Annotated in this window: 54 protein-coding genes and 1 tRNA gene; 18 read left to right on the top strand and 37 right to left on the bottom strand. The window is 57.6% G+C overall.

Annotation, left to right across the window (positions count from 1 at the left end; all coding sequences use genetic code 11):
- The first annotated feature begins 137 nt into the window (after positions 1–137).
- Positions 138–210, top strand: a tRNA-Phe gene (locus tag IC231_RS00725).
- A 585-nt stretch (positions 211–795) separates the two neighbouring features.
- Here the strand turns inward: IC231_RS00725 and IC231_RS00720 are convergent.
- The 13 genes from IC231_RS00720 to IC231_RS00660 all read right to left on the bottom strand — a co-directional run bounded on the left by IC231_RS00720 (position 796) and on the right by IC231_RS00660 (position 13,312).
- Complete coding sequence (locus IC231_RS00720; RefSeq protein WP_190782716.1) at positions 796–1,557, bottom strand: enoyl-CoA hydratase/isomerase family protein; 762 nt, start codon at positions 1,555–1,557, stop codon at positions 796–798.
- 81 nt (positions 1,558–1,638) lie between these two features.
- Positions 1,639–3,690 (bottom strand): phenylacetic acid degradation bifunctional protein PaaZ, encoded by a 2,052-nt coding sequence (gene paaZ / locus IC231_RS00715; RefSeq protein WP_190782715.1) that lies wholly within the window; start codon positions 3,688–3,690, stop codon positions 1,639–1,641.
- A 107-nt stretch (positions 3,691–3,797) separates the two neighbouring features.
- Positions 3,798–5,003, bottom strand: coding sequence for a 3-oxoadipyl-CoA thiolase (gene pcaF, locus IC231_RS00710; protein ID WP_190782714.1), 1,206 nt, complete (start codon positions 5,001–5,003; stop codon positions 3,798–3,800).
- A gap of 51 nt (positions 5,004–5,054) precedes the next feature.
- On the bottom strand, positions 5,055–5,498 hold the full coding sequence (gene paaI, locus IC231_RS00705) for a hydroxyphenylacetyl-CoA thioesterase PaaI (RefSeq protein WP_190782713.1): 444 nt from the start codon (positions 5,496–5,498) through the stop codon (positions 5,055–5,057).
- A complete protein-coding gene (locus IC231_RS00700) occupies positions 5,467–6,663 on the bottom strand; it encodes a 3-hydroxyacyl-CoA dehydrogenase NAD-binding domain-containing protein (protein ID WP_190782712.1) in 1,197 nt (398 codons plus the stop codon). Before IC231_RS00700 ends, paaI begins: the two co-directional genes overlap by 32 nt.
- A complete protein-coding gene (locus IC231_RS00695; RefSeq protein WP_190782711.1) occupies positions 6,660–7,445 on the bottom strand; it encodes an enoyl-CoA hydratase-related protein in 786 nt (261 codons plus the stop codon). The genes IC231_RS00700 and IC231_RS00695 overlap by 4 nt, the downstream gene beginning before the upstream one ends.
- Positions 7,446–7,549: 104 nt before the next feature.
- Entirely contained in the window at positions 7,550–8,062 is a 513-nt protein-coding gene (gene paaD, locus IC231_RS00690; RefSeq protein WP_190782710.1) for a 1,2-phenylacetyl-CoA epoxidase subunit PaaD, read from the bottom strand.
- A complete protein-coding gene (gene paaC, locus IC231_RS00685) occupies positions 8,056–8,862 on the bottom strand; it encodes a 1,2-phenylacetyl-CoA epoxidase subunit PaaC (protein ID WP_211538797.1) in 807 nt (268 codons plus the stop codon). The genes paaD and paaC overlap by 7 nt, the downstream gene beginning before the upstream one ends.
- On the bottom strand, positions 8,862–9,149 hold the full coding sequence (gene paaB / locus IC231_RS00680) for a 1,2-phenylacetyl-CoA epoxidase subunit PaaB (RefSeq protein WP_073281021.1): 288 nt from the start codon (positions 9,147–9,149) through the stop codon (positions 8,862–8,864). Before paaB ends, paaC begins: the two co-directional genes overlap by 1 nt.
- 83 nt (positions 9,150–9,232) lie before the next feature.
- Positions 9,233–10,183 carry a 1,2-phenylacetyl-CoA epoxidase subunit PaaA gene (gene paaA, locus IC231_RS00675; RefSeq protein WP_190782709.1) on the bottom strand — a complete coding sequence of 317 codons (951 nt, stop codon included), beginning with the start codon at positions 10,181–10,183 and terminating at the stop codon, positions 9,233–9,235.
- Positions 10,184–10,261: 78 nt separating this feature from the next.
- Positions 10,262–11,341, bottom strand: coding sequence for a 1,2-phenylacetyl-CoA epoxidase subunit PaaE (gene paaE / locus IC231_RS00670; protein ID WP_190782708.1), 1,080 nt, complete (start codon positions 11,339–11,341; stop codon positions 10,262–10,264).
- Between the two features lie 3 nt (positions 11,342–11,344).
- The gene (locus IC231_RS00665) at positions 11,345–11,929 is read right to left on the bottom strand and encodes a TetR/AcrR family transcriptional regulator (RefSeq protein WP_190782707.1); all 585 of its coding nucleotides are present in this window, start codon (positions 11,927–11,929) and stop codon (positions 11,345–11,347) included.
- A 42-nt stretch (positions 11,930–11,971) separates the two neighbouring features.
- Positions 11,972–13,312: a phenylacetate--CoA ligase family protein gene (locus IC231_RS00660; protein ID WP_190782706.1), complete on the bottom strand. Its 1,341-nt coding sequence runs from the start codon at positions 13,310–13,312 to the stop codon at positions 11,972–11,974.
- A gap of 612 nt (positions 13,313–13,924) precedes the next feature.
- Between IC231_RS00660 and IC231_RS00655 the strand changes: the two genes are divergently transcribed.
- Positions 13,925–14,497, top strand: coding sequence for a fasciclin domain-containing protein (locus IC231_RS00655; protein ID WP_190782705.1), 573 nt, complete (start codon positions 13,925–13,927; stop codon positions 14,495–14,497).
- A 77-nt stretch (positions 14,498–14,574) separates the two neighbouring features.
- Here the strand turns inward: IC231_RS00655 and IC231_RS00650 are convergent, their stop codons facing one another.
- A complete protein-coding gene (locus IC231_RS00650) occupies positions 14,575–15,714 on the bottom strand; it encodes a J domain-containing protein (protein ID WP_190782704.1) in 1,140 nt (379 codons plus the stop codon).
- A gap of 148 nt (positions 15,715–15,862) precedes the next feature.
- On the opposite strand from IC231_RS00650, the gene IC231_RS00645 reads away from it, so the two are divergent.
- The 3 genes from IC231_RS00645 to IC231_RS00635 are packed head-to-tail and all read left to right on the top strand — an operon-like array spanning position 15,863 to position 17,723.
- Positions 15,863–16,249 carry a phage holin family protein gene (locus IC231_RS00645; RefSeq protein WP_185888153.1) on the top strand — a complete coding sequence of 129 codons (387 nt, stop codon included), beginning with the start codon at positions 15,863–15,865 and terminating at the stop codon, positions 16,247–16,249.
- Between the two features lie 6 nt (positions 16,250–16,255).
- A complete protein-coding gene (locus IC231_RS00640; protein ID WP_190782703.1) occupies positions 16,256–16,963 on the top strand; it encodes a hypothetical protein in 708 nt (235 codons plus the stop codon).
- The gene (locus tag IC231_RS00635; RefSeq protein ID WP_190782702.1) at positions 16,941–17,723 is read left to right on the top strand and encodes a geranylgeranylglyceryl/heptaprenylglyceryl phosphate synthase; all 783 of its coding nucleotides are present in this window, start codon (positions 16,941–16,943) and stop codon (positions 17,721–17,723) included. The genes IC231_RS00640 and IC231_RS00635 overlap by 23 nt, the downstream gene beginning before the upstream one ends.
- Before the next feature lie 104 nt (positions 17,724–17,827).
- Here IC231_RS00635 and IC231_RS00630 read toward each other — a convergent pair whose 3' ends face one another.
- From IC231_RS00630 to panC, 7 genes are all read right to left on the bottom strand, one after another.
- A complete protein-coding gene (locus tag IC231_RS00630) occupies positions 17,828–18,751 on the bottom strand; it encodes a helix-turn-helix domain-containing protein (protein ID WP_185888156.1) in 924 nt (307 codons plus the stop codon).
- Between the two features lie 158 nt (positions 18,752–18,909).
- Entirely contained in the window at positions 18,910–20,049 is a 1,140-nt protein-coding gene (locus tag IC231_RS00625) for an acyl-CoA dehydrogenase (protein ID WP_190782701.1), read from the bottom strand.
- A gap of 273 nt (positions 20,050–20,322) precedes the next feature.
- Positions 20,323–21,021, bottom strand: a complete 699-nt coding sequence (locus IC231_RS00620; protein WP_190782700.1) for a zinc metallopeptidase — start codon at positions 21,019–21,021, stop codon at positions 20,323–20,325.
- Positions 21,022–21,095: 74 nt separating this feature from the next.
- A complete protein-coding gene (gene rfaE2 / locus IC231_RS00615; RefSeq protein ID WP_190782699.1) occupies positions 21,096–21,575 on the bottom strand; it encodes a D-glycero-beta-D-manno-heptose 1-phosphate adenylyltransferase in 480 nt (159 codons plus the stop codon).
- Complete coding sequence (locus tag IC231_RS00610) at positions 21,559–22,653, bottom strand: lysylphosphatidylglycerol synthase transmembrane domain-containing protein (RefSeq protein WP_190782698.1); 1,095 nt, start codon at positions 22,651–22,653, stop codon at positions 21,559–21,561. Before IC231_RS00610 ends, rfaE2 begins: the two co-directional genes overlap by 17 nt.
- Positions 22,654–22,715: 62 nt before the next feature.
- A complete protein-coding gene (gene panD / locus IC231_RS00605; protein ID WP_185888161.1) occupies positions 22,716–23,063 on the bottom strand; it encodes an aspartate 1-decarboxylase in 348 nt (115 codons plus the stop codon).
- 129 nt (positions 23,064–23,192) lie between these two features.
- Entirely contained in the window at positions 23,193–24,041 is an 849-nt protein-coding gene (panC, locus tag IC231_RS00600) for a pantoate--beta-alanine ligase (RefSeq protein WP_190782697.1), read from the bottom strand.
- 119 nt (positions 24,042–24,160) lie between these two features.
- Between panC and IC231_RS00595 the strand changes: the two genes are divergently transcribed.
- From IC231_RS00595 to IC231_RS00555, 9 genes are all read left to right on the top strand, one after another.
- Positions 24,161–24,973: a glycogen/starch synthase gene (locus IC231_RS00595; RefSeq protein ID WP_185888163.1), complete on the top strand. Its 813-nt coding sequence runs from the start codon at positions 24,161–24,163 to the stop codon at positions 24,971–24,973.
- Positions 24,957–26,528, top strand: a complete 1,572-nt coding sequence (locus IC231_RS00590; protein ID WP_190782696.1) for a DUF4270 family protein — start codon at positions 24,957–24,959, stop codon at positions 26,526–26,528. The genes IC231_RS00595 and IC231_RS00590 overlap by 17 nt, the downstream gene beginning before the upstream one ends.
- Positions 26,529–26,629: 101 nt before the next feature.
- Positions 26,630–28,465, top strand: a complete 1,836-nt coding sequence (glmS, locus tag IC231_RS00585) for a glutamine--fructose-6-phosphate transaminase (isomerizing) (protein ID WP_190782695.1) — start codon at positions 26,630–26,632, stop codon at positions 28,463–28,465.
- A 101-nt stretch (positions 28,466–28,566) separates the two neighbouring features.
- Positions 28,567–30,054: a DUF6056 family protein gene (locus IC231_RS00580; RefSeq protein ID WP_190782694.1), complete on the top strand. Its 1,488-nt coding sequence runs from the start codon at positions 28,567–28,569 to the stop codon at positions 30,052–30,054.
- Positions 30,055–30,157: 103 nt separating this feature from the next.
- Complete coding sequence (locus tag IC231_RS00575) at positions 30,158–30,547, top strand: RidA family protein (RefSeq protein WP_190782693.1); 390 nt, start codon at positions 30,158–30,160, stop codon at positions 30,545–30,547.
- Between the two features lie 18 nt (positions 30,548–30,565).
- A complete protein-coding gene (locus IC231_RS00570) occupies positions 30,566–31,180 on the top strand; it encodes a pentapeptide repeat-containing protein (protein ID WP_190782692.1) in 615 nt (204 codons plus the stop codon).
- Positions 31,181–31,317: 137 nt separating this feature from the next.
- Positions 31,318–32,874, top strand: a complete 1,557-nt coding sequence (gene gltX / locus IC231_RS00565; RefSeq protein ID WP_190782691.1) for a glutamate--tRNA ligase — start codon at positions 31,318–31,320, stop codon at positions 32,872–32,874.
- A 123-nt stretch (positions 32,875–32,997) separates the two neighbouring features.
- Positions 32,998–33,378, top strand: coding sequence for a hypothetical protein (locus IC231_RS00560; RefSeq protein WP_190782690.1), 381 nt, complete (start codon positions 32,998–33,000; stop codon positions 33,376–33,378).
- 178 nt (positions 33,379–33,556) lie between these two features.
- The gene (locus IC231_RS00555) at positions 33,557–34,339 is read left to right on the top strand and encodes a TIGR00266 family protein (protein WP_190782689.1); all 783 of its coding nucleotides are present in this window, start codon (positions 33,557–33,559) and stop codon (positions 34,337–34,339) included.
- Between the two features lie 431 nt (positions 34,340–34,770).
- On the opposite strand, the gene IC231_RS00550 is transcribed toward IC231_RS00555, so the two are convergent.
- Positions 34,771–36,309: a GH3 auxin-responsive promoter family protein gene (locus IC231_RS00550; protein ID WP_211538795.1), complete on the bottom strand. Its 1,539-nt coding sequence runs from the start codon at positions 36,307–36,309 to the stop codon at positions 34,771–34,773.
- 86 nt (positions 36,310–36,395) lie between these two features.
- Complete coding sequence (lptB, locus tag IC231_RS00545) at positions 36,396–37,127, bottom strand: LPS export ABC transporter ATP-binding protein (RefSeq protein WP_190782688.1); 732 nt, start codon at positions 37,125–37,127, stop codon at positions 36,396–36,398.
- 127 nt (positions 37,128–37,254) lie between these two features.
- On the opposite strand from lptB, the gene IC231_RS00540 reads away from it, so the two are divergent.
- Positions 37,255–37,614 carry a DoxX family protein gene (locus IC231_RS00540; RefSeq protein ID WP_190782687.1) on the top strand — a complete coding sequence of 120 codons (360 nt, stop codon included), beginning with the start codon at positions 37,255–37,257 and terminating at the stop codon, positions 37,612–37,614.
- A gap of 41 nt (positions 37,615–37,655) precedes the next feature.
- Here the strand turns inward: IC231_RS00540 and recJ are convergent, their stop codons facing one another.
- From recJ to pdhA, 12 genes are all read right to left on the bottom strand, one after another.
- A complete protein-coding gene (recJ, locus tag IC231_RS00535; protein ID WP_211538794.1) occupies positions 37,656–39,380 on the bottom strand; it encodes a single-stranded-DNA-specific exonuclease RecJ in 1,725 nt (574 codons plus the stop codon).
- 335 nt (positions 39,381–39,715) lie between these two features.
- Complete coding sequence (locus IC231_RS00530; protein ID WP_190782686.1) at positions 39,716–41,527, bottom strand: tetratricopeptide repeat protein; 1,812 nt, start codon at positions 41,525–41,527, stop codon at positions 39,716–39,718.
- 160 nt (positions 41,528–41,687) lie between these two features.
- A complete protein-coding gene (locus IC231_RS00525; protein ID WP_190782685.1) occupies positions 41,688–43,808 on the bottom strand; it encodes a peptidylprolyl isomerase in 2,121 nt (706 codons plus the stop codon).
- 193 nt (positions 43,809–44,001) lie between these two features.
- A complete protein-coding gene (locus tag IC231_RS00520; RefSeq protein WP_190782684.1) occupies positions 44,002–44,265 on the bottom strand; it encodes a hypothetical protein in 264 nt (87 codons plus the stop codon).
- 10 nt (positions 44,266–44,275) lie between these two features.
- Positions 44,276–44,866, bottom strand: a complete 591-nt coding sequence (lptC, locus tag IC231_RS00515; protein ID WP_190782683.1) for an LPS export ABC transporter periplasmic protein LptC — start codon at positions 44,864–44,866, stop codon at positions 44,276–44,278.
- 10 nt (positions 44,867–44,876) lie between these two features.
- The gene (locus IC231_RS00510) at positions 44,877–46,223 is read right to left on the bottom strand and encodes an OmpP1/FadL family transporter (protein WP_190782682.1); all 1,347 of its coding nucleotides are present in this window, start codon (positions 46,221–46,223) and stop codon (positions 44,877–44,879) included.
- Positions 46,210–46,953, bottom strand: a complete 744-nt coding sequence (locus IC231_RS00505) for a type III pantothenate kinase (RefSeq protein WP_190782681.1) — start codon at positions 46,951–46,953, stop codon at positions 46,210–46,212. The genes IC231_RS00510 and IC231_RS00505 overlap by 14 nt, the downstream gene beginning before the upstream one ends.
- Before the next feature lie 155 nt (positions 46,954–47,108).
- Positions 47,109–48,893, bottom strand: coding sequence for a pseudouridine synthase (locus tag IC231_RS00500; protein WP_190782680.1), 1,785 nt, complete (start codon positions 48,891–48,893; stop codon positions 47,109–47,111).
- 180 nt (positions 48,894–49,073) lie between these two features.
- Entirely contained in the window at positions 49,074–49,457 is a 384-nt protein-coding gene (locus IC231_RS00495; RefSeq protein WP_185888182.1) for a TraR/DksA family transcriptional regulator, read from the bottom strand.
- A gap of 247 nt (positions 49,458–49,704) precedes the next feature.
- Positions 49,705–50,181, bottom strand: a complete 477-nt coding sequence (gene ribH, locus IC231_RS00490; protein ID WP_190782679.1) for a 6,7-dimethyl-8-ribityllumazine synthase — start codon at positions 50,179–50,181, stop codon at positions 49,705–49,707.
- Positions 50,182–50,342: 161 nt separating this feature from the next.
- On the bottom strand, positions 50,343–51,113 hold the full coding sequence (locus IC231_RS00485) for a tetratricopeptide repeat protein (protein WP_190782678.1): 771 nt from the start codon (positions 51,111–51,113) through the stop codon (positions 50,343–50,345).
- Between the two features lie 50 nt (positions 51,114–51,163).
- Entirely contained in the window at positions 51,164–52,228 is a 1,065-nt protein-coding gene (pdhA, locus tag IC231_RS00480) for a pyruvate dehydrogenase (acetyl-transferring) E1 component subunit alpha (protein ID WP_190783944.1), read from the bottom strand.
- Positions 52,229–52,420: 192 nt separating this feature from the next.
- Between pdhA and recF the strand changes: the two genes are divergently transcribed.
- From recF to IC231_RS00465, 3 genes are all read left to right on the top strand, one after another.
- Entirely contained in the window at positions 52,421–53,548 is a 1,128-nt protein-coding gene (recF, locus tag IC231_RS00475; protein WP_190782677.1) for a DNA replication/repair protein RecF, read from the top strand.
- A gap of 73 nt (positions 53,549–53,621) precedes the next feature.
- Positions 53,622–53,939: a DUF721 domain-containing protein gene (locus IC231_RS00470; RefSeq protein ID WP_190782676.1), complete on the top strand. Its 318-nt coding sequence runs from the start codon at positions 53,622–53,624 to the stop codon at positions 53,937–53,939.
- Between the two features lie 313 nt (positions 53,940–54,252).
- Positions 54,253–54,750 carry an acyl-CoA thioesterase gene (locus IC231_RS00465; RefSeq protein WP_190782675.1) on the top strand — a complete coding sequence of 166 codons (498 nt, stop codon included), beginning with the start codon at positions 54,253–54,255 and terminating at the stop codon, positions 54,748–54,750.
- A 315-nt stretch (positions 54,751–55,065) separates the two neighbouring features.
- Here the strand turns inward: IC231_RS00465 and IC231_RS00460 are convergent, their stop codons facing one another.
- Both IC231_RS00460 and IC231_RS00455 read right to left on the bottom strand, forming a co-directional pair.
- Positions 55,066–55,452, bottom strand: coding sequence for a helix-turn-helix domain-containing protein (locus tag IC231_RS00460; protein WP_190782674.1), 387 nt, complete (start codon positions 55,450–55,452; stop codon positions 55,066–55,068).
- A 353-nt stretch (positions 55,453–55,805) separates the two neighbouring features.
- On the bottom strand, positions 55,806–56,654 hold the full coding sequence (locus IC231_RS00455; RefSeq protein ID WP_190782673.1) for a glycerophosphodiester phosphodiesterase family protein: 849 nt from the start codon (positions 56,652–56,654) through the stop codon (positions 55,806–55,808).
- Positions 56,655–56,718 lie beyond the last annotated feature (64 nt).

The raw sequence follows: 56,718 nt of genomic DNA, 5'->3' as shown, positions 1-56,718 counted from the left end.
TGCATAACAAATTACCTGTTTTGCTTCCGATAGTTTTCGACCAGAACATTTTTTTACGTTACGGCTTGCGGGATGAAAATGGTTTACTACTTTTGTGCTCTCCAACGGCTACAATGGCCTGCGGAGCACCCGGAGCTGGTAATGTAGCTCAGTTGGTAGAGCACAGCACTGAAAATGCTGGTGTCGTTGGTTCGATTCCAATCATTACCACTAAAACCCTCTTAGCGCTGCGCTGAGAGGGTTTTTTGTTTTAATCAGTGCCCCGCATTGCTTCGTCGGTAGCTGAGACCTGCCAACTGCTGGCGCTACTAGCCGCTCAGAGCCGGGCAGACTTTACAGTTCAAAGTAACATGTTCATATCCAAGCCATAAACATGCACCAAAGCTAACTTAGAAGCATTATTATTCAGCCAATATAGTTGGCAAAACTAATTATATTAGTATATTTGTTTCAGATATCAGCGGCTCACTTTAACCCCGATGTGGTCATGGAACAGGAGGCTTCTTATCAGGTGCTTTGCCAGGTGACGACAGCAGAACTACAGCATGGCGAGGTCGTTAGTACCCGGCAGACTGAGCATAGGCTGCTGACGGATACTCATGAGGTTAACGAGGTATTCTCGGATTTATATGCGCAGTTCCGCGGCCCGCGGCTCTTAGGACTGCAAATTCTATCTATCTGTCGTTGCCAATCCAAGCAAGCTATGGCTGCCTGATATCTGCCCTACTCTACTAAGCGAAAAAGCCGCTTCTCACTGCAATGAGAAGCGGCTTTTTGCTATTACCCGGGGCCAGACTAGCGGCTCTTAAACTGCTGTATGGCCTGACGGGTAAAGTCCGACAACACCAGCCGGCCGCTGATGCCGGCGCGCTCGGTGAGCAGTTTGTCCCAATGCTCTGTGCCCTGCCAGATAACGCGCTTGAGGTCGGTGAGAGCCTCAGGGTTGTATGCGGCCAGTTTGCGGGCAAACGCTAATACAGCGGCATCCAGCGCTTCAATCGACTCTACTACCTCAGCGTACAGGCCTTTTTGCCGGGCCCAGTCGGCGCTGCGGAACTCGGCGGCGTCCAGCGCAAGCTGGGCGAAGGCCGCAGTGCCAATCTTACGTTCCACGGCCGGGCCCACTACAAACGGGCCGATACCGACTACCAGCTCACTGAGCTTTACGCTGGCCTGGGCCGTAGCAAAGCAATAGTCGGTGGCGGCAGCCACGCCCACGCCGCCCCCAATGGCCTTGCCCTGCACCCGGCCGATGATGATTTTGGGCGAAGTTCGGCAGGCGTTAATCACCTTGGCAAAGCCCGAGAAAAACGCCAAACCCTGCGCTTCGTCCTCAATAGCTATCAACTCATCGAAGCTGGCGCCGGCACAGAAGGTTTTTTCGCCTTCGCTTTTCAGGATGATTACCTTGGTATCGGTGGCCTGACCTACCTGCGTAATGGTTTCGGCCAGCTGGGTGAGCAGCGCGCCGGGCAGGGAGTTGTGGCTGGGATGGAAGAAGCTGATGGTGGCAATGCCTTCCGAGGTAGTCTGGGTAGTAACGGTTCCTGTTGTCATGTGGGAAGTACGCTGAAAAAAGAACGTCATGCTTCGTCCCTGGCTTGATGCGCCACATGCTCAGCATGACGTTCTGAAAATCTATTCTTGGTTTTTTTTCTTCACCATCGTCAAGATAGTGGCAACGGCAACGGTTTCACCGGTTTCGTCCGATACGTCTACCAGCCAGCGCACAATACCTTTGGCTACGTCTTCGGCGTCGCGCTTTTCCTGCCCTATCTTCTCCTTCACGGTCAGCTTCACCCCGATGGTCATGCCGGGGTAGACGGGTTTGGTGAAGCGGCACTCATCGAGGCCGTAGTTGAGCAGGACGGGACCTTTGCGCGGATCCACGAACATGCCGGCGGCCTTGCTGAGCACATAGTAGCCATGGGCTACGCGGCCTGTAAAGAGCGTGCCTTCCAGTGAGGTAGCATCCACGTGGGCGTAGAAATTGTCGCCGGATACCTGCGCAAAGTTGGTGATATCCGCCTCCGACACGGTGTGGCGGTGCGTGGTATACGTCTGCCCAATTTCCAGCTCCTCGAAGTAGTGCTGGAAGGGGTGCTTGTCCTTCTCAATTTGCTTGGCTTTCGGCTGATATACTTCCGTAATGGCGGTAATCATGCTCGGAGAACCCTGAATGGCAACGCGCTGCATGAAGTGCTCTACGCCGCGCATGCCGCCCATTTCCTGGCCCCCACCGGCCCGGCCGGGCCCGCCGTGGATGAGCAACGGCAGCGGTGAGCCGTGCCCGGTGCTTTCCTTGGCTACTTCGCCGTTGAGCACCAGAATGCGGCCGTGGTGTGTGGCCGCGCCCAGCACGAATTCCTGCGCCGTAGCGGGGTCGTTGGTGGCTACGGAGCATACCAGTGAGCCTTTGCCGAGGTTAGCCAGTTGAATGGCTTCGTCCACGTTCTTGTAGGGCATGAGCGTCGCCACCGGCCCGAAAGCTTCGATTTCGTGGCTGTCGGTGAACTTGAAAGGCTCGGAGTTCAGCAGCACAATCGGCGACATGAAGGCCCCAGTTTTGCAGTCGCCGCCGATAACCTGCACGTTGTCCAGGTCGCCGTACACGATGGGTGTGTTTTTGGCCAGGCGCTGCACCTGCTCACGCACGCGCTTCACCTGCTCAAGGCCAGCCAGGGCACCCATGCGCACGCCTTCAGCCTGCGGATGGCCCACGGTGGTTTGCGCCAGGGCTTTGCCAAGGGCAATCTGCACGTCTTCCAGCAGGTTTTCGGGCACGATGGCGCGGCGGATGGCGGTGCATTTCTGCCCAGCCTTGGCCGTCATTTCCTTCCGTATCTCCTTGATGAACAGGTCAAATTCCATTGTTCCGGGCACCGCATCGGGCCCGAGCACGGCCGCATTCAGCGAATCAGCTTCCATGGTAAAAGGCACGGCTTCGGAGAGGATGCGCGGGTGGCCCTTGAGCTTGCGGCCGGTTTCAGCCGAGCCCGTGAAGGTCACCACGTCCTGGTAAGTCACATGGTCGAGGATGCCCTGGCCCGAGCCCACGACCAGCTGCAGGGCGCCTTCTGGCAAGATTTTGGAGGCAATAATTTCTCGCACTACGGCCTCGGTGAGGTAAGCGGAGGGCAGCGCCGGCTTGATGATGGCCGGCATACCGGCCAGCAGGTTCACCGCAATTTTCTCCAGCATGCCCCAGATGGGGAAGTTGTAGGCATTGATGTGCACGGCCACGCCTTCCTTCGGCACCATAATGTGGTGGCCCATGAAGTTGCCGGCCTTCGACAGCGCAATGGGGTCCGACTCTACGTAGAAGGGCTTGTCGGGGAACTTGCGGCGCAGCGAGGCATTGGCAAACAGGTTGCCGATACCGCCCTCAATGTCAATCCAAGAGTCGGCGCGGGTGGCGCCGCTACGGTAGCTGAGCGTGTAGAAATCTTCCTTTTTGCTGTCGAGGTGCAGGGCTAGGGCCTTGATCATGCGGCCCCGCTCGTGGAAGGTCATGCGGCGTAGCGCCTTATTGCCGACCTGGCGGCCGTAGTCGAGCATGGCGGCAAAGTCCAGGCCTTCGCCGTTGGCAATGGCCACCACTTCGCCGGTGCTGGCGTCGTAGAGTTCCTGCTGGTCGCCGGTACCGGCCATCCAGCGGCCCAGGGCGTAGTTTCCGAGAAGTTCAGGCATGATATAGGGAGGATGCAATGATGGAAGAATCGGGAAACAGACGCTTTTATCAAGCAACCTGATTCCGTACTGGGTCTGATTCCGTACTGGGTGCTTACAATTCCGGGCTATACCCGCTCAATAACAGCGGCGTAGCCCTGGCCCACGCCAATGCACATCGTCACGAGGGCGTAGCGCTTTTGCTGGCGGTGCAGCTCCCGAACGGCGGCGTTGAGGATGCGCGCCCCGCTCATACCCAGCGGGTGCCCCAACGCAATGGCGCCACCGTTGGGGTTGATGCGCGGGTCGTTGTCCTGGAGGCCCAGGGCCCGGACGCAGGCTATGCTTTGGGCAGCAAACGCCTCGTTCAACTCAATTATGTCGATGTCGTTGAGCGTCAGGCCGGCCTTTTTCAGGGCCTGATGGGAAGCGGGCACCGGCCCGATGCCCATGATGCGCGGCTCCACGCCGGCCACCCCCATGCTCACGATGCGGGCCTTGGGCGTGAGGTTATGTTGTTTGATGCCATCTTCTGAGGCCAGCAACAAGGCAGCCGCGCCATCGTTCAGGCCCGAGGCGTTGCCGGCCGTTACGGTACCAGTTTTGCGGAAGGCGGGGCGCAATTTGGCCAGGCCTTCCAGCGTGGTAGCAGGCTTCAGGAACTCGTCCTGCGCGAATTGCAGTGGCTCGCCTTTGCGCTGCGAAATGCCCACAGCCACAATTTCCTCACCGAGCCGGCCACTACCTTGCGCTTCGGCGGCTTTTTGTTGGGAGTGCAGGGCAAACTGGTCCTGGTCGTCGCGGCTGATGCCGTACTGGTCCACCAGATTTTCGGCGGTTTCGCCCATGGCATCGGTGCCGTACAGTTCCTGCATGCGCGGGTTGATGAAGCGCCAACCGAAACTGGAGTCAGCCATCTGCGAGTCGGTGCCAAAGCCTTTGGAGGGCTTCGACATCACCAGCGGAGCCCGGGTCATGTTCTCCACGCCGCCCGAAACGAACAGGTCACCGTCGCCGCTCTGAATGGCGCGGGCCGCCCCGATGCTGGCCGACAGGCCCGAAGCGCAGAGGCGGTTCACGGTTTCGCCGGGCACGGTGGTGGGCAGGCCGGCCAGCAGCAGCGCCATACGGGCCACGTTGCGGTTGTCTTCGCCGGCCTGGTTGGCGCAGCCCAGAATAACGTCGGCAATGGCGGCCGGGTCGGCTGAGGGGTTGCGGCGCAGCAACTCCCGGATGGTCAGGGCGGCGAGGTCATCGGGCCGAACAGCAGAAAGTGTCCCGCCGAAGTTGCCGATGGGCGTCCGAATGCCGTCGATGATGTAAGCTTGGCTCATTTTTTTAGCTATTAGCTGTTGGCTGATAGCTGTCAGCTGAACGGCTAACAGCTACATGAGTATTTCGTTGCTGGTGCGGTAAGCAGTGCCTTTGAAAAGGGCCAGCACCACCCCGTGCTGATTGGTGGCACGCACCTGGTACACGCCGACTTTGTGCTTGAGGCTTTCTTCGCGGGCTTCCACGGTAATTACGTCGCCGAGCCTACCGGCTTCGAGGTAGTCGATGGTGACGGTGAGGCCCACGCTCTGGCGGCCGTGGCTGTTGCAGGCAAAAGCAAACGCCGAGTCGGCGGCCGCGAAAGTCACGCCGCCGTGCAGCGCCGAAAAGCCGTTGAGCATATTGGGGCGCACCGTGAAGCGCAGGCGGCAATAGCCCGCTCCCACTTCCTGCACTTCCAGCCCGAGCAGCTTGCTGAACGCATCCTGCTGCAGCATCCGGTCCTTTACGGCCTCGGCGGTGCTGCTAGTGCTGGCGATTTTCGACGGGTGCTCCATGCTGAAAAAAGGTATGCCCGGCCGCCACCATGCGGCGCAGCAGCGGGCTGGCGCGGTAGCGGTCCTCGTGGTACTCGTGGTAGAGGTCGTCGAGAGTAGTGAGGACGTTTTGCAAGCCCAGCTCATCGGCCCAGGCCAGCAGGCCTTTGGGATAGTTGACGCCTTTAGTCATGGCCAGCTCCAGGTCCTGCTTGGACGCTACGTTCAGGGCCAGCGCGTCCACGGCTTCGTTGATAAGCATGGCCAGGATACGGTGCAGCACCTGGCGGCCCAGCGCTTCGTCGCGGGTGGGTTTGGGCGGTACGGCACCTTCGCGGTAGTCATAGAAGCCGCGGCCCGCCTTCCGGCCGTAGTAGCCGGCCTCAAACAGGCGCTTCTGGGTGAAGCTGGGCTTGTAGCGTGGGTCGAAGAAAAAGCTGGTGAACACCGACTCCGTGACGCGGTAATTCACGTCGTGACCGATGAAATCCATCAGCGTAAACGGCCCCATCCGGAAGCCACCCAGCTCAGTCATGGCCCAGTCAATGGTTGCCATATCGGCAATTCCTTCTTCCAGAATCCGGATGGCTTCGCCGTAGAACGGCCGCGCCACACGGTTTACAATGAAGCCCGGCGTGTCTTTGGCGAGCACCGGCAGCTTGCCCCAGCTCTGCACCAGCGTCCGGATTTCCTCGGCGAGACAAGCGCGGGTCTGCACGGCCGGAATTACTTCCACCAGCTGCATAACCGGGGCCGGATTGAAGAAGTGAATGCCGATAAACCGCTCCGGTTTCTGGCAGGCCGCCGCAATGGAGGCAATGGACAGCGAGGACGTGTTGCTGGCCAGCACGCAGTCATCGGACACCACCGCTTCTACATCCTGAAAAACGGCCTGCTTCACCGCCAGATCCTCCACTATAGCTTCAATCACCAGGCCGCACTCCGCGAAAAGGTCCATGTCGGAGCAAGCGCGGATGCGGCCAATGGCGGCTTCCGCGTCGGATGATGTGATTTTGCCTTTTTCGGCCAGCTTGCGCAGGCTGGCTTCGATACCAGAAGTGGCCCGCTGCAGAGCGGCGGCATTCTTATCGAGCAAGCACACGGGGTGGCCAGCCTGGGCCACTACCTGCGCAATGCCCGCGCCCATGGCCCCACTCCCGATGATTCCGACGGTGAACTTGCTCATTGCCCGGTGAAGCTAGGTTGGCGTTTTTCAAGGAACGCCGATACGCCTTCCTTGTAGTCGGAAGTGGCGCCGGCCCGCAGCTGAAAGTCGGCTTCGTAGCGGAGCTGCTGGGTCAGGTCTTTACTGAACGTCACGTTCAGGAGCTGCTTGGTGTAGGCCAGGCCTTTGGTAGGCATGGCGGCCAGCTTGCGCACCAGCGCCTGCGCTTCCTGCTCAAACACGTCGTCGGCAAATGCCTTGTAAATCATGCCCATCTGCACGGCTTCGGCGGCCGAAACCTTGTCGCCGGTCAGCATCAGGGCCGAGGCGCGCTGCATGCCAATCAAGCGGGGCAGAAAGTACGTCCCGCCGCTGTCCGGAATCAGCCCGATCTTGCTGAAAGCCTGGATGAAAGAAGCTGACTCCTTAGCTACTACGATGTCGCAGGCCAGGGCCAGGTTGGCGCCCGCGCCGGCGGCCACGCCATTCACGGCGGCCACCACCGGCTTGTCCAGCGCCCGAATCAGCTCCACAATCGGGTTATAGTGCTTCTCCACAATCTCCGCTACTTCCGGGCTATCCGGGCCCGTAATTTCCGCCAGATCCTGACCCGCGCAGAATGCCTTGCCGGTACCCGTAAGCAATACAGCGCGTACTTCCGGGTTCTGCTGGCACTCCTGCAAATACTGCTGCAGCGCCAGCGCCACTTCCTTATTAACGCTGTTGAAAACCTGGGGCCGGTTGAAGCAGATGGTGGCGACACCGCCATCAAGGGAGAAAAGCAGAGAAGGAGTTTCGGACATGATTGGTTGGGGTGGGAAAGAACAGAACCGGCTGTCAGGCTGAATGAAGCGGCAAAGCTGCTCCGGCTTTGCCTAACACTCCGGGCTTATGAGAGTGCGCCCGCCTACGCGTGGCACTTGAAGTAGTCGAAGGGTTCCAGGCAGTCGTCGCACTGGTAATGGGCTTTGCAGGCCGTGGAACCAAACTGACTGACCATGTGCGTATTATCGGACTTGCAGAGCGGGCAGCGCACGGCCGTATCCTTGCCGAACAGGTTGAGCATGTGGCCGGTTGCCGTTCCATCAACGGGCGGAGCAATGCCGTATTCTTCCAGTTTCCGGCGGCCCGCCTGGCTCATCCAGTCCGTGGTCCAGGCGGGGCTGAGTTGGTTGTGGATGTGCAGCTTGGTAATGCCCTCCGCCAGCAGCAGCAGCCGGATTTCGGTGGCAATAACGTTCATGGCCGGGCAGCCGGAATACGTGGGCGTGATAGTGACGTGGACGTCCTCGCCCTCCACCCGCACTGCGCGCACGATACCCAGGTCCAGGATGCTGAGCACAGGCACTTCCGGGTCGGAAACGCCTTCCAGCAACTGCCAGATGTGCTCCTCATTCGGGGGTGCCAGTTGCTCTACCATTGCAAACCGGGGTAAGTGCGTTGCATGTATTGCAGCTCGGCCAGCAGGTAGCCCAGGTGCTCCGTATGGCGGCCGTCTTTGCCACCTTTCTGCATAAACACGCCCACGGGCACCGCCAACGTAGCTTCCTCAAACACGCGGGCTATGTGGGCGTCCATCTGCTCCCGAATGGCCGCGTAGTCAGGCACAAAGCCGGCGGCCTGCAGGGCCTGCTCGGTGGCCGAAGGAGTGGTCAGCTCGCCGGTATAGCGCCACAGGTTTTCAATGGCTTTTTCTACGCGGCGGCGGCTTTCCTCTGTGCCGTCACCCAGCCGAATCACCCACTCGGCGCTCCACTTGATGTGGTACGCGGCCTCTTTCACCGATTTCTCGGCAATAGCCGCCAGCTGCGCATCGGGGCCCGATTTGAGCTGCAACAGCAGGTGATAATGGAAACAGTCGTAGATAAACTGCCGCACGATGGTGCCTGCGAAATCACCGTTAGGCTGCTCCACCAGCAGCGGGTTGCGGTATTCCACGGCGCTGCGCAGGTAGGCCAGATCATCCTCGCTGCGGCCTTTGCCTTCCAGCTCGGCAGCATACTGGTAGTAGCTGCGGGCCTCTCCCAGAAAGTCCAGCGCAATGTTGGCCATAGCCAGGTCCTGCTCCAGAATGGGGCCGTGGCCGCACCACTCCGACAGACGGTGCGCCAGAATCAGGCTGGTATCAGCGAGTTGCAGTACGAAAGGAAACAGCTGCGCCTGCGCTTCAGAAGGAGCCGCGGCGGTGGCCTGGGCGGGCATCGTGGAATCCGTCATCATTACATGTGCTTGATGGAATCCGGCACTTGGTAAAAGGTCGGATGGCGGTAGATTTTGTCGTTGGCCGGCTCGTAGAAAGCGGCCGCGTCGTCGGGGTTGGAGGCGTGCACGTTCGTCGACTCCACTACCCAGATGCTCACGCCTTCAAGGCGGCGCGTGTACACGTCGCGGGCGTTCTGGATAGCCATTTCGGCGTCGGCGGCGTGGAGACTGCCCACGTGCTTATGGTCGAGGCCCTGCTTGCTGCGGATGAAAACTTCCCACAGCGGCCATTCTTTCTGGGTCATGATTTGGGGAATTTAGCTCGGGAAGGAGCTGGGAAAACGGCGGCATATTGCACGCCACCGAACAATCTGGATTCAGGCTAGGATTACGCCGCTACGGCTTCGCGCTGCTTGCGCTTTTCGGCGTGGGCCAGGGCGGCTTCGCGCACCCAGGCGCCTTCCTCATGAGCCTGCACGCGGGCCTGCAGACGCTCCTTATTGCACATGCCGTTGCCTTTCACCACGTTCCAGAATTCCTCCCAGTCCACGTCACCGAAGTCGTAACCCTGCTTGGCTTCGTTCCACTTCAGGTTGGGGTCTGGCACCGTGAGGCCCAGGAATTCGGCCTGAGGCACCATCATGTCCACGAATTTCTGGCGCAACTCGTCATTGGTGAAGCGCTTGATGCGCCAGTTCATCGACTGGGCCGTATTTGGTGAGTCAGCATCCGCCGGGCCGAACATCATCAGTGTGGGCCACCACCAGCGGTTGAGGCCTTCCTGGGCCATGGCCTTCTGCTCCGGCGAGCCTTCGCATAGGGTCTGCATGATTTCGAAGCCCTGACGCTGGTGGAAGCTTTCTTCTTTGCACACGCGCACCATAGCGCGGGCATAGGGGCCGTAGGAAGTGCGGCACAGCGGCACCTGGTTCAGGATGGCGGCGCCATCTACCAGCCAGCCCACGCAGCCCATGTCGGCCCAGCTCAGGGTGGGGTAGTTGAAAATGCTCGAATACTTGGCCTTACCCGAGTGCAGGTCGGCCAGCATTTGGTCACGGGAAGCACCCAGGGTTTCGGCTGCCGAGTAGAGGTAGAGACCGTGGCCGGCTTCATCCTGCACCTTGGCCAGCAAAATGGATTTGCGCTTGAGCGAAGGAGCCCGCGTAATCCAGTTGCCTTCGGGCAGCATCCCAACCAACTCAGAATGAGCATGCTGCGAAATCTGTCGAATCAACGTCTTACGGTAGGCGTCGGGCATCCAATCCTTGGGCTCAATGCGCACATCGGCATCAATGCGGGCCTGAAACTGTTCTTCCTGGGTGAGTTCTAGCGTTTCCATACCGGTTCAACAAAGGTTAACTAACAATCGTTAGTTAAATGTAAGGAAAAATCTTCTGCTCTACTTGAGCGGCCCCTTCTACTGGTCAAAGTCCACCACCACTTTCTCCGAAGTAGGGCGGGCTTGGCAGGAGAGGACGTAGCCTTTGGCTACTTCGGTGTCGGAGAGAGAGTAATTCACGTCCATTTCTACGGTGCCTTCCGTCACGCGGCAGCGGCAGGTGCTGCACATGCCGTTTTTGCAGGAGTAGGGCGCATCAGCACCGGTTTCCAGCAGGGCATCCAGAATCGTGTCGCCGTAGTACGACATTTCCAAAATGCGCTTGGTGCCTTCCAGCTGCACCGTTACCTGGCTGTGCTTGTCGTCTTCGCCAGCGGGGCGCTGGGCCTGGCGGGCGGCGGCGCGCTGAGCACTGCCCGCAGAGGCAAACATCTCGAAGTGGATCTTCTCGGGCGCCACGCCGGCCTCAGCCAGCACGTCCTTCACGTCGTTGATCATCTCCTCCGGGCCGCAGATAAACGCCTCGTCAATCTCGCTGGCGGGCACTATTTTCTGCAGGAACAGACGAGCCTTCTCGGCGTTGATGCGGCCGAACAGCAGGTCAGTGTCGCCCTGTTCGCGGCTGAGGATGTGGTACACGCTGAGGCGGTCCACAAACTTGTTTTTCAGGGCCTCAATTTCCTCCTTAAAGATGATAGAGTTGCGGCCCCGGTTGCCGTAAATCAGGTACACCTGGCTGTGGAGCTCGGTCAGCAGCACCGTTTTGATGATGGACATGACTGGCGTAATGCCTGAGCCGGCCGCAAACATTACGTACAGCTTCTGCTGCTCGGGGTGCAGCTGGGTGTAGAAGTGGCCCATCGGCGGCATCACCTCCAGCTCCTCCCCTACCCGCAGCGTTTCCACTGCCAGCGAGGAAAACCGACCTTCCGGCACTTTCTTGATGGCCACGCGCCACTCATTATCGAGCGGGCTGCTGCAGATAGAATACGAGCGGCGTAGCTCCTCGCCGTCATGGTCGCGGCGGAACGTGAGGTACTGGCCCTGCGTGAATTTGAACGTCTCGCGTAGGTCGGCGGGCACATCCAGGGATACGCTCACGCAGTCCGGGGTTTCCCGAACGATGCTCTTGATTTTGACTTTATGAAAACGGCTCATCGGTTACTTCTTTTCCAGCCCGGTGAGGAGCATGGTGATAATATTGGCTTCCAGCTCTTCGGCGGAAAGCTCGCGGCCGGGGCGGTACCACAGCTCCACCCAGCGCACTGCCGAAAGAATCGTGAACAACGCTACCGACACATTCACAGGCTGAAATTCGCCGGCGGCAATGCCCTGCTCAATGAGAGCTGCGAAGCCTTTCTCGTACTGTTTGCGGGCCTGCTTAAACTCCGTCAAGGCCGGTTCGCGCAGGTATTTCCAGTCGTGGTTAGCTACTGATACGGCCGCGCCGTCCTCAATCATGAGGCGGATATGCAGCCGGATCAGCGCCTTGATCTTTTCGCCGTACGCGGCCTGAGTTGCTTCAATTTCGGCGAGTTGAGAAATGTAAATGCCTGATATGCGGAAGCAGATCAGCTCCAGAATTTCATCCTTAGACTTGATGTGGTTGTACATGCTGGCAGCCTCAATGCCTACTTCGCTGGCCAAATCACGCATGGAGGTGCCGCCGAAGCCTTTTTGCTTGAACAACTTGGCGGCTTCGTCCAGAATAAGCTGACGTTTGTTGACTTTACGCGTCGGAATCATAGGTGGGAGGTAGAAGGTCAGGAGCAGGTGGCTAACGGCCTTCTAAAGATTGCGCAAATCTTTGACGCGGCTGAGTTTGCCACCTTCACTGCGCGGCAACTGCCCGAAGCCCAGCAGCGTCACTTTCATGCTGAGCCCGATGTTGTCCTTGATTTTCTTGGCGAATGCGCCCTTGAGCGTCTTCAGACACTCATGCTGCTGCACTACATCGTCGGAAAGGCTTTCCAAGCCCAGTTCCCGCATCAGCACTTCGCCGATTTCCACATTCACTTCCACCTCATCCATGCTGCCGCGGCGCGAAGCCACCACCTGATAATAGGGGCTCACGTTTTCAAGGCTGTTGATGATGTCTTCGACCTGCGTGTGAAAGAAATTGACGCCCCGGATAATGAGCATATCGTCGGCGCGGCCACGGATGGGCCCCATTTTGACGTGGGTACGCTTATGGGAGTGCTCGTAGTAAATGTTGGTGATGTCGCCGGTCCAGTAGCGCAGAATGGGCATGGCCTTTTTGGTGAGCGTCGTGAGTACCAGCACGCCCATCTCGCCCTCCGCTACCGGCTCGCCGGTTTCCTGATGCACAATTTCGGGGTAGAAGTGGTCTTCCCAGATGTAGCTGCCCGTGCCTTGCTCGTCCACATCCTCCTGCGACACGCCTGGTCCCATGATTTCGCTCAGGCCGTAGATGTTAGACGCCCGAACGTTCAAGCCTTGCTGTACCTGCCCCCGGATTGCCTCGCTCCATGGCTCGGCCCCCAGCACCGCAAGCTGCAGATTAATGGCATCCAACGGAATACCACGGCGCTTCAGCTCCTCGGCTAGTACCTGTGCATAGGAAGGCGTGGCGCAAATAACTTCCGGCTGAAAATCCTGTAGCAACTGTAGCTGCCGGTCGGTGCTGCCCCCCGATATGGGAATCACTGTCATGCCAAGCTTTTCAGCTCCGTAATGAATTCCCATACCACCCGTAAACAGGCCGTAGCCGTAGGCATTCTGCATCTTCATGCCCGGCCGACAACCGGCCGCGGCCAAAGAGCGGGCTACAACTTCCGAGAAAACTTCTAGGTCGGCGGCGGTATAGCCAACTACGGTGGCTTTACCGGTAGTACCGCTTGAGCAGTGCAGACGCGCCACCTCCGGCTGAGGCACAGCAAACAGCCCAAAAGGATAATTATCCCGGAAGTCAGATTTCTTGGTAAAGCCAAGCTTCGGCAGCTCCTCCAACCCTTTGAACGTAGTCGGGTTGACTCCCAACGCATCGAACTTCTGCTGATAGAACGGTACACGCTGGTATACGTATGCGACCTGCTCTTTCAGGCGGGCACTCTGTAAAGCGCGGAGTTGTGGCAACGGCAGACGCTCAATAGCAGGATTGTATAGCATGAGACTGGGTTCAGGATGAATAGCAGGTTGAAGGTAAAGACATCTAACCTCATAAACAAACGTTTGTTAGTTTATGGGGTTATTTTCTTAACGCCCCCCGTATTTGGGCTGACGCGCCTGCTGTACGGCGAAATGCCATTCAATAATACAATCTGTATTTCAGTGAATTGAGTGCGCACTAACCTAAAAAAAGCTAACACTCACTAGTATTTTGGAATGTTTGCTTAATATTGTCCCGTCATCAGGCAGCTAATCCCCCCGGTTATCTGATGGCCAATTCCCACGCCCCGTTTACCAGATGAGCTCCCACCCCATCTGGCCCCCTGTTCTTCGATAACCTCAAGGTTTCGAAAATCCCACCCCGGCCGAACCAGTCTAACTGGTTCGGCCGGTTTGCGTTTGGCGCATTTGCTCCCACAGTACCGCTGCCACTGCCCGGGCTATTGCTGACTTTCTGCTTTGACGTGAGTACTTACCCACCAGCGGCATGCAGGCGCGAAAGCGGCAGAAAAGGCCAACTGAAAATTATTTCGTGGTACGATAAATCCAATTGCGCAAGCGGCGGCGTAAGTGCTGTCAAATCATCTACTCCACTGCTCTTGCATTTGTGCCATGAAAAAAAACCTGCTTTCCCTCGCTCTGGCGGCCCTGTTGGGTGCTGCATCTGTCACGTCCGCTTTGGCTCAGGCCCAAATGACACCTGGCACGGTACAGGTAGGCGGCCAGGCGATGTACCCGAATAAGAACATTGTAGCGAATGCCGTAAACTCTGCCGACCACAAGACTTTGGTGGCTGCGGTGAAAGCAGCCGGCCTTGTTGAAACGCTACAGGGCAAAGGCCCTTTCACAGTTTTCGCTCCTACTGACGCGGCTTTTACCGCCCTGCCGGCTGGCACCGTAGAGACACTGGTGAAGCCGGAAAACAAAGCCACTCTCACCAAAATCCTGACCTACCACGTGGTAGCCGGCAACATGACGGCCGACAAGATTATGGCCGCCATCAAGGCGGGCAAGGGCACGGCCACACTCAAAACAGTGAGTGGCGGCACGCTAAAAGCTATGATGAACGGCCCCAAGAACGTGGTGCTGGTAGACGAGAAAGGTGGTGTTTCTACTATCTCTACCTACGATGTCATCCAGAGCAACGGTGTGATTCACGTAATTGACAAGGTGCTGATGCCTTAGTGCATTACACATAGCGTAATCAGATCAAAAAAGGTGGCCTCTAATGGGGTCACCTTTTTTGTTATGGGTAGTCGGTACTAAGGACAATTTTGCCGCCGGGCTTCGTCGGCGTATACGTAACCCAGACGCACAGCGCGGCGAAAAAACTCACAAGCAGCTGGCGCATTTCCCTCCTGCTGTGCTACCCGCCCCAACAGGAAATGGACTTGGCCATTCTGGGGGTTGGCTTCCAACACATGCCGATAATCGAGACGTGCCTGCGCTAAGTCCTGCAGCTTGTAATAGGCCAGCCCACGGTATGTCAGGTACTTTATCGGCAGCGGCTTGCCCAATTCGGCTCGTTGCCGCAGGCCCACGGAAAGGTCGTGGATAGCCTGCGAGAATCTTTGCTGCTCAAACAGCCGCACTTCGCCACGAGCCAGCCACGCGCCACTTTGTGTTGAGTCGAGGGCTAGCGCGTAGGTGAGGCTCTGTTCGGCAGCATCCGCCTCACCGAGTCCCGCCTGGCACTGGCCCAACCGGAACAGCAGCCGTGCCCGCTCGGTAGCCTGTTCGGTACCAGCGAGGGCAGCCAAATAATCTTCCTGCGCCGCTTTATAGTTGCGGTTAACTAGTTGCTCTATTGTTGCACGGCGACGCAATGCTTCTTTATAGTTGGGCTTAAAGCGAAGCGCTTCCGTGAAATACGCATGCGCCGTTTCCCACTTTTGTTTCCCATATGCTTGCAAGCCGTCTTCATAGTTACTCACTGCCGTAACGTGGTCCATGGTGAGCTTCACCGTCAGCACAAATAGCAGCAGCCCAGCCAGCAACCCGAATGTTAGCAGATAGTCGCGGCGGGTAAATTTGCGCTGCCGTGCAATAGGGCGGTAATGCCGCTCAGCAGAACCTGCCGGAGGCCGTGTGCGCAAAGGTGCAGGCGGGGGCATAGGCACCCCATACAAATGCTGTGTAGAAGTTTGGTACTGCTGCTGGCGTACAGCCTCCGCTGCCCGCAACGCCGCCACCCGTAGTTGATGGTCGTAGGAGGCTCGTCGTGCCGGGTCGTTCAGCACCCGGTATGCGGCCGCTACTGCCTTGAACCGCTCCTCATACAAACGGCTGCCGCCATGCTTATCCGGATGCAATTCTATAGCCAGCTGCTTATACGCCCGCTTGATGTCGTGCGGTGTGGCAGTGGCGGCTACGCCTAGTATCTGGTAATGGGTTTGAATCAAAATGCAGCAGGTTGCGGGTAAAAATACGGTAGATTCCAGACACAGTCCCGCATTTTCCGTATGAACTGGCTATCCGAAAATTCGGTTTCGCACCTGCTTTCCGGATGACACTTTGGTAACATTGTTTTCCGCAAATCCTCTCCCACCTATGGGTATTTTCACTGACGAAGACGACGCAAGCAAGACGCCCCGAACCGATAATATCATCGGTAACCTGAAAGGTTACCTTGATACCCGCATCGACCTGGTCCGCCTAGAAGTGCAGGAAAAGGTGAAAAGCGCTTTCGTTGGCACTCTGCACGGTGTGGCGCTGGCTGCCATCGGGCTATTCTTCTTCCTCTTCCTGAACATTTTTATTGGCTTGCTGCTCAACGAAAAGCTAGATAGTACTTATTGGGGCTTCGGCATTCTGGCGGGGTTCTATCTGGTGCTGTTGATTATTTTTCTGGTCGGTGTTGATAAGAAAGCTTTTCAGGGGCTTGCTGATAAGACGCTGGACAATACCATTTATAAATCCGACAAACGTCAAGCCTAATCTAACATGGCCGAACTGACTAACCCGCTGTTTGAAGGCGAAAAGGAGTTTCTGGAACGCCAGAAACTGGAATATGAGCGCGCGTTGCTAGGCGATGTGGAGGAAATAAAAGAGAAAACGCAACAGGTAAGCAAGTACGTAGCCATCGGTGCTGGTGTACTGGGCGGCATCTGGCTTCTATCGAAGGCGTTTGGCTCATCAAAAAAGCCCAAGCGTGAGCTAGCAGGAGGTTCTCGTCCTCGCCGGACACTACGCAAGGCACATACCACCGCTACCGACGTAGCCTCGAGCGACGACTTGGGGTTTGGCGTGGGCCAGCATCATGCTGACCGGGGCCAACAGCACGCTTCGCACGAACGGGTGCACATTGCCCCCGACGTCTACCATGCCAGCGCCCTAAGCTCCGACGACCCATTCGAACCAGTGAATTCAGGCACTGTGCCCATGTCGCGGCCCGTGACCGTGTCCCATTCAGACGAGGCTTCTTCCATCATGGCCTCAGCATTCCGCTCGTTTCTGCAGTCTGATACGGGCAAGATGTTGGTAGCGCAGGCTACGGCGGTATTGATGGCAGTAGTTGCCAAAAAGATGAGTGAGTATTTGCCGATGATCAAAAATCCCGACCTTGCGACTTCTCCAACGGAGCCGGAAACCCGGGACATCGACTTTACCTATCACCACGACGACGCGAATGCGCCTCACCAGCCTCTATGATGGCCTTAGCAAACGCCGAACGCATGGCCGCAAAGCCTTAGCGGTTCTGCTCGACCCCGATAATCTGGACGAAGCAGGTTGCCGGCGTTTGCTGGAGCTGAGCGAGACTCATCCAATAGATTACTTTTTTGTGGGCGGCAGCTTGGTGATGACGACTCACCAGGCTGCCCTCATTCGTTTACTAAAGGAGCATTCAGCAGTGCCTGTGCTGCTGTTTCCCAGCCACAGCTTGCACCTCGACCCCCAGGCTGATGGTATCCTGTTGCTCTCCCTGATTTCGGGTCGCAACCCTGAATTCCTGATTGGGCAGCACGTAATTGCGGCGCCCTTGCTACGCCAGAGCAATCTTCAGATCCTGCCAACCGGCTATATGCTGGTTGACACGGGCCGCCAGACGACAGCCAGCTACGTAAGTGGCACCACTCCTCTTCCCTACGACAAGCCTTCTATTGCGGCCTGTACTGCTATGGCAGGCGAGCAGCTTGGTCTACGCCTTATCTACTTAGATGGGGGCAGCGGCGCCATGTATCCGGTATCAACGACCATGATTCGGGCCGTACGCCAAGCTATTGAGGTACCGCTCGTTGTTGGAGGAGGCATCAACACGGCAGATAAGGCTCAGGCGGCTCTGGAAGCCGGTGCCGACGTTATTGTAGTAGGCAACCAGATTGAGAAAACGCCCGAGTTCTTAGGAGATGTTTCCCGTGTGGTACAAGCTTTCAATACCGTGTCTGATGCTGTAGCGCATAAGTCCTCCTGATCTTTGCCGCAAGCATTTTGGCCAACAACAGCAACGCCCCGCACTACCTAGTAGTGCGGGGCGTTGCTGTTGTTGGCTGATCGGCAGGTAATACCGATGCGGTGCTAGATATTCATTGCCGACTCGCGGCGGCGCATCTTACCGGCCGGAATACCGAACATCATCTTGAAGCGGCGGCAGAAGTAAGCCGTGTCTTTGTAGCCCACTTCCTTACCAATGTCTCGGATGCTCTTTTTAGTGGTGCGCAGCAGGAATACAGCACGCTCCATACGCTGGTACTCGATGTAGTCCTGCGGATTGATTCCGGTCAGCATCTTGAAGTACTGGCCCACATAATCCTCACTCACGTTGGCCACGTTGCTGAGCACCTTGTTGGACAGGTCGCCGCCGATGTTCTCCTTGATGTAGTTGAACAGATCAATAAGGCGCGGATCTTTAAAGTAGGTGCTGTTGGTAGCCAACTGCTCTACAAACATCTTGTTTTTCAGGATGTAGCGCACAATTTCGACCACCAGATTCTCAGTGTAAATCGTAATCAGCCGCTCGCGGCCTGGCAGTTCCTGCAGGCTCTCTTCCACCACCTTGATAACCAGGTTTGCCAGTTTCGAATTGTTCGAAATCAGGAAAGCCGGCACATCAAGCGAGGCGAAGAAGTTTACGGAATCAAATACCTTGGCCTCGAAGCTTACGAAGGAATGGCTTTCCTCAGCATCTCCGATGAGGTCGAGGTCGGAATTGGAATGGAAGAACTTGTCTTTGTTGCTGATCAGGTCATCGTTGGTGATGACCTTGCCTGACGACTCGCCATAGTTCACCTTGGTAGCACGGCCACCCGGGATGAACAGCATCTCGCCTTCCTCCACTACCTGCTCCTCTTCGCCAAACGTAATACGGCCCTTGTGCAGCAAAATGAGGTTGTTGCCAACATCATAAGAGTTGCGTACTGTGAATGGCTGTTGCAGTACTAAATTTTTTGCTTTGATGTAGCGCACACCAAGCGACTCTATCACTTTATTGTAATCTTCCATCTTCCAGGGGTGGTTTGCGTCCTTTGGTAAGTCCGGTGAACGGGGTGGCCGGACTTATGTAATGCAAATTAAGATATAAAAATTCACAAAAACGAAAAACCCAGCCGAATAGTGGCTGGGTTTTGTGCAATAGTTCTGACTTTTAGGCTATTCGCCGTTTATTTCAGAATTTCCCGCGAGATTACAATTTTCTGAATCTCAGAGGTTCCCTCATAAATCTGCGTGATTTTGGCGTCGCGCATCATGCGTTCCACGTGGTATTCCTTCACGAAACCATAGCCCCCGTGAATCTGTACGGCTTCTACGGCAGTATCCATAGCTACTTTCGAGGCAAACAGTTTGGCCATAGCTCCGGATTTGGCATAATCCTGATGCGCATCCTTATCATGGGCCGACTGCAGGCACAGCAAACGAGCAGCGTCGATGTTGGTGGCCATATCAGCCAGTTTGAACTGGATAGCCTGGTGCTGCGAAATCGGAACCCCGAAGGCTTTACGCTCTTTGGAGTATTTCAACGACAGCTCATAGGCCCCGGAGGCAATGCCGAGTGCCTGCGCCGCAATACCAATGCGGCCACCAGCTAGCACCTGCATAGCGAACTTGAAGCCGAAGCCGTCCTCACCGATGCGGTTCTCTTTAGGCACTTTCACATCCGTAAATAGCAGTGAGCAGGTGTCGGAGCCACGGATACCGAGTTTGTTTTCTTTGGGAGCAGTCTGGAAACCATCCATGCCTTTCTCCACAATCAGCACGTTAATGCCGCGGTGCTTCAATTCGGGGTTGGTCTGGGCTACTACCAAGTATACCGAAGCAGTAGTACCATTGGTAATCCAGTTTTTGGTGCCGTTGAGCAGGTAGTAGTCGCCTTTGTCGTCGGCAGTGGTCCGCTGGCTGGTAGCGTCAGAACCGGCTTCAGGCTCCGACAGTGCGAAAGCTCCAATGATTTCACCGGAAGTCAGGCGGGGCAGATACTTGCGCTTCTGCTCCTCGGTGCCATATTTCTCCAGCCCCCAGCATACCAGCGAGTTATTCACCGACATGATAACGGAGCACGACGCATCCACTTTGCTGATTTCCTCCATAGCCAGCACGTAGCTCACGGTATCCATACCGCCGCCGCCGTATTCGGGGCTCACCATCATGCCCATGAAGCCCAGTTCGCCCATCTTCTTGATTTGCTCGGCCGGGAATTTCTGGTGTTCGTCGCGCTCAATTACGCCGGCCCAAAGCTCATTCTGAGCAAATTCGCGGGCGGCTGCCTGTACGGCAAGTTGTTCTTCGGTAAGCTGGAAATCCATGCGGACGGGGCTTGGGGTGGGATGGGGAAAAGATCAGACGAGGGCCGGCTTGCGTTGCAGCAAGGCATTGTGGCGCCTTCAAAATTAAATCACAAATGTTGAGATGAAGCAGAAGGCCCGGATTTTTATGCCGTTTGTGGCTTCAACTGCTAAAAATCGGCTTTTGTTTTTGAACAATTCCAACCTGACTGGTCAATAGGAAAGCCAAGCCGCCGCTCCGGATTCCGGAGCGGCGGCTTTCAACAGCACTGCAGGCAGCACGGTCGCCAGCAGCTAGCGCCGGTCGCGGCTGCCCATAAAGATACTCACGTAATAAAGCAGTGTGGCTAAGGAGCTTAGAGCGGCTACCACATAGGTCATGGCAGCCCACCACAGCGCGTCTTTGGCCATGGCATGCTCCTGAGGCGTCACGATGCCGCGCTTGTCAATCCAGGCCAGTGCCCGTTTGGAAGCGTCGAACTCCACGGGCAGTGTCACGAACGAAAACAGCGTGGTGAGCGAGAACAAGACAATGCCCACGCCCAGCGGAATTACCGTGGAACGAATCATGAGCACACCAGCCAGCAGCACGAAAGGCATAAACTTAGACACCGCGCTCAGTGCCGGCACCATAGCCGAACGGAACTGCAGAGCGCTGTAAGCCGTGGCATGCTGCACGGCATGGCCGCACTCATGGGCCGCCACGGCAGCAGCAGCGGCGCTACGCTCGGCATATACTGCCTCGCTCAGGTTCACGGTCTTGTCGGTAGGGTTATAGTGGTCCGTAAGGCGCCCTTCGGTGCTGATGACGCGCACATCGTTGATGCCGTGGTCGGCCAGCATCAGTTCTGCAATTTGCTTACCCGACAGGTTGGATTGCAGCCCTACCTGGGCGTACTGGCTGAATTTGCTGCGCAGACGCCATTGGATAATCCAGCTCACGACCATCGCCAGAATGACGATGAAGTAGATGCCGCTTGAGTTGTAGTACATGGAGAGTTACGGTTTGTGGTTTCTGAGTCCTGACGGCGTCTCTGGCCGTTGCTATCAGCAACCAGAAACCTTCCTCAGGAACTCCGCAAAATTCGCTCGACGATGCGTGTGGTGCTGTAGCCGGCTACCAAGGGTACGGTCAACACCTGCCCGCCGTTTTGCAACACTACCTCATGCCCCACAATTCCACTGATGGCGTAGTCATCGCCTTTCACCAGAATATCGGGCACGATGGCCTCGATAAGGGCCAGCGGGGTTTGCTCATCGAAGAGCACTACCGCATCCACGAACAAAAGGGAGGCCAGAACCCGCGCACGTGACACTTCGTCCTGAAGCGGGCGTCCGGGCTTCAGACGGCTGACAGAAGCATCCGTATTGAGGCCCAGCACCAGCTTGTCGCCGAGGTGGCGGGCTTTTTCCAGGTAATCGACGTGGCCCAGATGCAGCAGGTCGAAGCACCCGTTGGTAAACACGATTTTCTGGCCTTCAGCCTTCCAGGCAGCTATTACCGGCAGCAGCTCGGTACGGCTCATGATTTTATCTTTCGTCCACATCGGCCGTAATTTCAGTTGGCATCGCAGACAGCAGAGGTGCTTTGCGTCCCAGCCGCCCCGATTTTCCCATGCTGATCATGAAACTGATACCACCCATCAGGACGACGAGCAGCGTTTGGGCCCCATGCACCACCAGCGCATAGGCAATGCCACCTTCCTTACTGATACCGTACACCAGCAGCGTGCTTTGCACCAGCAGGTGAAATACGCCGATGCCGCCCTGCACCGGGGCTGCCATTCCGAACGCCCCGAACGTGAGCACTGCCAGGGCAGCCCGCACCCCCAGGTTGTAGGTTTCGGGGAAGGCGAAGAATGCCAGATAGTCCATCAGGAAGTAGACCAGCCACGTGAAGAACGTATGGAACAGGAACGAGCCTTTGTTCTCCAGCTTTACGATGCTGAACACGCCCGCCAGCAGCCCTTTTACAAAATTCAGCATCCGGTCGAAGACCGAGATTTTGCGTAGCCGCTCCAGGTTGCGCCACAGCAGGTAGCCGGAAATCAGCAGGGCCAGCAGCGCTACCACGGCCGCAGCAATCAGGGTATTGCTGTTGCGGGCCAGCGCGTCGGCCTTGCCCTGCAGCAGGTAGGTATCGGCAAATCCCCAGAAAGTCTTGAAATCCAGCAGCAGCACGGTGCCCAGCAAGCCCAGCAGCACCAGCACGTCGATGATCCGCTCCGTAATGACCGTGCCCAGTGCTACCTGCAGCGGCACTTTACTGGTGCGCTGCAACAGCGAGCAGCGCACGACCTCTCCTACCCGGCCGGGCAGCACCATGTTGGCCAGATTGCCTGCCATCATGGCGTGGTACACATCCCAGAACGCCGGCTTTGCCCCTTTCGCAATGGGGTCGAGCTGCATTTTCCAGCGGTAGGCCCGGCTGAAATAGCCCAGCACCGACGCAGCCATGGTCAGCATCAGCCACATGTAGTCTGCCGTGCGCACTGTCTCGGCAATACGGCCCAAGTCCTGGCCGCGCACGGCATACCACATCAGCAGGCCTGATACCGACAATAGCAGGGCGTATTTAAGAATATTGAGCAGTTGCTTCACAAAGGAAATATCAGTTTGGTGCACGGCTATTTTTTGCAGCAGGTAATATCAACCGTCTTTCACCAGGAAGGAATAACTGCAGGCCCTTACCCGAGACGGTTGTGCTGGTCAGGAAAGATAACGGTTGGTTTGTGCGCGCGGGCTTCGGCAAAGTCAATCAGCGCATAGGATATGATGATGACTATGTCGCCGACGGCTACCCGGCGCGCCGCCGGACCATTAAGGCAAATCATGCCGGAGCCCCGCTCCCCGCGGATGGTATAGGTTTCGAACCGCTCCCCGTTGTTGATATTGACGATGGTAACCTTCTCGTTCTCCACCATATTGGCAGCATCAAGCAGGTCTTCATCAATGGTGATACTGCCCACGTAATGCAGCTCGGCCTGGGTGACTTTAACGCGGTGAATCTTCGACTTGAGGACCTCGATGTGCATGAGAAAGGCGGGGTAAAAACAAAGGCCGCAAAGATACGCAAGGCAAGACTGTGAGGAAGCGAAATTGTACGCCGGCCGCAGGGCGCTTGGGCAGCACCCTGCGTATTTGCCTTGCTTCAAACTGCCTGTTTACGGTTCCAGCACCAGGTTGTCGATGAGGCGCACTCCTCCCAGATGCGCCGCTAGGCACACCACTATTGGTTGGCCGGGTTGCCAGCTGTTCAGCGGCTGCAGCGTGTGGGCGTCGGCTATTTCAAAATATTCCAGTGTAAAAGCCGGCTCCGAGAGTATGTAAGCGCTGGCAGCCTGTTGGGCGGCGGCGGCGCTAGCTCCCTGCCTGAGTTGCTCCGCGGCCAGCTGCAGCGCCGCATAGAGCCGTGGAGCCACTGTGCGCGCCTCGGCGGGCAGCCGCCGGTTGCGCGAGGACATGGCCAGACCATCTGCCTCCCGCACGGTGGGAAACGACACCAGTTCCAGATCAAAGGCCAGATCAGCCACCATCTGCCGCACAATGGCTACTTGCTGCCAGTCTTTCTGGCCGAAGTACGCCTGGTGTGGGCGGCTCAGATGAAACAGCTTCCCAACCACCGTCGCTACGCCGTTGAAATGGCCGGGCCGGTGCGTGCCTTCCATCACGTGCTCCAATGCGCCAAAGTCGAACTTCATGACCGAGGGCTTTGGATACATTTCCTCCACGGAGGGCAGAAACAGTACCGTGCAGCCGGCCGGGGCCAGCAGGTTGGCGTCGGCTTCGGGCAGGCGCGGATACAGCCGGAAATCGTCGGGATTATTGAACTGGGTGGGATTGACAAAAATGCTGACGATGACAACGTCGCAGGCCTGGGCAGCAGCCCGCACCAGTTGCAGGTGGCCTTCGTGCAGGGCGCCCATGGTAGGCACCAGCGCCAGGCGCAGACCAGCGCGGCGACAGTTTTCGGTGTAGGCTTGCAACGCGGCGGCCGTGTGCAGTATCTCCATAGACGTAGTAGCCTGTTTGGGCAGGCTCCAGGTGGGTTTAGTTGAATTTTCGCTCAAATTTGTTTAATTTTGTGCTCCCCAACGTGTTGCCTTTCCCCAAATACCCTTTTCTGACTGATATGTCCAAGTTGAGAATCCTCTACGCGGCTACGGAGATTGATCCGTTTTTGCAAACGACCAAAGTAGCGGAATTTTTGCGGCGCCTGCCTCAGGGCATGCAGGAAATGGGGATGGAAATCCGCATTTTCGTTCCCCGCTTTGGCATCATCAACGAGCGGAAAAACCGGCTCCACGAGGTAGTCCGCCTTTCCGGTATCAATATTGCCGTTGGTGAGGATGAGAAGCCGCTGATTATTAAGGTAGCCTCTATTCCGAACGCCAAGCTGCAGGTGTACTTCATTGACAATGAAGACTATTTCCACCGCAAATCAGTCCTGGTTGACAAGAACGACAAGTTCCACGCCGACAACGATGAGCGGGCTATTTTCTTCTGCAAAGGCGTGCTGGAAACGGTGAAAAAGCTGGGCTGGGCTCCCGACATCGTTCATTGCAACGACTGGATGACGGGCCTGATTCCGATGTACCTGAAAACGACCTATAAGAAGGACCCGATTTTCAAGGACGCCAAGTCGGTTTTCACGATTTACAACAACGAATTCGATTACAAATTCGAAGGCGACATCATCGAAAAAGCCAAAATGCTTGATATCGATGATGAAATGCTGTCCGGCCTGAAAACAGCCGACTTCGGTGGCTTCATCAAAGTAGGTATGGAATATGCCGACTCCGTGGTGAAATCTGACGAAGATTTCAGCGACAATCTGAACGCCTTGTTCCTGGAATACTCGAAGAGCAAGCAGATCGGGCAGGTAGGAGCCGACGAAAACCTACTGACTTCTTACTACGCACTGTATAATGAACTGGCCAATTAGCGCCTGCCGGCTTTCGTCGGTTTCTCTTCTTTCCGCGGTGCTGCTCTTTACGGCAGCTGGCTGCGAAGACGCCAACGACCTGGGCGTAGAATTGCCGGGTACGGCGGCCGCCAATACTGACTACCGCGACTTTCCGGTTACGGCCTCTACGGTACTCCGCGACTCGTTTGAAACGCAGAAAGCCACCCGCATTCTGGTGGGCCGGGTGCGTGACAATGTGTTGGGCACTACCACTGCTACTGCCTTCCTGAACCTGAAAATTGCGCAAGCGGTAGTAGCCGCTGACACGCTGCCTTCGGCGGTAACCAAGCTGACGGGTGTCGACCCCAATCCGCAACTGGACTCCCTGGTGGTGGAGGCGGCTTTCGACGCTGTATACGGTTCGTCTACGACGCCACTGCGCGTAAACGTTTATCAGTTGGCTCAGCCGCTGGATGACCGTGAAACGTACAATGCCGCTTCTTCCGTGGCCTTGGGCAGCGAGCTTGGCCTCAACGTTAGTACCCGGTTGAATGCCACCGCTAGGCGGCGCGAGCGAACCAACAGCAGCAGCAGCACCGACACCACTACCATTGTAGTGACGGTGCCCAACAACACGGTGCGGCTCAAGCTGCACGGTGGCGGGCGAAACCTGCCATTGGCCAATGATGTCTTCTCCCTGCTGAAAGGCACCAGCTTCACGCAGGCGGCCCTCACAGCCGTTTGGAAAGGCATGGCGCTTCAGCCAGCGGCTGATTTCAATACGGCTGTTGTTGGGCTGCTACCCTCTTCAGCGGCGCGTGCGGTTTTCTACTATCATTACACCAACAAGAAAAACACCGGAACCCTGAAGGGCCGCTACAGTGTTGCCTTTGGTTTGGGGAGCTTCCAGAGCCGCGAGAATGCCCCACGGTATTTCACCCAGATTACCAATGAACTGCCTACCGGCTCCCCTCTTGCTAGGTTGGCTGGCGCAAACGGCGCGACACAGTCCGTTGCAGCAGGCGAAACGGATGGTAAGGTGTACATGCAGAGCGGTAACGGATTCGGCGCTAAACTGGAAATTCCGGGCCTGAACGAGTTGCGGCAACTGGCACAGCCGGTTGATGGCGGCAGCCCTGCTATTGCCATCAACCGGGCCGAGCTGCTGATACCGGTAAGCCCGTTTGCGAATTTGCTCTTCCCACAGGCGCCTTCAGCTTACCTGTACGAAGTCAATGCCACAAACCAGTCGTTGCAGCGCACGTTGCTGAACAACCGGGTGGAGCGCTTGGTGCTCCGGGAAGGAGTCAACCCGACAGGGGCAGGCCTTACTTCTATCGTAGACGACCAGTACAGCAACGGCTACTACCAGAATGCGGCCAAGGCCACTCTCAACAGTCCGCTCAATACGTTTTACACGATGAGCATCACAACCTACGTGCAGGCTTACGTCTATGACAAGCTGGGCGGTCCTACTCCGGCTGCTTTCGTCCTGTCGCCGTACCTGCGCAAATTCTACGAGCTGGACCTGAACCGGGCAGTTCTGGATGGCAACAACATCAAGCTGCGGGTTTACTACTCGAAGTTGCGCTAACTTTCGGCCTTCATTTTTGCCTTTGAAGCTGCGGCACGGCATTTGCCAAGCCGCAGCTTTCTGTCTTTTTCACGAAACAAACCCTTTTTTGCTGTTCCACTATGTGCGGAATTGTTGCTTATATCGGCTACCGGGAAGCCTGCCCTATCATCCTGAAGGGCCTACACCGTCTTGAATACCGTGGTTACGACTCGGCCGGTGTCGCGCTGCTTAACGGCGACCTGAATGTCTATAAAAAGAAGGGTAAAGTAGCGGAGCTGGAAGCCTTCATTGCGGAGAAGGACACCCGCGCCCAGGTTGGTATGGGCCACACGCGCTGGGCTACGCACGGCGAGCCCAATGACTCCAACGCTCACCCGCACTACTCTACTTCAGAGCGGATTGCCATCATTCACAATGGTATTATTGAGAACTACGCAGCCCTCAAGCAGCATTTGCAGCAGCAAGGCCACGTATTTCATTCTGATACAGACACGGAGGTATTCGTGAACCTGATTGAGGAAATCCAGAAGCAGAATAACTGCACGCTGGAAGAGGCCGTCCGCCTGGCCCTGCACGAAGTGGTGGGCGCCTACGCCATTGTGGTGCTGAGCCGCGACGAGCCGAACCAGCTGATTGCGGCCCGCAAAGGCTCGCCGCTGGTAATCGGGGTGGGGAAAGACGAGTATTTCCTGGCTTCCGATGCTACTCCTATCATTGAGTATACCAACGAAGTAGTGTACGTGAATGACTACGAAATTGTAGTCATCAAAGACGGCCAGCTTGACATCCGCTCCAAGGAAGACGTGCAGCAGACGCCCTACATCCAGAAGCTGGAAATGGCGCTCGACAGCATTGAGAAGGGTGGCTATGAGCACTTTATGCTGAAGGAGATTTTTGAGCAGCCCCGCTCCATCCTCGACTCGATGCGTGGCCGCCTGGAACTGGAAGCCGGCCACCTGAACATGGGCGGTATCCGGGCCTACGAGCGGAAATTTGTGAATGCGGACCGCATCATCATTGTAGCATGTGGCACTTCGTGGCACGCCGGGCTGGTGGCCGAGTATCTGCTGGAAGATCTGGCCCGCATTCCGGTAGAGGTAGAATACGCCTCGGAGTTCCGTTACCGTAACCCTATCATCACGGAGCGCGACATCGTAATTGCTATTTCGCAAAGCGGTGAGACGGCCGATACGCTGGCCGCCATTGAGCTGGCGAAGAGCAAGGGGGCCACCATCTTCGGCATCTGCAACGTGGTAGGCAGCAGCATTGCCCGCGCCACTGACGCTGGCGCCTACACGCACGCCGGCCCGGAAATTGGAGTGGCATCTACCAAAGCCTTCACGGCGCAGGTAACGGTACTTACGCTGCTGGCCATGATTGTCGGCCACAAGCGTGGTACGCTTTCCGACACCCGCCTGCGTGAGCTGATGGTGGAGCTGAGCAGCATTCCGGCCAAAGTAGAAAAGGCACTGTTGCTGAACGACGAAATCGAGCTGATTGCTGAGACGTTCAAGGATGTGCCCAACTTCCTGTATCTGGGCCGCGGCTACAACTTCCCGGTAGCGCTGGAAGGAGCATTGAAGCTCAAGGAAATCAGCTACATCCACGCTGAGGGCTACCCGGCCGCCGAAATGAAGCACGGCCCGATTGCCCTCATCGACGAGAACATGCCAGTGGTAGTTATTGCCACCAAGGACAGCTCGTATGAGAAGGTGGTGAGCAACATTCAGGAGGTGAAGGCCCGCAAAGGCCGCATCATTGCCGTCGTGACGGAAGGCGACACGGTTATTCCGGCCATGGCAGAATTCGTTATTGAAGTACCGCTGACGTCGGAGGTATTGGTGCCGCTGGTATCGGTAGTGCCGCTGCAGCTGCTGAGCTACCACATTGCCGTTCTGCGCGGCTGCAACGTCGACCAGCCCCGCAACCTGGCCAAGTCGGTGACGGTGGAGTAAACCGGGTTTTCCGGTCTGTTATTAAAGAATCCGTCTGCTCCGGCAGACGGATTTTTTATTGCTACTTGCTCCTCCCTACACACGCCCGGCCATAAGTAATCATGCTTTCTCTTCCTTTCGCAACGATACGCCGCACCTTCCGGCACAGTGGCCCTTGGCTGCTGACTGCGGCACTGCTACTCGCCCTGCTGCCGTTTTTCGCCTTGGCTTGGTACAGCCATCCTTCTTCCGATGATTTTCTGCTGGCCAATGGTCTGCACGAGCACGGGCTGCTGGAATATCAGCGCTACATGTACCTCAACTGGACCGGACGCTACACTTCGGTGCTGCTCTGGAGCCTGCTCAATCCGGTGGCTTACGAGGGCTGGCAACTGAGCTACAGGCTGCTGCCCGTTGTTTTTTTACTGGTTACGCTGGGCAGTTTCTATGTGCTGCTCCGGGGGCTGCTGCGCTCATCCGTGCCGAAGCGTGGGCTATGGCTGGGGAGTGGTGCTCTGCTGCTGCTGCTGCTGTTTCAGCTGCCCAGTACTGCCGAAGGTATTTACTGGGTGACAGGCATATACAACTACTTGCTGCCGGGTGTCTTTGCCTTGCTGCTGCTTGCCATTCTGGCACGCTACGCTGGCAGCGCAGCGCCGCCTGCAAGGCGGCGCTGGCTGGTGGCGGCAATGCTGCTGACCATGTTTGTCATCGGTGCCAACGAGGTGCTGGCATTGCCGCTGCTCGTTGCCCTGGGCTGCTTTACGCTCCTGCGGGCGTGGCAGCAGAAGCGCCTTCCGCTGGGGTATTCGCTGCTTACGACTGTGGCAGCTCTGGCCTGTGCGGTATCCTTCCTGGCCCCCGGCAACTACATCCGGATGGCGAATGAGCCGCAGCACTTCGGAATTGCCAAAGCGGCGGTGCTGGCGGCCGCAGCGGCAGCCTACTGCGTTATCAACTGGCTGGGCAATGGCATTCTGCTGGCCATCACGCTGCTTCTGGCGCCACTGAGCGCCCGGCTGGCGCAACAACCTGGGCTGCCGCTGAATCAGCTAACGCGCAACCCGCTGCTGATTAGCGCTTTCCTATTTGGGTTGCTGGTCGTGGGCTTCTTCCCGAGCTTCTGGGCTACTGGCATGCCCATCCCGTTGCGGGCGCGCAACATGCTCTATCTGTTTTTTCTGGCAGGCTGGTTTCTGCAGGCGCACGCCTGGATCCGCTATCTGCTTCACCAGGGCTGGTGGCCCCGGCAGCCAGTCCCGGCGTATGTTCCGGTGCTACTGGGCGCCTGGCTGCTACTGGCCTTCGTAACCGACCACAACCTCCGCCTGCGCGGCCCCGAGCAATTAGCCAACAGCAACAATTCGGTGCTGGCTTACCGCGACTGGCTGGGTGGTGCAGCGGGCCGCTACGATGCGCAACTCACGGCCCGCTACCAACAGCTGCAGGCCACTCCGGCCAATACAGTCTGCACAGTGAGTGCCCTGCGGGAGCCGCCATTCTCTCTTTCCTTCCTCGATTTATCAGCAGATAATCCGCAGGACTGGACCAATCAGGAGTACGCCAAGTTCTTTCGGAAGAAAGAAATACGGGCCATAGTACAGCCCTGACACCCGGATACCAGCCTTGGCGGACTTCTTAGCAACCGCCAATTTTCCGCTTACTTTTGCTTTGTCTCTGGCTACTTCTGCCACCTGCTTTTCCCTCTCTCCCATGCCCCACTCCGTCATTTATTCCGCTCAGGCTCCTGCTCCTATCGGCCCTTACAGCCAGGCTGTGCAGGCAGGCAGCACCGTGTATGTTTCCGGCCAGATTGCGCTTGATGCCACTACCGGCCAGTTGGTAGGCGGCGGCGACGTAGCCCAGGAAACCCATCAGGTAATGCGCAACATTGAGGCGGTGCTCCAGGCGGCCGGACTCACGCTGCGCGACGTAGTGAAATGCAGCATTTTCGTGAAGGACCTCGGCAACTTCGCGACCATCAACGACATCTACGGCAGCTATTTTGAAGCCGATTATGCGCCCGCCCGCGAAACCGTGGAAGTAAGCCGCCTGCCCAAAGACGTGCAGGTGGAAATTTCCTGTGTCGCCGTGAAAGGCTAGCGCCTGCACCGCTCCTGCATGCGCCGTTCTGCTGCCTCCCGCAAGCCCGCCAAGGCCTTGGCGAAGCCCTCTTATTTCCCGCCTGAAAACGTGCTGGAGCGCGCCATGCCGCCAGCACTGGTAGGCCAGCAGGAGTTTGAGAACTACCACTTCCGCAACTTCGACCTGACGCAGTCCAGCCTGGCCGGGCGACGGTTCAGTGAGTGCCTGTTTGAGAACTGCAACCTGGCCGGCACCAGCCTTGCCGATACGGCGCTGCAAAATGTGGCTTTCGAGGGCTGTAAGCTGCTGGGCCTGCCCTTTCATGCCTGCCGCGACATGCTTTTCGATGTGCACTTCGACCGGTGCCAGCTCGACTACGCCCTGTTCTCAGGCAAGAGCATGCCCAACACGCGCTTCGTGGAATGCTCCCTGCGCGGGGCCGATTTTACCCGCACCAATCTGTCGGGGGCGCTGTTTCAGGAGTGCCGGCTGGCCGAAGCCGTTTTCAGCCAGACCAACCTGACCGGAGCCGACCTGACCACCGCGCAGGAACTGGTGCTGGACCCTGAGCAGAACGAGCTGAAAAACACCCGCTTCGCGCTGCACACCTTGCCCGGCCTGCTCACAAAGTATGGAATAGTGGTAGTGTAAACAGCAAGTTTGGCAGTCGGCGCGCCTGTTTGTTCGCCCCCAGCGCCAAACTTACCAGCTCCCTGTTTCACCGTCTCAGCTTTTGTACCTTTGCGGCGCGTTTTTCTATCCCGAAGACGCCGCGAACTGACTGTATTATGGAAAGAGAAGTACGGGTGCGCTTTGCACCCAGCCCCACGGGGCCGCTGCATATTGGAGGCGTGCGCACAGCGCTGTATAACTATCTGCTGGCCCGCAAGCTGGGCGGCAAGATGCTGCTTCGCATCGAGGACACCGACCAGAACCGTTTCGTGCCCGGCGCCGAAGACTACATCCGCCAGAGCCTGGAATGGGCCGGCATCGAGCTGGACGAAAGCCCTTGGACGGCCACGCCCGGCCCCCACGCGCCCTACCGCCAGAGCGAGCGGAAACCCATGTATATGCAGTACGCGCAGCAGCTCATCGACAGCGGCCACGCCTACTATGCCTTCGATACGGCTGAGGACCTGGATGCCATGCGCGCCCGTCTTACGGCAGCGAAGGTGCCCAATCCGCAGTACAACAGCATTACGCGCGCCCAGATGCGCAACTCGCTCACGCTGCCCGCTGAAGAAGTAAAGCAGTTGCTGGAAAGTGGTGCCCAGTACGTCATTCGGCTGAAAGTGCCCCGCAAGGAGGAAATCCGCTTCAACGACCTTATCCGGGGTTGGGTAGTGGTACACTCCTCGGCTGTAGACGACAAGGTGCTGATGAAGTCGGATGGCATGCCGACCTACCATTTGGCCAACATCGTAGATGACCATCTGATGGAAATCACGCACGTTATCCGGGGAGAAGAGTGGCTGCCGTCGGCCCCACTGCACGTGCTGCTTTACCGCTACTTTGGCTGGGAAGACACCATGCCGCAGTTTGCCCACCTGCCCCTGCTGCTCAAGCCCGATGGCACTGGCAAACTCAGCAAGCGCGACGGCGACCGGCTGGGCTTCCCGGTATTCCCGCTGGAATGGCACGGCAAAGACGCCGAAACCGGCGAGCCGACTGTGAGCAGCGGCTACCGTGAAAGCGGCTATCTACCCGAGGCGTTCATCAACTTCCTGGCCTTCCTGGGCTGGAATCCCGGCACAACGCAGGAGCTTTTCACGATGCAGGAGCTCATCGATTCGTTCTCGATTGAGCGGGTGAGCAAGTCGCCGGCCCGTTTTGATCAGAACAAGGTGCGCTGGTACAACGAGCAGTATCTGCGCGCCAAACCGGACGCCGAACTGGCGCAGTACCTGCAGGAAGCCCTCAATGGCCAAGGCCTGGATGTACCGGCCGACAAGGCCGAGCAGATTGCGGCCCTCGTGAAAGAGCGCGCCACCTTCCCGGCCGACCTGGCCAAGGAAGCGCAGATCTTCTTCACGCGCCCTGCCAGCTACGACGAGCAGGTAATCAGCAAGAAGTGGAACCCGCAGGTGGCAGGCGCACTCGCTGAGTTTGCGAAGCAGCTTCCCGCCGCCACTGATACCACGCCCGACGCCATTAAGGCGCTGCTCACGCAGGTGGTGGAAGGCCAGGGCATGAAGCTGGGACAAGTGCTGCAGGCTCTGCGTGTAGCCGTAACCGGTGCTGCCGCTGGCCCCGATCTGATGGCCATCATGAGCATTCTGGGCACTCAGGAGACAGCACAGCGCATTGAAAGTGCTGTATCGGCTCTGGCGCAGGCGGCTGCTTAGCCTACCATACTCAAAAAATTCCGGGATACCTTATCCGACATCGGGGCCGCTTCGTAGTGTGATGCTAGGAGCGGCCCTTATGTTGGGAGCGGCTCTGTTACTCTACGCCTTACTGCCCCCCTTATGGCCAAGAAACCCGTCAGCCCCAAAAAGAAGAAAAACGACCCCGAGAAAAAGGCCCGTGTACACAAGGAGCTGGAAGGGTTCGAAATCAAGGTAAATCCCTTAGGCGAAATCACCTCCAACTATTCTATTGAGGATATTAACACGTTTCTTAACCGCCATGTGCGCGACAAGAAGCTGGTGAACCGCGACGGACAGTTTGGCGAAAAGCCGGAAGACGAGGAGGATTTCCCCCTGGAGGATGGCGTAGCCGAACCGGAAGAGTCGGAGGATGAGTTTATGCGCCGCACCAGCCGCGAAACCAGCCGAAAAAGCGCGAAAACCGAGCCTGACCCGGACGTCGAAGCAGCGGATACCCGCGCAGAACTCCCGGAGGAATAAGCCACTGCCACCCACTGTTTTCTTCCGACCAGAGGGCTACATTCAACGTTCCCGATGCCTGCTGGCGTCGGGAACGTTTGTTTTTTTGCGCGCTGCCACTGTGGCAGAGTAAGCTACAATAACTGCAGTTTCACTATACTTGAGGCACATTTTCATCTGCAACGCCCCTCCTATGGCCATGAACTCGCACGACGTCGACTACAAGATTCTGGGCACTGATATTCAGGTACTGGAAGTAGAGCTGGACCCCAATGAAACGGTTATTGCCGAGGCCGGTGCCATGGTATATATGGACGAGGCCATTGCCTTCGAAACCAAAATGGGCGACGGCTCGGAGCCGGACCAGGGGTTTATGGGCAAGCTGTTTTCGGCCGGCACGCGCCTGCTCACGGGCGAGTCGCTGTTTATGACGCACTTTACGCATCGGGGAGGCTATGGCAAGAGCCGGGTTGCTTTTTCCGCTCCTTATCCAGGCACTATTATTCCTATCGACCTGGGCACCATGCCGCAGGGACTGATTGTGCAGAAGGATGGGTTTCTGGCCGCCGCACGGGGCACCAAGATGAGCATCCACCTCAATCAGAAGCTGGGAGCCGGCTTTTTCGGGGGTGAAGGCTTTATTCTGCAGAAGCTGACCGGCGACGGGAAGGCCTTCATTCATGCCGGCGGCACCATCATCGAGAAGCGCCTCAACAACGAACTGCTCCGCGTGGATACGGGCTGCGTAGTAGCCTTCGAGCCGGGCATCGACTTCAGCGTGGCACGGGCCGGCGGCCTCAAATCCATGATTTTTGGCGGCGAGGGCCTGCTACTGGCTACCCTGCGCGGCACAGGCCGCGTGTGGCTGCAGTCTATGCCAATCAAAAAGCTGATTCAGGCATTGGCTCCTTCCGGCGGCAATGCGCAGAAGGAAAGCGGCAGTGTGCTGGGCAAAATGGTCGGCGGAATTCTGGACCAGTAGCCGCCTATTGCTTCAGGCTACCGGCTGACGAGAAAGTTAGCCGGTAGCTGGCGGCCACTTTCAGTACCCGACGCCGAAACCGTGTCGGAACTGCCTAGCTGTGTGGCAATAATTCCCAGGCTGACCAGCAAGCCCAGTATCAACAAACCAAGGAACCCAAGCATGGAGCGGTTGCTCAGCAGAGGAGCTTCTTCAGAAAAACGGCGACGTTTCCGGCGGGAAACATAAGGGCGGTTGGCAGAGGTGGCTACGGCGGACACGGAGGGAGCGGTTGGGCTATAACGAATCCCCTAATATATAGCTTGTTTTATTTAAACACTGAATCTTCCTGAAAATTTGCTTAATTATTCTATAACCTATAAACCTTGTTACACGTAGCGCCATGTTTCTTGACGACGTGCCCTTCCCCCGCTACGGAAGGCAGTAGCTGCTCAGCTGGTACGTAGAATATCATCCAGCAGGTCGCGGGAATTGCTGAGACGCGGCACTTTATGCTGGCCGCCCAGCTTGCCCCGGCGAGCCAGCCAACGCTCAAACAGACCTGGAGCAGCTACTGTGAGGGTTGGTGGGGCGAGAGCCATGTCGCGGTGGCGCTTGGCATCGTAGTCGGAGTTGAGCTGGCGCAGGGTTTGGTCGAGGACGCTGGTAAAATGCGCGGCGTCTTGAGGAGGTTGCGTAAACTCAATAAGCCACTGGTGGCCGCCACGCGAACCATCAGCCGCCCCGGCAAAGTAGATAGGAGCCGCTGTAAAGTCGCGGACCGTGGTGCTGGTAGCCCGGCAGGCCGCCGCTATGGCCGCTTCGGCATTTTCAATCACTACTTCCTCCCCGAAAGCATTCAGAAAGTGCTTGGTGCGGCCCGAAATGCGGATGCGGTAGGGCTGCAGGCTGGTGAAGCGCACCGTATCCCCGATTTTGTAGCGCCAGAGGCCCGCATTGGTACTGATGAGCAGAGCGTAGCTTTTGCCCAGCTCCACCGCCTCCAGCGGCAACGCCTGTGGTTCGGGCGCATCCCACTGGTCGGCGGGCAGAAACTCGTAGTAGATGCCGTGGTTGAGCAGCAGCAACAGGTCCTCCGAATCCGGTTCGTCTTGTAAGGCTATGTACCCTTCTGAGGCGTTGTATACCTCCAGATAGTGCATCTGCGGGCCGGGAATAAGCTGCTGGAACAGCTCCCGGTAGGGCCCGAACGCCACTGCTCCGTGCAGAAACAGCCGCAGGTTGGGCCATACATCGGTGATGTTGTCGGCACCCGCCAGCTCTGTCACGCGGCGCAGCAGCACTATCATCCAGGTAGGCACGCCGGCCAGGGCCCGCACATCCTGGTGCTGCACGTGGCGGGCAATCCGCTCGATCTTCTCTTCCCACTCATCCAGTAGCGCCAGTTCAAGCGGCGGCGTCCGGATGTGCTCGGCCCAGGCCGGCAGGTTCTGCATAATCACGGCCGATACGTCGCCGGCGCGGGAAAGGGCATCGGCAGGGCGCAGGGGATTGGGGGTGTGCGTACCGCCGAGCGAGAGGGTTTTGCCGCCCAGCAGCTGCGCCTCGGGGTAGTGCAGCGTGGAAAGCGCCACCATGTCGCGGCCGGCGCGGTAATGGCACTCGTGCAGCGCTTCGCGCGTGACCGGGATGTATTTGCTGCGGGCGTTGGTGGTGCCGCTGCTCTTGGCAAACCACTGCACTCGTCCGGGCCACAGCACGTCGGCCTCGCCGCGCATCACCCGCTCCAGATCCGGCACCAGCTCTTCGTAGGCACTAACCGGCACACGCCCGGCAAACTCCCGGCCACTCAGCGCATCGGCAAACCCATAGCGGCGGCCCCACTCCGTGGCGCGTGCCGTGTGCAGCAACTCCCGCAGCACCTGCTGCTGCGCTTCGTGCGGATGGTCGCGGAAGTGGTAGATGCTGCGCAGGCGCCGCTGCGCCCCCCAGGACAGAACAGCAGATTGGGCGGAGGAAAGAAACGTCACAGAGAAGACAAAGCGAGCAGAAAAAACCGGAGTGCGTTTAACGCAGCGAAGAAAGGGAAGTTAGCGCACTACTGCGCAGGCCCGCTCTATATCTTCCGTTTCAGCTCGAAATGCTTACCCAGATACACGCGCCGCACCATTTCGTCGGCGGCCAGTTCTTCAGCGGTGCCAGCTTTCAGCAGTTTGCCCTCAAAGAGCAGGTAGGCCCGGTCCACGATGCTGAGCGTCTCGTTCACGTTGTGGTCGGTGATGAGGATGCCGATGTTCTTGTGCTTGAGCTTGGCCACAATACCCTGGATTTCCTCTACCGCAATAGGGTCGACGCCGGCAAAGGGCTCATCGAGCAGCACAAATTTGGGGTCCACGGCCAGGGCGCGGGCTATTTCGGTGCGCCGCCGCTCGCCGCCGCTGAGCACCTTGCCCAGATTCTTGCGCACGTGCGTCAGGCTGAACTCATGGAGCAGCTCCTCTACTTTGTCGAGCTGGGCCTGGCGGGGCATCTTGGTCATTTCGAGCACCGACAGGATGTTCTCTTCCACGCTCAGGTCGCGGAACACGCTGGCCTCCTGGGCGAGGTAGCCGATGCCGAGGCGGGCCCGCTGGTAGATGGGCAGCCGGGTGATGTCCCGGTCGTCGAGGAAGATTTTGCCTTCGTTGGGCTTCACCATGCCCACGGTCATGTAGAAAGAAGTGGTTTTGCCGGCCCCATTCGGCCCGAGTAGCCCCACAATCTCGCCCTGTTCCACGTGCAACGACATATCGTTGACGACGGTGCGGGCTTTATATTTCTTAACCAGGTGTTCGGCTCTGAGAATCATCGGGGACAAAGGTAGCGAAGCGGCGCGGGGTAGCACGGGATAGTCTGTAACGCAAAATCAGGGTTTTGTGTACAAGTGTCCCCACCCTTATCCGCTTATCCGTAAGCTTGCGCTTATTCCAGCCTGAATGCTCCATTTCCGCCACATCAGCCGCTACGTACTGGCCTTTTTGTTCTTCAGCGCGGGTCTTCTCCACTTCCTGGCCCCGGCCACATTCGTACGCATCGTGCCGCCTTATCTGCCCGCGCCGCTACTGCTCGTATACCTGAGCGGCGCGGCCGAAATAGTCGGAGCGCTGGGCTTGCTGTTCCCTGCCACACGCCGGCTGGCAGTTCTGGGGTTGCTACTCCTGCTTGTGGCGGTCTTTCCGGCCAATGTGTATATGCTGCAAACCCACGGCGCGGGTGTAGCGGTGCCACTCTGGGCACTGTGGCTGCGTCTGCCACTGCAACTGCTCCTGATGGGCGGGGTATGGTGGGTGCGGTAATGCTGGCGTTTATACCAATATTCCATTCGCCTCACTCTCCCCTACTCCCAGCGAATGTCTTTGAGGCGCAGCTGCAGGGTGCGCACGCCGCGGTACTCATTGATTTCGACGGTGTAGCAGACGCTGAACGGCTGGCCCTGCTGAATTTGGGGCAGATGCTCAGCCAATCCAAAGCCAATGGCATCAAGGACGTGGTGGCCGTCCTGAGTGAGGGCCAATTTGAGGTGAGAGTTACCTACTACGCGAGCTGAGTTGGGCGCCGCATACACACCCCGCGCCATAAAGGTGGGGTTGCTATTACCGGGGCCGAAGGGCTCCATCTGACACAGCAGCTTGTGGAAACTAGTTGTCACTTCATTCAGGTCCAGCTCGGCGTCAATTTCCACGGGCGGAATCATCTGCTCGGGGCGGATGCGGCTGGCAACGATTCGCTCAAACTTCGCCCGAAACGCCGGCACGTTCTCCACGGGTAGCGTGAGGCCGGCGGCGTACATGTGTCCTCCAAACTGGTCGAGCAAATCGGCGCACTCCTCAATGGCCTGGTGCACATCAAACCCGGCCACGGAGCGGGCCGAGCCGGTGGCTTTGCCGTTGCTTTCGGTGAGAATGATGGTGGGCCGGTAGTACTTGTCGAGGCAGCGTGAGGCCACGATGCCCACCACGCCTTTGTGCCAGTCCTGCTTGAAGAGCACCGTGGTGTGGGCGTCGGCAAACAGCGCGTCGGCCTCAATCATGTCCAGCGCCTCTTTCGTGATGCTGGTATCGAAGCCGCGGCGCTCCTGGTTGGTTTTGTCCACCACGGCGGCCTTGTCGAAGGCTTCCTGCTTGCTGTCGGCCAGCAGCATGGCCACCGAGCGTTTGGCGTCGCCCATGCGGCCGGCCGCGTTGATGCGGGGCGCAAACCCGAACACGAGGCTGCTGATGTTGAGGTCGGACTTCTGCAAACCGGCCAGCTCGCGCAGGGCATCGAGGCCGGCGCGCTGGGGCCGCTGCGGGTCGTTGAGCAGGCGCAGGCCGTGGTAGGCCAGCGTGCGGTTTTCGCCCATGATGGGCACAATGTCGGCGGCAATGCTCACGGCCACCAAATCCAGCAGGTCGTAGAGGGGCGCTTCGTCGAGGCCCTGGTCTTCGGCAAAGGCCTGCATCAGCTTGAAGCCCACGCCACAGCCGGAAAGCTCCTTGAACGGGTAGTGGCAGTCCTGGCGCTTGGGGTCGAGCACGGCTACGGCGGCGGGCAGCTCGGCGCCCGGCAAGTGGTGGTCACAGATGATGAAGTCGACGCCCCGCTCGTTGGCGTAGGCAATCTTATCCACGGATTTCACGCCGCAGTCGAGGGCAATGATAAGCGAGAAGCTGTTTTCGGCAGCATAGTCAATCCCAGCTTCCGAAATGCCGTAGCCTTCTTTGTAGCGGTCCGGAATGTAGTATTCGATGCGCTCCGGGCCGAAGTAGGGCAGCAGGAAGCTATAGGTAACGGCCACGGAAGTCGTGCCGTCCACGTCGTAGTCGCCGAATACCAGCACTTTCTGGCCGGCGTGCAGGGCTTCGCGCAGGCGGGCCACGGCGCGGTCCATGTCGCGCATCAGCAGCGGGTTGGGCAGCGTGCTCAGGTCGGGGCGGAAGTAAGCGCGGGCCTCCTCGAAGGTGCAAACGTCGCGCTGGCAGAGCAGCGCTACAATGGCTTCTTTGACGCGCAGGGCGTCGGCCAGGTGCCGGACTTTTTCAGCGTCGGGCGCCGGCTTGCGAATCCATCGTTTTTCCATCATAACCTACAGGAGCCTAACAGCGGCGTATCTTCAAAAGTACGAAGAAAACCGCGCCCTGCCAGCCCGCCTGCGTACCTTTACTGCATGTCCAGCTTCCGCGAGTTCTTCCGCAAATACGGTCAGTACATCCTCTCCGACGGGCTGATGTACCTGATTTTCATCGTGGCCCTGGGGCTGATGTTTTTGTTTTTCAGCTAGGATTTCGCCTTGCCCAGAACGTCATTCCGAGCGCAGCCGAGGAATCTCGCGTGCTGAGGTTGTGATGGCAATTCTACCACACTAGCGAGATTCCTCGGCTGCGCTCGGAATGACGGGCCTGGTAGTGGTAGTAGACGCTACAGGGAGTCGCCGCGCAGCTTGCGGAACCGTTTGCGGGCTTCGGCCACGTAGATGCTGCCGGGGTATTTCACCAGCAGCTGGTTGTAAAGCGTTTTGGCCTGCTCCTTGTCCTGCAGATTTTCCTCCTGAATGCTGGCCAGCAAAAACAGCGCATCGTCGCTGAGCACGTCGTATTTAGGATTGGCGGTAATCTTTTCCAGCGTTGTCACGGCCGCCTTGTAGTCGCCAGTGCGGCGCTGGAGCTGGGCCTTTAGCAGCCACGCTTCGTCCTGCAGCGCGTGGCCCGGATACTTCTGCAGCAGCGCATCGAGGCCGCGTAGCGCTTCCGGCAGCTTGTTCTGGAACACGAGCTGCTCCACGACGGCGTAGTCGCGCAGGGCCACCCCAGACGTATCCATGGCCGTGTTGTCGGTGATGAGCAGCGAGAGCTGCATGGCATCGTTGGCAATTTCGCGACTGGTGGCTTCCTTCAGAATATCGAGGTGGCTCTTGGCCAGCTTGAAGTCGCCGGCGAAGTAGCTGAGGCGGGCGTTGCGCAGCTTGGCCTCATAGCCCAGCGGTGAGTCCTTGTGCGACTTTTCCACCTGCGAATACAGCAGCGTGGCTTCCCACGGCTCGCCGCGTAGCAGGTAGATGTCGGCGAGGTCAATCTTGGCCTGGTCTACTACATCAAGGTTGGCGCGGGGCATGTCGATTACTTCCTGCAGCAGCTTCACGGCTTCCGGCTTTTCATCGAGCTGGAAAGCGTAGAGCACGGCCATGCTGCGCAGCACCGGGGCCGTCTGAGGCGTGCGGCCCAGCTCGGTCAGCAGCTGCTGGTACTCCCCTATCAGCCCCCGGATTTTGGCCGGATCAATAGGATACGTATCCCGCACCTGGGCCTCACGGGTCTGCACGAGCCGCTGGCGGGCCGTAGCGTAGAACGGGCCGCTCCGGTACTCCCGCAGCACGTACTCGTAGCCGCTGATGGCACTTTCGTAGTCTTTGTTCTGCTGGGAAATGGCCGCAATGTCCATCACGCGGCTGCCTTCGGTGCGGCCGCGCCGGTCGAGGGCTTTGGCCTGCACCAGTGCGCCCGTAAAGTCGCGGCGCTGCACCTGCAGCCAGAGCAGCAACTCGCTGTACACGGCCCGCTCCGGATATTTCTGCACGTTGGTGAGTAGCTCGCGCTCCAGTGCGTCGAAGCCTTTTTCGTCCTGCAGCGTGTTCTGGAGCATGTTGCGCACAAACGGCAGCTGCTGCTCATCGTCCTGCACCAGCCGCAGCGTTTCGGCCATCAGCCGCTCCGAGTTGCCGTTCTGGGTGTAGAGTTGGATGAGTTGCGGGCCATACTCCGTATCATTTTTGGCCAGCACGCGGCCGCGCAGATAGGTCTTCTCGGCCCATTCCGGCAGCTTGAGGCGGCTGAATTCGGTGGCAACAGGTACTATCTGGGTTGAGTTGAGCTGGCTTACTACCTTTTCGTACTGCTTTGTTGCGGCGGCCTGGTCACCAGCGGCGGCATACATGGCGCCCAGCGTGACACCATACACGGCCTCATCAGAGTGCTGGCGCTGCGCTTTCTTGACCAGCTTTTCGGCGTCCTTGTAGCGCTTAAGCTGCTGCAACGACTCCAGATAATCAGGCAGCACGTTGGGCGCCGTTTGGGCCTCAGTGGGCAGCTTACCGAACAGAAACACGGCCTTTTCGTGCTCCCCTTTGCGGGAATACTCTCTGGCCAACGAAATATTGCCGCCTTCCTGCTGTGCCTGCACAGGCACAGAAGCCAGCAGCAGCAGAGAAAACAGCACAGGACGGAAACGACGCATAGAATGAGGCATATTCGGGGAAACGGCCCGGCGGCCGGATTCATTTCAAGATAGGCAGGAAATCTGGCTAGCAGCCGGCGCTACCACTACGCAACAGACAGACGCGCACAAAAAAAGCCGCTCCCAAAGAAGCGGCTTTTCTGGTAGTAGCTTATTACGCTTAGAAGAACTTGTTCCGCTCGTCCTTGATGTCGGCGTGGTTCTTCACGGCTTCATAGATGAGGCCATCGGCGCGGTTCTGGCGCTGGGCCATGAGCTGCTTTTTCACGGTGGCTACATCCGTAGCAGCCGTGGGCTTCTGCACGCTCACGGGCTCCACAATCAGCACGCCCTGCTCGCCCTGGATAGGCGTCGACTTTTGACCTGCTTTCAGGCCGAACACCTTGCCGACTGCTACCGGCTCACCGCCAAGGCCGGGAATGGTACCCGAACCGAGTGCTACCCCCTCAGCCGTTTTTACCTGCGCCTGCGGGCCATAGGTAGCCGCAATCTGCTCCAGAGTGCCGGTTTTGCCTTTCAGCTTCTCCATGATCTGCTGGGCCTTGATCTCGTTGCGGACTGCGGACTGCAGTTCCGACTTCAGGCTGGCAACGTCGGCAGTGCCCTTGCTCCGCTCCCCGGTCAGGACGGCAATAACGTACTGGTCGCCCATATCGAATACTTCCGACACGTCGCCAACGGCAGTTTTCTTGCCGGCGGTACCATAGGCCCACCGCACAATTTCGCGGGCATTCTGGAGGCTGTTTACGGCCCGGTCGCCGCGGCCGAGGCCCTTGGCTTCCTGCTTCTGCAGCGTTTTATCCTTGGCTACTGCCTTGCGGAACGATTCCAGGTCGGTTATCTCCCCTTTCAGAGCCTGCGCCTTGGCGTAAGCGGCTTCGTTGGTAGCCTCAGAAGGAGCAATGCGCTTCTGTACGGCTGCCACTTGGTAAGTCTGAGACGTTTTGGGGGCCGTGATTTTGATGATGTGGTAGCCGAATGAGGTTTTCACCAGGCCGGGCAGCAAGCCAGCCGAAGAAGCGCCGAACACGGCCTTTTCAAACTCCGGTACCATGCGGCCCTGCTGGAACCAGCCCAGGTCGCCGCCGGTGCTCACGGTGCCGTCTGTACCGAACTGGCGCGCCATCGTAGCGAAATCAGCGCCACCCTTGATTTTGTTCAGAACGTCGGTAGCCTTGGCTTTCGCAGCAGCGTCAGCTTCCGGCGTAGTGCCATCGGCTTTGATGAGAATGTGGCTGGCGCGAGCGGCTGGCTGCGCACCGGCTTTCTCACCCGTTACTTTATAGAGGCTGGTAGTGCCGTTCTCTGAATACGGACCGTACACCTTGCCTACTGCCAGCGGCAGTTGCTGACGTAGCTTCTCGGGCATTTCGGCCGGCGAAACGAAAGCGGCGCTATACGGCTGGTCCGAATTGAGCTTCACGAACAGCGAGTCGTTCGGAGCCGCAGCAAACTGCGTCGCCAGCTGGTCTACTGCCTGGCGGGAAGTGGTGCTGTCTTCTACCGAAGCCGTTACCGGAATGCTCACGTACTCAATGGTACGGCCGTCTTCCACTTTGTAACGGCCTTTGTTCTTGTCGAGATAGGCCTGTAGCTGGTCGTCCGTCACTTTCACCGCCGAGTCGGAGATGGAGAAGTACGGCACGAACAGGTAGCGCATCGATGCGCGCGTGTTCTGGTCCTCATCGAAGCGCTTGGCTTCCGCCGAAGTAACGTAGTTGCTCATTTTGAGCAGGTTGTTGTACTTCTGGCCCATCCGCTCCGGACCAAGGTTGGCTTCGAAGTTGTGCCAAGCAGCCTGCGCATCCGGGGGCATTTTGTCGAGGCCCTGCAGATACTGAATGATTTTGGACCGGTCGAACTGGCCGGTTTGCTGGTCGGTGAAAGCCTGACGGATGCTGGGGTGAATGTTCTTGCCCTGCACCATATCGGTCAGTTCCTCGTCGGAAACCGTCAGGCCCAGCTTGTCGAACTCCTTCTGGAAAGCAATGCGGTAGATGGTCTGGTTCCAGGCCTGGTCGCGCAGGTAGCCCATTGTCTGCTCGTCGGGCTGGCGGCCCTGCTGCTGCACAAACGACTGCTTGGCCTGTTCCAGGGTGTTGTTAAAATCTTCGAGCTCTACTTTCTCGCCGGCAATTTCACCTACCACGGTTTGGTCGCGGTTGAAGAGCTTGCTGTTGCCGCCCACCAGGTCGCCGCCCACGATGAAAAGCACCATACCGACAGCTACGACGCCCACGGCCCAGCCAGATTTTTCCCGAATCGTGTTAATTAATGCCATTTACTTGAAAAAAAGCGCAGTATGTAAAAGCGGAAAGAGGTGCAAAATAACCAGAATTGCCGGGAGAATCAAAGCTAATATACCAAGCAGCAGGCCATAGGTAGATCCACAAGCCAGAAAACGACTATCGTCCTCCACCAGACAGACGCTGGAAGCAGAATAACAGTCGTTTTAGATGGCATTTGTGGCGCGGCTAGCTCCGGCGCTTGTTGCGGGGCACTGGCCTAGCGGGGGCGGTTGGCTGCGGCTTTTCGGGCGCTTTGGGCTCGGCCGGCGGCTTGAGGTAGCGGTAGAGCATCACGCACGCAAACGATATCATGAAGAGCCAGTAATTGTCGCGGAGGGCGTTTTTATCGTCCATGCGCTGCACTGTTTGATAGGTGCCGATGACGAACGACACCACGGCCAGCGCAAACAGGATAGTGCGCCCGAGACCCGGCGCCCAGAATCGTTTCATGCGGCAAAGATTAGTTTCCGGGCGGCGTGGCGGCCTGGTCGATGGTAAACACGCCTTCCGGCTTGAGAATGGTGTAGCGCGAGAAATCCTGGTTGGCGGTCAGGCCATAGCCCGTGAGGACTTCCGTGGGTGTCTGGATGCGCACCAGCTGCGTGGTGTCGTTGTAGATGAGCTGCTTCGACTGGTCGAAATACATTTCCTCGGTCTTCATCGACTGCTGCTTCTGCACGTTGCTCACGCGCACATCCCCCCGAATGAAGTAGAGGTTTTTGGCCTTATCGAAACGGCCGTAGTTGCCGCGCAACGTATTCAGCACCTCCGTGCCGCCTTTCGTGTAGAAGGTCACGTCAATGCCCTTCGGATACAGCTTGTCACCGTTTTCGAACTGCTGCTCCAGGGGCGCCTGGTACTTAATCTGTAGCCGAGCCGAGTCGCTGTAGAGCGTCAGTACGTTGGTGGTTTCCAGCAAGGGCCCCTTGTATACCACGGGCTTTTTACTGGCTGCCGGATCTTTTTTCTGGCATCCGGTGGCCAGCAGCCCGGTACTCAGCAGCAGAGCCAGCAGTGGCCGGCAGCAAACGGTCAGACGAGCAGTAGCCATCGGCGGCAGGTTACTCAATGCGGCGCTTGATAAACCAGCGGTTGTTCAGGGAGATGCCTAACTGGGCCCGGATGTAGCTTTCTTTCACATTCCGTTCCGTGAGGCCGGTGCTCAACTGCCGGACGTCGGTGTTGCCACGCTGTCCGTACACGAAACCCAGGTTGAGGGTGGTAGCGTCGAGGGCCGTGGCAGAAACTGGGAACGAGAAGCCCCAGCTTACCGCCCGGTCATATAGCACCTGCCCACCGGGCCGGTAAGGCATCTGTGCCACGGACAGGCCGGCCCGGTAGGTCACGCGCTTGAAGTAGTTCTCCACCGAGCTGGGGTCGGGAGCAAATTCGCCGCCAACGGCAGCCCGCCAGGTATCGTCCAGCGGTACGCCTGCAGTGCCGCCACGCTCATTGAACGCCCGGAACTTAGACCACTGCTGCTGCGCCACATCAATATTGGCCGACCAGCTTTTGTTGTTGTCGATACTCAGACCAAATTGTGCCAGAGCCGGAACGGTGGCTTGCCCTTCGCCGCTTTCCAGAATGATGTTTTCGCCAATCTGGCTGCCAACGGCTGTCTGGCGGTTCAGCGTTAGAGCCCGTTCGCCGTTCAGCTTCGTCTGGAAGCCGTATGTGGCTCCCAGGTTATAGCTGAGCGTTTTGGCGAATTTGCCGCGGTAGTGCGCGCCGCCCCGAAATTTGAAGTCGGAGTAGTGAATATGGTCGAGCAGAATGGTTTTTTCCAGCTCGTTGTCCGACGTTATGACATCCGGTATTACCTGCGTGGCCGTGCTCATATCGATGCTACCGAACACGTAGGAAGCCGCCACACCCACCGACAGGCCCTTGGCAATCCGGACGCCCTGCGCGATATACGCCTCCGACAGTTCGCCTTCGCCACTATACCGGTTGAGCACCTGCGCCAGGTTGGGGTCGTTGTTCACCCGCGTCAGCTCATTCGATTCAAAATCGACGGAGCTGAAAGGCTTGAGGCCCAGCGCAGCACCCCAGCGGCTGGACAGCGGAATAGCCAGCGCCAGGTACCCCAGCTTGCCGCTACCGGTCTTCTGGGACGTGACGCTGTTGCTTACCGTTTTGTACTGCCCAATTGCCGTAGCCTCCCACGTGGTACGGTTCATATAGAAGAGCAGCGCAGGGTTGAGTTCATTCACCTGCACCCCGTTTGGAGCGGCTATGCCGGCTCCGCCCATTCCCATCTGCCGGACACCACCCGCGTTGAAGTAGGTGTCGCCCAGCCCGAGGCGGGAATAAGGAGAGTTGCCGAGGCTTTGCCCGTGGCTGTACGTAGCGCCCGCGAGGCTCAACACCGTCAATCCCAGCAGCCCGGCGTATTTAGAGTTTAACATTGTATGCCAATATACGGTGGAGCCCAATCAGCACGAGCTCCGGAATGCCAAAGATAAGGCCTTTCAGCCGTGGTTGGAAAAAAGCGGCGTCGCCGCCTGCCAAGACCACCGCCAGCCCGGGATATTGTTCCCGGTAGCTGGTAATGAAGCCATTGACCTCCGCCGCCGCGCCGTTGAGCACGCCGCTCCGAATCGAGGAAACCGTGTCGTCGCCGGTTAGGGGCAGCGGGGCCGCTACTTCCTCCGGCATTTCGACGAGTGGCAGTCGCCCCGTAAACGTGTGCAGCGCCCTAAAACGCATAGCCAGCCCCGGCGCAATACTACCGCCCCGAAACGTGTGCCCTCCTTCTACCAGGTCGCACTTGATGGCCGTACCCGCATCCACGATAAGCGTATCGTGGCCGGGCCGCAGCCAGGCAGCGCCTACCGCAGCAGCCAGACGGTCGGCCCCAAGCGTGTGCGGTGTGGCGTAGGTAGTGCTAATGGGCAACGGCGTAGCGGCAGGCTGAAACTCCAATACGGTACCGTTCACCTCCTGCCGGAGCATGGCGGCCCACGTTGCGGTAGGAGCCGCTACGGAGGCCAGCACGGCATGGCGCGGGCGCCAGCGTTGCACAGCAGCCACTACCTGCTCCCGCGTCTGGCCGCTGGCTGTTTCTACTAGGTCGTTTCCCTCGAAGCAACCGTATTTCACAGCTGTGTTCCCAATATCGAGAGCTAACGTGCGCACGGAAACGGTAATGGCATATGAGATGATGGACCAGTAAGTTGGGCAGATGGTGAGCTCAATGTTCCGCTTGCATGCGTTGCGCCGCCCTGAACATCAAACTCACCATGTAGCCCATCTCACCTGTAGGAGACGCCCGGCACGCCGGGGGTTGCGTTTTACATGAAATACTTCAGCCGGATAACTTCCTTCTCGTTCAGGAAGCGCCATTTGCCGCGTGGCAGGTCTTTTTTCGTGAGGCCCGCGTACTGCACCCGGTCAAGCGTCACTACATCGTAGCCCAAATGCTCGAAAATGCGGCGCACAATACGGTTCCGCCCGATGTGAATCTCAACGCCCACAAAGTGTGCGTTGCCTGCTACCACAGCTACGTCATCCACTTCAGCCTTGCCATCTTCCAGCTCCACACCGGCCGCAATCTGCTTCAGGTGCTCTTCCGTGAGTGGCTTGTCGAGCTCTACCTGGTAGATTTTCTTGTTGCGGTGCGAAGGATGCGAGAGTTTCTGTGCCACCTCGCCATCATTGGTGAAGAGCAACAAGCCGGTCGTGTTACGGTCGAGGCGGCCCACCGGGAAAATACGCTCCTTCGACGACTCCTTGATGAGGTCCATTACCGTGCGGCGGCCTTCCGGGTCTTCGGTCGTCGTGATGGTGTCTTTGGGCTTGTTCAGCAGCACGTACACCAGCTTCTCGCGGTTGAGATTGGTCTTGCCGTACTGCACCGTGTCGGTGGGCAGCACTTTGTAGCCCATTTCCGTCACTACTTCCCCATTCACCTTGATTTCGCCCGCTGCAATCAGCGAGTCGGCCTCGCGGCGGGAGCAAACACCCGCATTGGCGATGTAGCGGTTCAGACGCAGCTCGTCGCCGCTTTCCTCCTCCTGCCGACGACGCTTATTGCCGCGGTTCTTGTCGTCTTCGTAGTGCTTGAGGTTCTTGTAGTCGGGAGCTTGGCCAGCTACTTCACCGCGCTTCAGCTTGTCGGCACGGTTGGGCGTGGAGGCGTCGCGGCCAAAGCGGGTCGGCGCTGGGCGCTCAGGTCGGGCATCCCGCTCGCCGAAGCTGCGGCTGGCACCAAAACCACCTTCTTTCCGGTCGTTCCGGTCAGTGAAGCTACGCGTACCAAAGCTGCTCCGCTCACCAGTGCTCCGGGTGCCGAAGCCTCCTTCACGCCGCTCGCCGTAGGTGCCACGAGTTCTATCGCCTGATTCGGTATCCCGCTCGCGACGGGGGGCTGGCTGCTCATCAAATCCTTCCGGACGGCCCCGAAAATCGAAGGGCCGGGCCGGCCGGATTTCCCGGTCGGGTCCCAGGTTGCTGTCAGTGCGTGGAGCTGCATCGAAAGATGTATCACGCGGCTTGAAGTCGCGCGGCGTTTCTGGCTGGTTGGGGTCCGATTTGATGAACTTCCGATTCCGTTCGCCGGCACCACCCCGAGGCACTGCTGGGCGGCCTTCCTGGCGGTAGGGCTGGCCTTCCCACGTCTTTTTAGGTGAAAACGGGCGCACTGGACGGTCGTCCTCGCGGCGTGGCCCTCCGAAGTTGCTGCCCCGACGGTCATCGTCGCGGCGCGGGCCGCCACGCTCAAAGCCACGGCCGCCTTCCGCCGGCCGGTTGCCGTAAGGACGGCCACCACTGTCGTTGCTACGGCCAAAGCTGCCACCTGACTTGTTGGGTCCGCCAAATTTCTTCGGGCCACCAAAGCCACCGGTACGGTCGCCAGGGCCACGGCCGAAAGCGGGCCGGTCAGAAGAACCGTTTCGGTTGCCTGCGTCGCCGGAGCGGTTTGGCCGCTCACGGTCGCCGCCCGAGCTGGGCCGGTCGCTACCGCCACGTGGCGCGTTAAATTTTTGGTAGAAACCCGATCCGCCAGTGCTGCTGGAGGGTTGGTCGGTGCGGCCGCTACGGCCGGCCGGATTGCCGGAGTTGTGCTTCTTGCCCATGGTTGCAAGGATGAGTTCCGTATCGCTACGGTACAGGTGAAAATAAGAACGTCAGGTAAGCGCTAGTCTGAGCGCGCTGGTGAGAACGAGCCAGACCAGAAAACAGTGCCCGGACCAACGGCCTTCCTTCTAAAAGAAGACAGACCGTTGGTCCGGGCGCTGCAAGAGAAGGTGTCGGACCTAGTCGCGACGAGCCATTTTGGCTTCGATGGAATGCTGGGTGTGCGGTACTGCGCGCAGGCGTTCTTTCGGAATCAGCTTGCCGGTGCCAATGCACACACCGTATGTACCATTCTTGATACGGACCAAGGCATTTTCAAGCTGCTGAATGAACTTCATCTGGCGGGAAGCCAACTGGTTCAGGCTTTCCTTTTCGGCCGTATCAGCGCCATCTTCCAGCACCTTCGAGGAAGACGCTGTATTGTCGGTGCCAGTATCGTTTTTGCGGCTTAAGGTTTCTTTGATGAAAGCAACCTCTTTGCGGGCGGCGGTTAGCTTATCCTGGATGATTTGCTCGAACTCGGCCAAATCTTCTCTGGAATAGCGTAGGGTTTCGTCACTCATGTCGGGGTCGGAAAAGGTAAACTAAAAATGGGAGAGAGAAGATGATATCGAATGCCGTGAACAGCCCTCGGGATGTTGGTGCCAACAGCTTTAGCAGAAAATTAGTTTAGCTACTTGTCTGCGCTACCGGCAAAACCACCTAGAAACGAGCGGGATGCCCTGGCGTTTTCGGGCGCAAAGCTACGCTTTTGTGCGACAATCCCTTTTGCGTCGGCACTTTACAGCACGACTCTGGCAAATTGCTGATTTAGAAGCTCAGCATCTGGATTGCAGCCACTGCCCCTTCTACCCCTTTATTGCCGTGTTTGCCGCCGGCCCGGTCCCAAGCCTGCTCCAGCGTGTTGGTCGTCACCAGCCCAAAGATGACCGGCTTGTTAAACTTCAGGCCCACATTGGTAATGCCATTGGCAACTGCGTGGCAGATGTAGTCATCGTGCTTGGTTTCGCCCTTGATAACAACGCCTAGGCAGATAACAGCATCTATTTCCTCGTGCTGGGCCAGCAGTTGCGCACCCAGTGTCAGCTCGAAGCTGCCCGGCACCGTGTTGCGGAAGATGTTCTCCTCCTTAGCGCCATGCTTTAGCAGCGTCTCGTACGCGCCGCGTGCCAGCGTATCGGTTATTTCGCGGTTCCACTCGGCCACTACCAAGCCGAAGCGTTTGTCGGTAATGTCGATGAATTGGTCGGAGTTGTACTCGCTCAGGTTCTTGAGGGAAGTGGCCATGAGGTAGGAGGAAAAAAAGCGTTGTGCGTAGTGCGTAATCGATGCCCGTTTTGGGTGCGTGCTGTCGTGCGACTCTGGTAAGGAAACCGGATAAAAAAAAGGACGGCACTACACCGTCCTTTTCTTTTTGCGCCATCCCCGTTTGCCAGGGAGGCATTATGCTATTTACCGCTGAGTGCCTCGGCGCGGGCTTTGTACTGGCGGGCTTCGTTCACCTCAAATGAGGCAGGATACTCTGTCACAATCCGGTCGTAGGCTTTCAAGGCACCTGCGTAGTCCTTGGCCAGTTCCAGAGCCGTAGCTTCCTTCAGGAGGTAGCCGGGCGAGAATTGCTCATTGGCGTTGTGGTTGGCCGCTTTGTTGTAAAACTCTGCTGCCTCCTTGTATTTGTTTTGCTCCAGATTAGCGTCGCCGAGCAGGGCATAGGCGCGGGCCTGCACCAGCAAATCGTCAGACGAGAAATCCTCCAGATAGTCGGCCGCAGCTTTGTACTGACCTTCTTTCAGCGCTGCAACACCGGCGTAGAAATTGGCCAAGTTGCCTGCTTTGGTACCGCTGTATTCGTTTGCAACCGACTCCAGTCCTACATACTGACCGTCGCCTTTCATGGCTTTCTTCAGCGAGTCAGCCTCCCAGTAGTTCACAGCTTGGAACATGGCAGCTTGTGCCTTGCTGTCCTGCGATGAGCGCCACGTATAGAAGCCAAATGCCCCTACTATTGCCAGTACCACTACGGCCAGCAAGCCCAACAGCACATTTTTATTGCGCCGCAGGAAATCCTCCGACTCAACCAGCCGAGTAGCCAAGGCGTCCGGATCTTCCAGTAGCGGATGCTCTGTAGAGAAGGTAGCAGGAGCAAGCGGGTCGGCCGAGACAGGCTGTTGCGGCTGACGTGCTCCGGGCGTTTTGCCCGTGTAGGGAATCTTTGACATGAGTGGTTTCTGGTAACAGCGGCCAGAGCCGGGGTAAAGCCCGCTTCGTGTTAGTCGCGGATGTAAGGATAATCCTGCTGCACGTACACGTCCTTGAACAGTTCGTCGGCGGTTGGATAAGGCGAGGTTTCCGCAAACTCCACCGACTCCAGTACCTGCGCTTTGATTTTTTCATCAATGGCCGTCAGTGCTTCTTCCGTGGCCATGTTGTTGGTCAGGATAGTGTGGCGCACTGCTTCGATGGCGTCGCGGGAGCGGTAGTCCTCCAGCTCTTCCTTGGTGCGGTACTTGGCCGGGTCGCTCATGGAGTGACCTTTGTAGCGGTAGGTTTTGAACTCCAGGAACGTCGGGCCTTCGCCGGCACGGGCACGCTCAGCGGCGCGCGCTACGGCATCGTGCACGTCTTCCACGTTCATGGCATTCACCGGCTCCGACGGCATGTCGTAGCCGCGGCCGATGTGGTAGAGCTCCGTTACGTTAGACGTACGCTGCACCGAAGTGCCCATGGCGTAGCCGTTGTTCTCCACTACGAAGATGACGGGCAGCTTCCACAGCATGGCCATGTTGAAGGCCTCGTGCAGGGCGCCCTGGCGCACGGCGCCGTCGCCCATGTAGCAGATGCAGAGGTTGCCGGTCTTGTTGTACTTCTCGGCAAAGGCAATGCCGGCGCCCATGGGGACCTGCGCCCCCACGATGCCGTGGCCGCCTACGAAGTTGACCTCCTTATCGAAGATGTGCATCGAGCCGCCTTTGCCTTTGGAGCAGCCGGTGGCTTTGGCATACAGCTCAGCCATAATGGCGTTTGGCGAAGTGCCCAGAGCCAGAGGGTGGGCGTGGTCGCGGTAAGCCGTAATCCACTTGTCGCCTTTGCGCAGCGCTGAAACGGCGCCGGCAGCGCAGGCTTCCTGACCAATATACAGGTGGCAGAAGCCTTTGATCTTTTGCTGGCCATAAAGCTGGCCGGCCTTCTCCTCAAACTTGCGCATGAGCTGCATCTGCTCATACCAGGTAAGGTAGGTTTCTTTCGAGAATTTGGGTTTGGCAGGCGAGGTAGCCTTGGCTTCCTTCACGTCGCCTTTTTTTGCTGACTTGCCTTTGCTCACAGCAGGCGGCATCACCGGGTCGGGCTGTTCTACCGTATTGGTAACAGCATTGCTCTTGGCAACGGCTTTCTGGGCCGGCGTTTTCTTCGCCGAATTGGAAGCCTTCGGGGCAGCCTTTACTTTCGTCTCCGCCATCTTGCTTTCGGTTGTTCGCGTTTGGGATGCGAAAGTACGTAAAAGGATTGCAATTCCGAACCCCTACGCATGATACTCGAAAGCCTGCACCTGCTGTTTTTCAAAAACTATGATGAAGCGAATCTGCGCTTTTCCCCGCGCATCAATTGCTTTATTGGCGACAACGGCAGCGGCAAAACCAATCTGCTTGATGCAATCCACTACCTCTCTTTAACCAAAAGCGCATTTACCTCACTGGACGCGCAAAGCATTAAGCAAGGCGAAGAGTTCTTTGTCGTGAAAGGCCGGTTTCAGCAGGGCGACACAACTGAATCAGTAGGCACTGGTAGCGAGACTATCCAAGTAAGCCTGCGTGCGGGGCAGAAGAAAGCCATTACCCATGACAAGCAACCTTACGACCGGATATCTGACCACATCGGCCGCTACCCAACTGTTCTTATCTCTCCTTACGATACAGACCTTATCCGGCAGGGCAGCGAGGAACGGCGCAAGTACTTCGACAGTCTTATCTCTCAGCTCGACCATGCATATCTGGAACTGCTGATTTCTTATAACCATATCCTGCGGCAGCGCAACTCGTTATTGAAGCTGGCGGCTGAGCGGCAAGGGGGCTACGACCGTGACTATCTTCTGGTGCTCGATGAGCAGCTGGTTCCGGCTGGGCAAAAGATTGTAGATGCTCGTCAGCAGTTTCTGGTGGAGTTCACGCCCATTTTCCAACGCCACTATCAGCAGCTTGCCGATAGCCGTGAGGTCGTGACGCTGTTCTATAAAAGCCAGCTGCCGGAAGCCGATTTCGCAAAATTACTGCGCGTGCAGGAGCGAAAGGATCTGGCATTGCAGCGCACTACGGTTGGGCCGCACAAAGACGACTTCGTTTTCCTGATGGATGAGCTGGCAGTAAAGAGTTACGGTTCTCAGGGCCAGCAGAAGTCTTACGTTATTGCTCTAAAGCTCGCGCAGTTTGAAATCCTGTCCCTGCGCCAACAGCAAAAACCCCTACTCCTACTCGACGACATATTCGACCGGCTCGATGAAAAGCGTATTACCCGGCTCCTGCAACTGGTAGCCGACCACACCTTTGGGCAGGTATTTCTAACTGATACGCATCTGGACCGCACTGACCTTGCGCTTGCCAATATCACAGACCAGATCAGCCGGTTTGAGGTGGAGAGCGGTAGTGTACGGCCCCTCTGATTGGAGTACCTTTGCCTGCCTTCTCCACAGAAGCAAGCACCCTTTTTCCCGCGCGTTATTATACCTTCTCCTTGTGAAAAAAGCAAACTCGCCGGAAAACTCCCGTCAAGCAGATATTGTCCCTCTCAAAGACAGCATCAAAGCTCTTCTGAAGGCCTATCGATTGCAGGGTAAGCTTAACGAGGTAACCGTTGTGGCCAACTGGGAACAGGTCATGGGAAAGGCAGTTGCGCTCAAGACCAAGGAGATTTATGTCAGCAATGGCAAGCTGTTCGTACGGCTTACCTCCGCTCCGCTCAAACACGAGCTGGTGATGGCCAAGACTCGGGTTCTGGAGCTCATCAACGCCGCAGTCGGCGAGACTGTAGTTAAGGAGGTAGTGTTTCTGTAGACTCGTCACTTTTGGTTAAAACGAGCACCTGACTACTTCGGCACGTTTCGATAGCCAACTTCTCCTGCTCTGGCAGTTGAGTTGCCCTGTGTTGTCCATACAGCTACCGGCATTCAACGTGCGACTGGTTCGTTCTGCTGGTACCCCTCTCGTGACAAGCCTTTTTTAAGAGGACCTATTCCTTACTTTAAGGCAGCGCAGGCAATTCGGCCTGCTGCGTACTCAGCCTATGTCGCTCACGCCCGCACCCCCTCTCCCACCGCTGCCTGATTTCAGGCCTGTCTCTTATTCGCGCCTAACTCTCACGGAACTCATGATTCCGTCGTATGCCAATTTTGGCGGCAAGATTCACGGGGGCATTCTGCTTTCCCTGATGGATAAAGTGGCCTATGCGGCTGCGTCCAAGCATGCCGGCACCTACTGCGTCACGGTGAGTGTGGATGGAGTAAACTTCCTGCAGCCCGTCGAAGTGGGTGAGTTAGTTTCGCTATTGGCCTCCGTAAACTATGTCGGGCGCACATCGTTGTTGGTCGGCATCAAGGTAATTGCCGAAGATGTGCGAACCGGCCTGGTTAAGCACACCAATACCTCTTACTTCACGATGGTCGCCAAGAATGAGCAGGGCAAGCCCACTACTGTACCTGGCCTCACGTTGGAAAGCCCAGAAGACACGCGGCGCTTCCTCGAAGCTATTAAGCGGCGCGAGTTCAATACCCAGTTCAACCGCGAATTCAATAACGCTCGAACTGACCTTGCTGTTGAGAATTCGCTTCACCTACTACAGGCGGAGAGATGCCGGATTAGCTACTAATTCATTCGCCGCAAGCTGACACCACCAAGTGTAGTTTGCCTAACGAAAAGTGGCTGCACGCGGGAGAAAATCTCTCGGGCGCAGCCGCTTTTCATTTTGCTTGTTAGGCTATTCAACTACTGCCTTACCGACCAGTTTACTCCAGTGAATTTCGCTGAGCGGTTCTGACTCGCGAAACAAAAAGCCTGTTTTCTCCCACTGGCAGACCTGCTACTTTACCTCACCTATGGGCTTCCCACCAGTACGCTTTCTAGTGGCCAATCCGTTTGCGGCTACTGAGCAGAGGACAATAATGTTTCACGTGGAACAATTTTGTCACCGTGGTCCATACACTTTCAGCAGTAGCTCATTGTAGGCTTCAAGCAGGGCAATATACTTAGCCTGGAGAGCCATTAGCTGCTTTGCGCTGTCAGTGTCAGGCTGTTGTAACACCGAATTTCGGCTTGTTACAGATTGTAAAGGCGTAACACTAACAGTTTGTGTTACAAATGGCAACGTGCTGTGCTGTAAAGATGTAAAGTCGTTCGAAAAATCATGTCCGATGATATCACCTACCCTTTTTACAAATACGTAATCAAGCGTCTCCTCCTTGAATTTACGATATATGGTAGGACGCGTAATACCCAAACTATCTACGATGCGCGTAATAGAAATACCGCTGTTTTTAATGGCTTCCTGTAGGATTTCGCCTTGGTGTGGCATAGCAGAACGGGTCTAGAACAGAAGTGTAAATATGACAATTATGTTTCAAATATCAAGTTTACATAGTTGAAGTTTTAGAACAAAAACGAACAGTGTAACATCGAATAAAGAGTATTACATTACACTTATTACAGCAACACATGTAATGTTACACATTACAGATGCATGTACAGTGTATCGTTATCTGACAAAGGGCGTCCTATTCAAACACGCTTTGCAAGCAATGGAGCCATCTTGCAGTTGTACACCATACTGTACAGTGCACCCTTTACCACATTCCGTAAGCGGGAGCCATACGCCTCATTGTGCTATACAAACTCCCTGCAAAATGAAAGGCGCTACTCAGGGCAATGTTACTCGGCGGACAGCGCCAGTAAACGGTCAGGATAGTCAGTGGTGATACCTCGTACACCAAGCGCACACAGGCTCTGCATAACACACTGCTTGTTGACGGTCCAGGGCACCACCTGTATGCCTCGGTGGCTGGTTTCCGCCATCAGTTCTGGTGTCACCAAATCGTAGCGGGGCCCATACACTTCGGGGCTGAAGCCTAGGGTCTGGATATGCTCTGCAAGGGGTAGTTCATCCTCCACAAGCAAGCAGAGAGTAAGCGCTGGAAACTGACGCCGACACTCCTGCAGAATGCGCACATCAAAGCAAAGCAGCGTACTCCGGGACAGCAGCCCGAGCGCACGAAGCTCAGCCAATACTACGTCCACATAAGCGGCGGGCGCGGGATGAAACAGGCCGTCTCCGGCCGGCTCACTCTTCACTTCGACGCTAAAGCGAACCGGAGCCCGGCCCAACCGCAGCGCGAAGGCATCAATGGCTTCTACCACTTGCCGCAGCAAAGGTTTGAAGGCTGGAAGCAGGCGCTGCTCCGGAAAATCAGGATGGCGCAGCTGCCCGCAGTCGTAGCGCCGGATGGCAGCATAGGGAAGCCGGTAGAGGTTGTGATTCTGCTGCAAAGCGACAGGAATGCGGGCCCCCAGCGGATCAAGGCAGATGGCAGCATTCATCCAGGGCTCGTGCGATACCACCACTTGTCCGTCGGCAGAAAGCACTACATCCAGCTCCAGCACATCCACACCAAGCTGCACGGCATGCAGGAAGCCGGGCAGCGTATTCTCGGGATACAGGCCCCGGCAGCCACGGTGGCCGTGTACCTCAGGGCGTACGGAAGAGGCAGTCGGTAGAGTCATAGCTACTCTACGGTGTGGGTGCTGCGAATGGAGAAAACCAGAGCGTATATCCGGGCTACTGCGA

Source organism: Hymenobacter duratus (genome assembly GCF_014698995.1).
Classification (GTDB): Bacteria; Bacteroidota; Bacteroidia; order Cytophagales; family Hymenobacteraceae; genus Hymenobacter; species Hymenobacter duratus.
This window is presented reverse-complemented; position numbering and strand designations above follow the sequence as displayed.

Bases quoted from the DNA above. Each gene is read 5' to 3' on its own strand.
- paaC (WP_211538797.1), bottom strand. From the start codon at position 8,862: ATGATGACGGATTCCACGATGCCCGCCCAGGCCACCGCCGCGGCTCCT.
- lptB (WP_190782688.1), bottom strand. From the start codon at position 37,127: ATGATTCTCAGAGCCGAACACCTGGTTAAGAAATATAAAGCCCGCACC.
- pcaF (WP_190782714.1), bottom strand. From the start codon at position 5,003: ATGAGCCAAGCTTACATCATCGACGGCATTCGGACGCCCATCGGCAAC.
- glmS (WP_190782695.1), top strand. From the start codon at position 26,630: ATGTGCGGAATTGTTGCTTATATCGGCTACCGGGAAGCCTGCCCTATC.
- IC231_RS00655 (WP_190782705.1), top strand. From the start codon at position 13,925: ATGAAAAAAAACCTGCTTTCCCTCGCTCTGGCGGCCCTGTTGGGTGCT.
- IC231_RS00590 (WP_190782696.1), top strand. From the start codon at position 24,957: ATGAACTGGCCAATTAGCGCCTGCCGGCTTTCGTCGGTTTCTCTTCTT.
- IC231_RS00580 (WP_190782694.1), top strand. From the start codon at position 28,567: ATGCTTTCTCTTCCTTTCGCAACGATACGCCGCACCTTCCGGCACAGT.
- IC231_RS00560 (WP_190782690.1), top strand. From the start codon at position 32,998: ATGGCCAAGAAACCCGTCAGCCCCAAAAAGAAGAAAAACGACCCCGAG.
- paaI (WP_190782713.1), bottom strand. From the start codon at position 5,498: ATGGAGCACCCGTCGAAAATCGCCAGCACTAGCAGCACCGCCGAGGCC.
- paaA (WP_190782709.1), bottom strand. From the start codon at position 10,183: ATGGAAACGCTAGAACTCACCCAGGAAGAACAGTTTCAGGCCCGCATT.
- IC231_RS00495 (WP_185888182.1), bottom strand. From the start codon at position 49,457: ATGAGTGACGAAACCCTACGCTATTCCAGAGAAGATTTGGCCGAGTTC.
- IC231_RS00595 (WP_185888163.1), top strand. From the start codon at position 24,161: ATGTCCAAGTTGAGAATCCTCTACGCGGCTACGGAGATTGATCCGTTT.
- IC231_RS00720 (WP_190782716.1), bottom strand. From the start codon at position 1,557: ATGACAACAGGAACCGTTACTACCCAGACTACCTCGGAAGGCATTGCC.
- ribH (WP_190782679.1), bottom strand. From the start codon at position 50,181: ATGGCCACTTCCCTCAAGAACCTGAGCGAGTACAACTCCGACCAATTC.
- IC231_RS00665 (WP_190782707.1), bottom strand. From the start codon at position 11,929: ATGATTCCGACGCGTAAAGTCAACAAACGTCAGCTTATTCTGGACGAA.
- IC231_RS00465 (WP_190782675.1), top strand. From the start codon at position 54,253: ATGATTCCGTCGTATGCCAATTTTGGCGGCAAGATTCACGGGGGCATT.
- IC231_RS00555 (WP_190782689.1), top strand. From the start codon at position 33,557: ATGAACTCGCACGACGTCGACTACAAGATTCTGGGCACTGATATTCAG.
- IC231_RS00700 (WP_190782712.1), bottom strand. From the start codon at position 6,663: ATGAGCAAGTTCACCGTCGGAATCATCGGGAGTGGGGCCATGGGCGCG.
- rfaE2 (WP_190782699.1), bottom strand. From the start codon at position 21,575: ATGTGGACGAAAGATAAAATCATGAGCCGTACCGAGCTGCTGCCGGTA.
- IC231_RS00640 (WP_190782703.1), top strand. From the start codon at position 16,256: ATGGCCGAACTGACTAACCCGCTGTTTGAAGGCGAAAAGGAGTTTCTG.
- recJ (WP_211538794.1), bottom strand. From the start codon at position 39,380: ATGATGGAAAAACGATGGATTCGCAAGCCGGCGCCCGACGCTGAAAAA.
- pdhA (WP_190783944.1), bottom strand. From the start codon at position 52,228: ATGCCGCCTGCTGTGAGCAAAGGCAAGTCAGCAAAAAAAGGCGACGTG.
- paaD (WP_190782710.1), bottom strand. From the start codon at position 8,062: ATGGTAGAGCAACTGGCACCCCCGAATGAGGAGCACATCTGGCAGTTG.
- paaE (WP_190782708.1), bottom strand. From the start codon at position 11,341: ATGAGCCGTTTTCATAAAGTCAAAATCAAGAGCATCGTTCGGGAAACC.
- IC231_RS00455 (WP_190782673.1), bottom strand. From the start codon at position 56,654: ATGACTCTACCGACTGCCTCTTCCGTACGCCCTGAGGTACACGGCCAC.
- lptC (WP_190782683.1), bottom strand. From the start codon at position 44,866: ATGGCTACTGCTCGTCTGACCGTTTGCTGCCGGCCACTGCTGGCTCTG.
- IC231_RS00520 (WP_190782684.1), bottom strand. From the start codon at position 44,265: ATGAAACGATTCTGGGCGCCGGGTCTCGGGCGCACTATCCTGTTTGCG.
- IC231_RS00530 (WP_190782686.1), bottom strand. From the start codon at position 41,527: ATGCGTCGTTTCCGTCCTGTGCTGTTTTCTCTGCTGCTGCTGGCTTCT.
- IC231_RS00540 (WP_190782687.1), top strand. From the start codon at position 37,255: ATGCTCCATTTCCGCCACATCAGCCGCTACGTACTGGCCTTTTTGTTC.
- recF (WP_190782677.1), top strand. From the start codon at position 52,421: ATGATACTCGAAAGCCTGCACCTGCTGTTTTTCAAAAACTATGATGAA.
- IC231_RS00570 (WP_190782692.1), top strand. From the start codon at position 30,566: ATGCGCCGTTCTGCTGCCTCCCGCAAGCCCGCCAAGGCCTTGGCGAAG.
- IC231_RS00630 (WP_185888156.1), bottom strand. From the start codon at position 18,751: ATGGAAGATTACAATAAAGTGATAGAGTCGCTTGGTGTGCGCTACATC.
- IC231_RS00645 (WP_185888153.1), top strand. From the start codon at position 15,863: ATGGGTATTTTCACTGACGAAGACGACGCAAGCAAGACGCCCCGAACC.
- paaB (WP_073281021.1), bottom strand. From the start codon at position 9,149: ATGACCCAGAAAGAATGGCCGCTGTGGGAAGTTTTCATCCGCAGCAAG.
- IC231_RS00510 (WP_190782682.1), bottom strand. From the start codon at position 46,223: ATGTTAAACTCTAAATACGCCGGGCTGCTGGGATTGACGGTGTTGAGC.
- IC231_RS00620 (WP_190782700.1), bottom strand. From the start codon at position 21,021: ATGTACTACAACTCAAGCGGCATCTACTTCATCGTCATTCTGGCGATG.
- paaZ (WP_190782715.1), bottom strand. From the start codon at position 3,690: ATGCCTGAACTTCTCGGAAACTACGCCCTGGGCCGCTGGATGGCCGGT.
- IC231_RS00500 (WP_190782680.1), bottom strand. From the start codon at position 48,893: ATGGGCAAGAAGCACAACTCCGGCAATCCGGCCGGCCGTAGCGGCCGC.
- IC231_RS00625 (WP_190782701.1), bottom strand. From the start codon at position 20,049: ATGGATTTCCAGCTTACCGAAGAACAACTTGCCGTACAGGCAGCCGCC.
- IC231_RS00460 (WP_190782674.1), bottom strand. From the start codon at position 55,452: ATGCCACACCAAGGCGAAATCCTACAGGAAGCCATTAAAAACAGCGGT.
- IC231_RS00660 (WP_190782706.1), bottom strand. From the start codon at position 13,312: ATGCTATACAATCCTGCTATTGAGCGTCTGCCGTTGCCACAACTCCGC.
- IC231_RS00575 (WP_190782693.1), top strand. From the start codon at position 30,158: ATGCCCCACTCCGTCATTTATTCCGCTCAGGCTCCTGCTCCTATCGGC.
- IC231_RS00525 (WP_190782685.1), bottom strand. From the start codon at position 43,808: ATGGCATTAATTAACACGATTCGGGAAAAATCTGGCTGGGCCGTGGGC.
- gltX (WP_190782691.1), top strand. From the start codon at position 31,318: ATGGAAAGAGAAGTACGGGTGCGCTTTGCACCCAGCCCCACGGGGCCG.
- IC231_RS00695 (WP_190782711.1), bottom strand. From the start codon at position 7,445: ATGTCCGAAACTCCTTCTCTGCTTTTCTCCCTTGATGGCGGTGTCGCC.
- IC231_RS00485 (WP_190782678.1), bottom strand. From the start codon at position 51,113: ATGTCAAAGATTCCCTACACGGGCAAAACGCCCGGAGCACGTCAGCCG.
- panC (WP_190782697.1), bottom strand. From the start codon at position 24,041: ATGGAGATACTGCACACGGCCGCCGCGTTGCAAGCCTACACCGAAAAC.
- IC231_RS00635 (WP_190782702.1), top strand. From the start codon at position 16,941: ATGCGCCTCACCAGCCTCTATGATGGCCTTAGCAAACGCCGAACGCAT.
- panD (WP_185888161.1), bottom strand. From the start codon at position 23,063: ATGCACATCGAGGTCCTCAAGTCGAAGATTCACCGCGTTAAAGTCACC.